General features: G+C 51.3%; 56 protein-coding genes, 1 tRNA gene and 2 pseudogenes (1 of these 59 only partly in view). 44 read left to right on the top strand and 15 right to left on the bottom strand.

Annotated elements, in window-relative coordinates; all coding sequences use genetic code 11:
• Nucleotides 1–201: 201 nt before the first annotated feature.
• On the bottom strand, nt 202–492 hold the full coding sequence (locus B5G27_RS14345; RefSeq protein ID WP_087179541.1) for a hypothetical protein: 291 nt from the start codon (nt 490–492) through the stop codon (nt 202–204).
• Nucleotides 395–976 carry a hypothetical protein gene (locus tag B5G27_RS14350; RefSeq protein ID WP_087179542.1) on the bottom strand — a complete coding sequence of 194 codons (582 nt, stop codon included), beginning with the start codon at nt 974–976 and terminating at the stop codon, nt 395–397. The genes B5G27_RS14345 and B5G27_RS14350 overlap by 98 nt, the downstream gene beginning before the upstream one ends.
• Before the next feature lie 184 nt (nt 977–1160).
• On the opposite strand from B5G27_RS14350, the gene B5G27_RS16175 reads away from it, so the two are divergent.
• Nucleotides 1161–1322, top strand: coding sequence for a hypothetical protein (locus B5G27_RS16175; protein WP_164488457.1), 162 nt, complete (start codon nt 1161–1163; stop codon nt 1320–1322).
• Nucleotides 1323–1463: 141 nt separating this feature from the next.
• On the opposite strand, the gene B5G27_RS14355 is transcribed toward B5G27_RS16175, so the two are convergent.
• Nucleotides 1464–1676 (bottom strand): chorion class high-cysteine HCB protein 13, encoded by a 213-nt coding sequence (locus B5G27_RS14355; RefSeq protein WP_087179543.1) that lies wholly within the window; start codon nt 1674–1676, stop codon nt 1464–1466.
• Nucleotides 1677–1824: 148 nt separating this feature from the next.
• On the opposite strand from B5G27_RS14355, the gene B5G27_RS14360 reads away from it, so the two are divergent.
• The gene (locus tag B5G27_RS14360; protein ID WP_087179624.1) at nt 1825–2742 is read left to right on the top strand and encodes a S8 family peptidase; all 918 of its coding nucleotides are present in this window, start codon (nt 1825–1827) and stop codon (nt 2740–2742) included.
• Between the two features lie 75 nt (nt 2743–2817).
• Here B5G27_RS14360 and B5G27_RS14365 read toward each other — a convergent pair whose 3' ends face one another.
• Nucleotides 2818–3504, bottom strand: coding sequence for a Crp/Fnr family transcriptional regulator (locus tag B5G27_RS14365; protein WP_087179544.1), 687 nt, complete (start codon nt 3502–3504; stop codon nt 2818–2820).
• Nucleotides 3505–3595: 91 nt separating this feature from the next.
• Here B5G27_RS14365 and B5G27_RS14370 point away from each other — a divergent pair, with 91 nt between their 5' ends.
• The 18 genes and pseudogenes from B5G27_RS14370 to B5G27_RS14455 form a co-directional block, all read left to right on the top strand.
• A complete protein-coding gene (locus tag B5G27_RS14370) occupies nt 3596–4237 on the top strand; it encodes an ATP-binding protein (protein WP_087179545.1) in 642 nt (213 codons plus the stop codon).
• A 71-nt stretch (nt 4238–4308) separates the two neighbouring features.
• The gene (gene hcp / locus B5G27_RS14375; RefSeq protein ID WP_087179546.1) at nt 4309–5949 is read left to right on the top strand and encodes a hydroxylamine reductase; all 1641 of its coding nucleotides are present in this window, start codon (nt 4309–4311) and stop codon (nt 5947–5949) included.
• 108 nt (nt 5950–6057) lie between these two features.
• Entirely contained in the window at nt 6058–6408 is a 351-nt protein-coding gene (gene ylxM, locus B5G27_RS14380) for a YlxM family DNA-binding protein (protein ID WP_087179547.1), read from the top strand.
• Nucleotides 6409–6443: 35 nt separating this feature from the next.
• Nucleotides 6444–7805: a signal recognition particle protein gene (ffh, locus tag B5G27_RS14385; protein ID WP_087179548.1), complete on the top strand. Its 1362-nt coding sequence runs from the start codon at nt 6444–6446 to the stop codon at nt 7803–7805.
• A gap of 101 nt (nt 7806–7906) precedes the next feature.
• The gene (gene rpsP, locus B5G27_RS14390; RefSeq protein ID WP_087151789.1) at nt 7907–8152 is read left to right on the top strand and encodes a 30S ribosomal protein S16; all 246 of its coding nucleotides are present in this window, start codon (nt 7907–7909) and stop codon (nt 8150–8152) included.
• A 23-nt stretch (nt 8153–8175) separates the two neighbouring features.
• Entirely contained in the window at nt 8176–8403 is a 228-nt protein-coding gene (locus B5G27_RS14395; RefSeq protein WP_087179549.1) for a KH domain-containing protein, read from the top strand.
• 94 nt (nt 8404–8497) lie between these two features.
• On the top strand, nt 8498–9001 hold the full coding sequence (gene rimM, locus B5G27_RS14400) for a ribosome maturation factor RimM (protein ID WP_087179550.1): 504 nt from the start codon (nt 8498–8500) through the stop codon (nt 8999–9001).
• 31 nt (nt 9002–9032) lie between these two features.
• Nucleotides 9033–9836, top strand: a complete 804-nt coding sequence (gene trmD, locus B5G27_RS14405) for a tRNA (guanosine(37)-N1)-methyltransferase TrmD (RefSeq protein WP_087179551.1) — start codon at nt 9033–9035, stop codon at nt 9834–9836.
• Between the two features lie 146 nt (nt 9837–9982).
• A complete protein-coding gene (locus B5G27_RS14410; protein ID WP_087179552.1) occupies nt 9983–11350 on the top strand; it encodes an FIVAR domain-containing protein in 1368 nt (455 codons plus the stop codon).
• Between the two features lie 303 nt (nt 11351–11653).
• The gene (gene rplS, locus B5G27_RS14415; protein WP_087179553.1) at nt 11654–12001 is read left to right on the top strand and encodes a 50S ribosomal protein L19; all 348 of its coding nucleotides are present in this window, start codon (nt 11654–11656) and stop codon (nt 11999–12001) included.
• Between the two features lie 74 nt (nt 12002–12075).
• On the top strand, nt 12076–12744 hold the full coding sequence (gene lepB, locus B5G27_RS14420; protein WP_087179554.1) for a signal peptidase I: 669 nt from the start codon (nt 12076–12078) through the stop codon (nt 12742–12744).
• Nucleotides 12745–12816: 72 nt separating this feature from the next.
• Nucleotides 12817–13662: a ribosome biogenesis GTPase YlqF gene (gene ylqF, locus B5G27_RS14425; protein WP_087179555.1), complete on the top strand. Its 846-nt coding sequence runs from the start codon at nt 12817–12819 to the stop codon at nt 13660–13662.
• A gap of 17 nt (nt 13663–13679) precedes the next feature.
• Nucleotides 13680–14216, top strand: a complete 537-nt coding sequence (gene lepB / locus B5G27_RS14430; protein ID WP_087179556.1) for a signal peptidase I — start codon at nt 13680–13682, stop codon at nt 14214–14216.
• Complete coding sequence (locus B5G27_RS14435) at nt 14209–14988, top strand: ribonuclease HII (RefSeq protein ID WP_087179557.1); 780 nt, start codon at nt 14209–14211, stop codon at nt 14986–14988. The genes lepB (B5G27_RS14430) and B5G27_RS14435 overlap by 8 nt, the downstream gene beginning before the upstream one ends.
• Nucleotides 14989–15054: 66 nt before the next feature.
• On the top strand, nt 15055–15441 hold the full coding sequence (locus B5G27_RS14440) for a YraN family protein (RefSeq protein WP_087179558.1): 387 nt from the start codon (nt 15055–15057) through the stop codon (nt 15439–15441).
• Between the two features lie 4 nt (nt 15442–15445).
• Nucleotides 15446–16318 carry a peptidoglycan editing factor PgeF gene (gene pgeF / locus B5G27_RS14445; RefSeq protein WP_206609008.1) on the top strand — a complete coding sequence of 291 codons (873 nt, stop codon included), beginning with the start codon at nt 15446–15448 and terminating at the stop codon, nt 16316–16318.
• Entirely contained in the window at nt 16318–17310 is a 993-nt protein-coding gene (locus B5G27_RS14450) for a mechanosensitive ion channel family protein (RefSeq protein ID WP_087179625.1), read from the top strand. The genes pgeF and B5G27_RS14450 overlap by 1 nt, the downstream gene beginning before the upstream one ends.
• A gap of 254 nt (nt 17311–17564) precedes the next feature.
• A pseudogene (locus tag B5G27_RS14455) lies at nt 17565–17858 on the top strand (IS1182 family transposase); the annotation flags it as partial.
• 53 nt (nt 17859–17911) lie between these two features.
• Here B5G27_RS14455 and B5G27_RS14460 read toward each other — a convergent pair.
• Nucleotides 17912–18790, bottom strand: coding sequence for an IS3 family transposase (locus B5G27_RS14460; protein ID WP_143405290.1), 879 nt, complete (start codon nt 18788–18790; stop codon nt 17912–17914).
• A 41-nt stretch (nt 18791–18831) separates the two neighbouring features.
• The gene (locus B5G27_RS14465) at nt 18832–19125 is read right to left on the bottom strand and encodes a transposase (RefSeq protein WP_087178690.1); all 294 of its coding nucleotides are present in this window, start codon (nt 19123–19125) and stop codon (nt 18832–18834) included.
• Nucleotides 19126–19202: 77 nt separating this feature from the next.
• Between B5G27_RS14465 and B5G27_RS14470 the strand changes: the two are divergent.
• Nucleotides 19203–20681, top strand: a pseudogene (locus tag B5G27_RS14470) (transposase); the annotation flags it as partial.
• Between the two features lie 189 nt (nt 20682–20870).
• On the opposite strand, the gene B5G27_RS14475 reads toward B5G27_RS14470, so the two are convergent.
• Nucleotides 20871–20943: transfer RNA gene (locus B5G27_RS14475), tRNA-Thr, on the bottom strand.
• Between the two features lie 161 nt (nt 20944–21104).
• On the opposite strand from B5G27_RS14475, the gene B5G27_RS14480 reads away from it, so the two are divergent.
• From B5G27_RS14480 to B5G27_RS14510, 7 genes are all read left to right on the top strand, one after another.
• On the top strand, nt 21105–21500 hold the full coding sequence (locus tag B5G27_RS14480) for a PaaI family thioesterase (protein ID WP_087179560.1): 396 nt from the start codon (nt 21105–21107) through the stop codon (nt 21498–21500).
• A gap of 20 nt (nt 21501–21520) precedes the next feature.
• Nucleotides 21521–22642, top strand: coding sequence for a DUF362 domain-containing protein (locus B5G27_RS14485; protein ID WP_087179561.1), 1122 nt, complete (start codon nt 21521–21523; stop codon nt 22640–22642).
• 89 nt (nt 22643–22731) lie between these two features.
• Nucleotides 22732–24102 (top strand): sodium-dependent transporter, encoded by a 1371-nt coding sequence (locus tag B5G27_RS14490; RefSeq protein ID WP_087179562.1) that lies wholly within the window; start codon nt 22732–22734, stop codon nt 24100–24102.
• A 168-nt stretch (nt 24103–24270) separates the two neighbouring features.
• The gene (locus tag B5G27_RS16675; protein WP_275533053.1) at nt 24271–24399 is read left to right on the top strand and encodes a hypothetical protein; all 129 of its coding nucleotides are present in this window, start codon (nt 24271–24273) and stop codon (nt 24397–24399) included.
• Nucleotides 24400–24647: 248 nt separating this feature from the next.
• Nucleotides 24648–26690 carry a MerR family transcriptional regulator gene (locus B5G27_RS14500; RefSeq protein WP_087179564.1) on the top strand — a complete coding sequence of 681 codons (2043 nt, stop codon included), beginning with the start codon at nt 24648–24650 and terminating at the stop codon, nt 26688–26690.
• A 9-nt stretch (nt 26691–26699) separates the two neighbouring features.
• Complete coding sequence (locus B5G27_RS14505) at nt 26700–27371, top strand: ABC transporter ATP-binding protein (protein ID WP_087179565.1); 672 nt, start codon at nt 26700–26702, stop codon at nt 27369–27371.
• A gap of 10 nt (nt 27372–27381) precedes the next feature.
• The gene (locus B5G27_RS14510; protein WP_087179566.1) at nt 27382–29211 is read left to right on the top strand and encodes an FtsX-like permease family protein; all 1830 of its coding nucleotides are present in this window, start codon (nt 27382–27384) and stop codon (nt 29209–29211) included.
• A 90-nt stretch (nt 29212–29301) separates the two neighbouring features.
• Here the strand turns inward: B5G27_RS14510 and B5G27_RS14515 are convergent, their stop codons facing one another.
• Both B5G27_RS14515 and B5G27_RS14520 read right to left on the bottom strand, forming a co-directional pair.
• Nucleotides 29302–30099 carry an ABC transporter permease gene (locus B5G27_RS14515; RefSeq protein WP_087179567.1) on the bottom strand — a complete coding sequence of 266 codons (798 nt, stop codon included), beginning with the start codon at nt 30097–30099 and terminating at the stop codon, nt 29302–29304.
• Nucleotides 30092–30859, bottom strand: a complete 768-nt coding sequence (locus tag B5G27_RS14520) for an ABC transporter ATP-binding protein (protein WP_087179568.1) — start codon at nt 30857–30859, stop codon at nt 30092–30094. Before B5G27_RS14520 ends, B5G27_RS14515 begins: the two co-directional genes overlap by 8 nt.
• Nucleotides 30860–31154: 295 nt before the next feature.
• Here B5G27_RS14520 and B5G27_RS14525 point away from each other — a divergent pair, with 295 nt between their 5' ends.
• The 10 genes from B5G27_RS14525 to pckA all read left to right on the top strand — a co-directional run bounded on the left by B5G27_RS14525 (nt 31155) and on the right by pckA (nt 42424).
• Nucleotides 31155–31772: a cytidylate kinase-like family protein gene (locus B5G27_RS14525; RefSeq protein ID WP_087179627.1), complete on the top strand. Its 618-nt coding sequence runs from the start codon at nt 31155–31157 to the stop codon at nt 31770–31772.
• Nucleotides 31773–31791: 19 nt separating this feature from the next.
• Nucleotides 31792–32427: an epoxyqueuosine reductase QueH gene (locus B5G27_RS14530; RefSeq protein ID WP_087179569.1), complete on the top strand. Its 636-nt coding sequence runs from the start codon at nt 31792–31794 to the stop codon at nt 32425–32427.
• 222 nt (nt 32428–32649) lie between these two features.
• On the top strand, nt 32650–34044 hold the full coding sequence (argH, locus tag B5G27_RS14535) for an argininosuccinate lyase (RefSeq protein WP_087179570.1): 1395 nt from the start codon (nt 32650–32652) through the stop codon (nt 34042–34044).
• Between the two features lie 134 nt (nt 34045–34178).
• The gene (gene asd / locus B5G27_RS14540; RefSeq protein WP_087179571.1) at nt 34179–35264 is read left to right on the top strand and encodes an aspartate-semialdehyde dehydrogenase; all 1086 of its coding nucleotides are present in this window, start codon (nt 34179–34181) and stop codon (nt 35262–35264) included.
• Nucleotides 35265–35362: 98 nt separating this feature from the next.
• Nucleotides 35363–36640, top strand: a complete 1278-nt coding sequence (gene leuC / locus B5G27_RS14545; protein ID WP_087179572.1) for a 3-isopropylmalate dehydratase large subunit — start codon at nt 35363–35365, stop codon at nt 36638–36640.
• Nucleotides 36637–37128 (top strand): 3-isopropylmalate dehydratase small subunit, encoded by a 492-nt coding sequence (gene leuD, locus B5G27_RS14550; protein WP_087179573.1) that lies wholly within the window; start codon nt 36637–36639, stop codon nt 37126–37128. Before leuC ends, leuD begins: the two co-directional genes overlap by 4 nt.
• Before the next feature lie 75 nt (nt 37129–37203).
• Complete coding sequence (locus B5G27_RS14555; protein WP_087179574.1) at nt 37204–38499, top strand: Na+/H+ antiporter NhaC family protein; 1296 nt, start codon at nt 37204–37206, stop codon at nt 38497–38499.
• A 108-nt stretch (nt 38500–38607) separates the two neighbouring features.
• Entirely contained in the window at nt 38608–40095 is a 1488-nt protein-coding gene (thrC, locus tag B5G27_RS14560) for a threonine synthase (RefSeq protein WP_087179575.1), read from the top strand.
• Between the two features lie 42 nt (nt 40096–40137).
• Nucleotides 40138–40491 (top strand): hypothetical protein, encoded by a 354-nt coding sequence (locus B5G27_RS14565; RefSeq protein ID WP_087179576.1) that lies wholly within the window; start codon nt 40138–40140, stop codon nt 40489–40491.
• Between the two features lie 328 nt (nt 40492–40819).
• Nucleotides 40820–42424, top strand: a complete 1605-nt coding sequence (gene pckA / locus B5G27_RS14570; RefSeq protein WP_087179577.1) for a phosphoenolpyruvate carboxykinase (ATP) — start codon at nt 40820–40822, stop codon at nt 42422–42424.
• Nucleotides 42425–42642: 218 nt separating this feature from the next.
• Here pckA and B5G27_RS14575 read toward each other — a convergent pair whose 3' ends face one another.
• Nucleotides 42643–43128 carry a GNAT family N-acetyltransferase gene (locus tag B5G27_RS14575; RefSeq protein ID WP_087179578.1) on the bottom strand — a complete coding sequence of 162 codons (486 nt, stop codon included), beginning with the start codon at nt 43126–43128 and terminating at the stop codon, nt 42643–42645.
• Between the two features lie 442 nt (nt 43129–43570).
• Between B5G27_RS14575 and pflB the strand changes: the two genes are divergently transcribed.
• Nucleotides 43571–45829 carry a formate C-acetyltransferase gene (pflB, locus tag B5G27_RS14580; protein WP_087179579.1) on the top strand — a complete coding sequence of 753 codons (2259 nt, stop codon included), beginning with the start codon at nt 43571–43573 and terminating at the stop codon, nt 45827–45829.
• Between the two features lie 248 nt (nt 45830–46077).
• Nucleotides 46078–46809 (top strand): pyruvate formate-lyase-activating protein, encoded by a 732-nt coding sequence (gene pflA / locus B5G27_RS14585; RefSeq protein ID WP_087179580.1) that lies wholly within the window; start codon nt 46078–46080, stop codon nt 46807–46809.
• Nucleotides 46810–46949: 140 nt separating this feature from the next.
• Here the strand turns inward: pflA and B5G27_RS14590 are convergent, their stop codons facing one another.
• From B5G27_RS14590 to B5G27_RS14605, 4 genes are all read right to left on the bottom strand, one after another.
• Nucleotides 46950–47954: a sensor histidine kinase gene (locus tag B5G27_RS14590; protein ID WP_087179581.1), complete on the bottom strand. Its 1005-nt coding sequence runs from the start codon at nt 47952–47954 to the stop codon at nt 46950–46952.
• Complete coding sequence (locus B5G27_RS14595; RefSeq protein ID WP_087179582.1) at nt 47951–48610, bottom strand: response regulator transcription factor; 660 nt, start codon at nt 48608–48610, stop codon at nt 47951–47953. The genes B5G27_RS14590 and B5G27_RS14595 overlap by 4 nt, the downstream gene beginning before the upstream one ends.
• Nucleotides 48611–48792: 182 nt before the next feature.
• Complete coding sequence (locus B5G27_RS14600) at nt 48793–50790, bottom strand: FtsX-like permease family protein (RefSeq protein ID WP_087179583.1); 1998 nt, start codon at nt 50788–50790, stop codon at nt 48793–48795.
• Complete coding sequence (locus B5G27_RS14605) at nt 50780–51601, bottom strand: ABC transporter ATP-binding protein (protein ID WP_087179584.1); 822 nt, start codon at nt 51599–51601, stop codon at nt 50780–50782. The genes B5G27_RS14600 and B5G27_RS14605 overlap by 11 nt, the downstream gene beginning before the upstream one ends.
• A gap of 329 nt (nt 51602–51930) precedes the next feature.
• On the opposite strand from B5G27_RS14605, the gene B5G27_RS14610 reads away from it, so the two are divergent.
• A complete protein-coding gene (locus B5G27_RS14610; RefSeq protein ID WP_087179585.1) occupies nt 51931–53124 on the top strand; it encodes a DUF4317 domain-containing protein in 1194 nt (397 codons plus the stop codon).
• On the opposite strand, the gene B5G27_RS14615 is transcribed toward B5G27_RS14610, so the two are convergent.
• A complete protein-coding gene (locus B5G27_RS14615; RefSeq protein WP_087179628.1) occupies nt 53107–53685 on the bottom strand; it encodes a TetR/AcrR family transcriptional regulator in 579 nt (192 codons plus the stop codon). The genes B5G27_RS14610 and B5G27_RS14615 overlap by 18 nt on opposite strands.
• Nucleotides 53686–53925: 240 nt before the next feature.
• Here B5G27_RS14615 and B5G27_RS14620 point away from each other — a divergent pair, with 240 nt between their 5' ends.
• The 3 genes from B5G27_RS14620 to B5G27_RS14630 form a co-directional block, all read left to right on the top strand.
• Nucleotides 53926–56046: a YhgE/Pip domain-containing protein gene (locus B5G27_RS14620; RefSeq protein WP_162611264.1), complete on the top strand. Its 2121-nt coding sequence runs from the start codon at nt 53926–53928 to the stop codon at nt 56044–56046.
• A 276-nt stretch (nt 56047–56322) separates the two neighbouring features.
• Complete coding sequence (locus tag B5G27_RS14625; protein ID WP_087179587.1) at nt 56323–56778, top strand: MarR family winged helix-turn-helix transcriptional regulator; 456 nt, start codon at nt 56323–56325, stop codon at nt 56776–56778.
• A protein-coding gene (locus B5G27_RS14630) for an ABC transporter ATP-binding protein (RefSeq protein WP_087179588.1) crosses the window boundary here: on the top strand, nt 56775–56994 show its 5' end (the start). 2087 nt of this gene lie beyond the right edge of the window; 220 of the gene's 2307 nt are visible here — the first part of the coding sequence; the start codon lies at nt 56775–56777; the stop codon falls past the right edge of the window. The genes B5G27_RS14625 and B5G27_RS14630 overlap by 4 nt, the downstream gene beginning before the upstream one ends.

A 56994-nucleotide genomic window follows, 5' to 3' on the forward strand; every position in this document is an offset into this window, starting at 1 on the left:
GTTAATTTCAAAGCGGATGCCTGAGCCGCAGGCGAATCTTCCGCTTTGAAATTAACGCCGCATCCCATTCTTTTTATGTCTTTCCCAGATTACGGAACCGGAACCCAAGCCATATCCCCGCCCGCCGCGAAAACGTCTTGAATCATACCGACGGTTTTCGGACGTTTAACCAATCGGTCGGCTCCTCCACAAATACAGATTTCACTGTCTATGGCGTTTGAATATCGAGCTGGTCATCTGCACTGTTCTGTCGATCTGTTCCTGCTCTTCTTTGCTTTTCCCCTGCTTTAAGATTTCCAGGATCAGGGTGACCTCATCAGGGGTAAACTGGATGCCCTGCTTGTTTGCGCTGGTGATAAGAGCCAGCATGACCGGAGCCAGTTCTTTCCCTGTTTTACCCGAGGTTTTCGATGCGGCCATCCGGATCAGCTCCAGTTTGGCGGGATCTATACTCTTCATTGCAGGATTGTTCATCCATTCTTCTGCTTCCATCTATATCATCTCCTTTCTGTGGACTGCTTTCAGTCTGCGAAAACATATCAGTATACATGCGGAACATCTCCTGCTGTTCAGGGGAAAGCATTCCCGACAGGAGATCCATCGGATCCAGAACCGGCGCTCCGGGCTCTGAGGAGGATGTACTCTGTATCATTTCCATGACAGCCATCATTTCCTTTAAGTTGATCACCATATCCAGGGCAGCGGCTTCGCGGGGCTTCAGGTAGGGCCGGAAACTGTTGAGCAGATCGATGGGAGAGGGATTTTCTTCTTCCGTGAGCATCTGCGCCCTGACAGCGCCTTTTTTACCGCTGAATATATGGAGCGTTTCCCTGAGTTCCATGATCTTAACGCAGGCTGCGAGCATTTTTCGTCCGGATGCAGGAGTATAGGGGATCAACAGCTTCATGATCTGAAGTTCCGGAGAAGTAACAAGGTCGTCAAAAGGGGTCATTGGTCCGGGAAGATTTTTGTCCATACAGGCTCCTGCACATAGCGTTGTAAATATATACGCTGCTGTGTATATAATTATGCATTGCGGTAAAAATGTAAGATAAAAGCCGTGCATGCAGTGAAAAACGGAGGCAGGTTTCAGTCAGGGCACGGTTCGGAAACAGGTTCATAAAATAATTAAGAAGCAAAGAGAAAGGGATGAAAAGACAGTGTCAAGAAAATTGATCATTGACGGGAACGCCGTGTATGAGATCGATGAAGAGTGCATGCTGAAAAAGCGCCTGAAAGGACCGGAAGATGGCGGAACAGGGAAAAAGGAACAAAGAAATATCGGAATGAAACATCAGTCTGAAAACAAAGATGTCGGATGACAGAAAAAGCGGGGTGTGCGGAAAGGTACATCCCGCTTTTGTACAAAGTGAAAGGGTGATATAAAATGTGCAAGGGGTCAGACCCCTCTGAAGAGGGGTCTGACCCCAATTGGTCAAGCTGTCAGAATCTTCTGAAATTGATCAGCATCCGCATCCATTGCTGCCGAATCCGCCGCAGCAGCAGAGCAGAAGGATGATCCACAGGCAGCTGTCGTTGCCGCATCCGTTGCCGCCAAATGTGTTGCCGCCGCATCCGCCGCAGCAGCAGAGCAGGAGAATGATCCACAGGCAGGAAGACATTCCGTTTCCATTGTCGCATCCGCATCCACAGTTTGTAGCAGTTAAATCACTCATGTTAAATCCTCCAATTAGGTTATTGTTTACAGTTTTATAGTATGCAGAGCGTAAAAAGTGGTTACCGCATTAGCAAAGATCAGGGAAAAGTGGCTGTGACGGACAATAATCGATGCAGGAGAATATTCTGATTAAAAAGGGATTTATTATGAGATGGGTAAAACAGACGGTAAGTTATTGGTGTGATGATATAAAATCAGGGAAATGTCTGGGAAAGGGGGTCACGGTCGCGGTACTTGACACAGGGTTATCTGCCCATCCGGATCTGGAAGGGCGTACAGCCGGTTTCAGGGATTTTGTCGGGAATTCGATGAAATGCAGTGATGACAGCGGACACGGGACCCATGTGGCGGGGATCCTTGCGGGAAGCGGCAGAGTGTCGGATGGCCTGTATGCGGGAATGGCTCCGGAAGCATCGCTTCTTGTGGGCAAGGTGCTGGACCGCGAGGGGAATGGCAATGTGGAAAATGTCATAGCAGGGATCCGGTGGATCCTGGAACAAAAAGATAGGTATGGAGTGCGGATCGTGAATATCTCAGTGGGCACGCAGCCGGATCTCGGGGAGTATCAGAAGCGCCGGTTTTTGGCGGCAGTGGAGGAGTTATGGGACAGTGGGCTTGTGGTGGCAGTGTCCGCGGGAAATTACGGACCGGGGGCGGGGAGTGTGGCTGTGCCCGGCACAAGCCGCAAGGTAATTACAGTGGGGGTCCCGGATACGGAGCTTCCGCCCGTGCAGAGACGCAGGAAAAATGTAAATTATTCCGGAAGGGGACCGACAGGGGAATGTGTGGTAAAGCCGGACGTGTTTGCCCCGGGGACCGGAGTCATAAGCTGCAACGGCAGATACGGCCGTCCCGGCGAACATCCGTACACGATGAAAACAGGCACATCAATGGCAACCCCGGTAGTTTCCGGAGCGGTGGCGTGCCTGCTGTCCAAATACCCGGATATGACAAATGTAGAAGTGAAGCTGCGGTTAAGGGAAGCATGCGTAAGGCTGCCGGGAACCGGCTGCGGATGGGGGATGCTGAACGTGGCGCGGCTTTTAAATGACAACCTTGGATAAAAATGACACAAAATCATCTGTGCGTGAGTGATCAGAAAATCCAAACCGCCTGTCCTTACTGCCGAAGTTATCAGACTATGGAACAGGCGGTTTTGTCAAAGGATCAAGTCCTTTCTGTTCTTTGAGCAAAATGCGGTTCCGCTCATATTCGATCACGCCGTCCTTCTGCATTTTGGAAAGCTCATTGCACATGGCGCTGCGGTCCACATTCAGATAGTCCGCCAGTTGCTGGCGGTTGTACGGGATCAGGAAGGAACTGCTCCCGGTCCGTTTGGCGCATTCCGAAAAATAGGACATCAGCCGCCCGCGGATGGATTTGGAACTGGTATGCAGGATCCTCTGGGAAAGCTGGAGGCTCTTGTGGGCACAGACAGTCAGCAGATTTCGGACAAGCCTTGTGTGAAATGGGCAGGCATTAGTACAGGTGGCCAGGATGCTGCCCGCATTCAGAAACAGTACGGAAGTATCCTCCGCAGCAGACACCGTAACGAGCAGCGGCTGCCCCGGAATGCAGGCATATACTTCGGCGAATACGGAACCGGGCGCAGCATTCCCTAAAATACTGGTATTGCCCCAGATATCGCTGCTGGAGATCACAGCCATACCGGACAGCACGATCCCCATATTTTCGGTAATACTCCCTTCGGAAAGGATGGTTTCTCCTTTTCGAAAATTGCGCTCCGCAGCATTCAGGCAGTCCAAAAGCGTTGTGATCTCCGACTTTTCCAGTCCCCGAAACAGTTGTGTGTTGGCCAGATCCATATTTTTTCTCCTTTGTTGTTATAACAACAGATATTCATTTAAAATTATATTATACTGTGCCCGAAAACACAAGAAAAAGGAGAGATTGAACATGATCCGTAAGATCATTCAGATTGACGAAGAAAAATGCAATGGATGCGGGGCCTGCGCCGAAGCCTGTCATGAAGGGGCTATCGGCATGGTAAACGGGAAGGCAAAGCTCCTGCGGGACGATTATTGCGATGGTCTGGGCGACTGCCTGCCAACCTGCCCAACCGGCGCGATTTCCTTTGTGGAACGGGAGGCAGCTGCTTATGATGAAAAGGCTGTCCAGGAAAATATGAGGAGAAAGAACGGACAGGATCTGTCCTATGCTCCGCTGGGAGCAGGGTCGCAGCTGGGGCAGTGGCCCTGCCAGATCAAGCTGATCCCGATCAACGCCCCCTGCTTTGACGGAGCCAGATTGCTGATCGCAGCGGATTGCTGCGCCTACGCCTACGCCAGAATGCACGGGGATTTTATGCGCGGGAAGATCACGCTGATCGGCTGTCCAAAGCTGGACGGGATTGATTACAGTGAAAAGCTGACCCAGATCATTCAAGATAACAATATCCAAAGCGTGACCATCGTGCGGATGGAAGTACCCTGCTGCGGCGGCTTGGAATCAGCCGCTAAGAGAGCGCTGCAGGCAAGCGGAAAATCCATCCCCTGTGAGGTGGCCACGATCTCGGTCGATGGGAAGATCCTGGGATAAAATGAAAGGAACAAGCCGTTATATTAACAAAAAATCTATATAGTTTCTATTATTTATCATGGAGGTCAGATATGAAAGAAAAAATGTTTTGCTATCAGTGTCAGGAAACGGCGGGGTGCAGGGGGTGCACCGTGTCCGGCGTATGCGGGAAGAAGCCCGATGTGGCGGCCATGCAGGATCTGCTCGTCTATGTCACAAAAGGAATTTCGGCTGTTACAACTGCGCTGCGTCAGGAAGGCAAACAGGTATCTGCGGAGATCAACCATCTGATTACCCTGAACCTGTTTACTACCATTACTAATGCGAATTTCGACAGGGAGAGTATTGAGGCGAGGATCCGCGACACACTCACAGAAAAGGAAGCTCTGCTGGCGCGGGTGGCAGATCCGTCCACCCTGCCCGAAGCCGCCAGATGGGACGGCTCCGGAAACTGGGAAGAAAAGGCAGGAACTGTCGGTGTTCTTTCTGAAGAAAACGAGGATATCCGCTCTCTGCGGGAACTGATCACCTACGGCCTGAAGGGTCTGTCCGCCTACGCGAAGCACGCGAATGTCCTGATGAAGGACGACGGTGAGACAGATGCCTTCCTTCAGCGGGCGCTGGCGGCTACGCTGGATGACAGTCTCAGCATGGAGGAACTGATTGCCCTGACGATGGAAACCGGAAAGTACGGCGTCTCCGGCATGGCTCTGCTGGACCGGGCCAACACGGAAGCCTACGGAAATCCTGAGATCACAAGGGTGAATATCGGCGTCGGGAAAAATCCCGGTATCCTGGTTTCCGGCCACGACCTGCGGGATCTGGAAATGCTGCTGGAACAGACGCAGGGAACCGGAGTGGATGTGTATACCCATTCCGAGATGCTCCCCGCCCACTATTACCCGGCGTTCAAAAAGTATCCTAACTTTATCGGAAACTATGGGAATGCGTGGTGGAAGCAGAAGGAGGAATTCGGATCCTTCAACGGTCCCATCCTGATGACCACAAACTGCATCGTGCCGCCTTCGGACAGCTACAGGGACAGGCTCTATACCACCGGCGCGGCCGGCTATCCGGGATGCACGCATATCCCAGGAGAGATTGGGGAGCAGAAAGATTTTTCCGCCGTCATTGAGCATGCAAAAAGATGTGCCGCCCCCACTGAGATCGAAACGGGAGAGCTGATCGGCGGATTTGCCCACGCGCAGGTCCTGTCTCTGGCGGATCAGGTCGTTGAAGCGGTAAAAAGCGGTGCCATCAAAAAGTTCGTTGTCATGGCGGGCTGTGACGGCCGGGCTAAGAGCCGGGAATACTATACCGGGTTTGCAAGGGTGCTGCCGAAGGACGCTGTGATCCTGACAGCCGGATGCGCGAAATACAAATACAACAAGCTGGATCTGGGCGATATCAACGGCATCCCGCGGGTCCTGGATGCCGGACAGTGCAATGACTCCTATTCCCTGGCTGTCATTGCTTTGAAGCTGAAGGAAGTTTTCGGTCTGGATGATATCAACGACCTGCCCATTGTCTACAATATCGCATGGTACGAGCAGAAAGCGGTCATCGTCCTGCTGGCGCTTTTGCATCTTGGCGTAAAAAATATCCATCTCGGTCCCACTCTTCCGGCATTTTTAAGCCCCAATGTGGCGGCGGTCCTGACGGAGAACTTCGGTATCGCGGGAATTGGCACTGTGGAGGAGGATATGAAACTGTTCTTTGGCGCGGAGCATTGAACACGGACGATTTTTCCGTTTCAGACTCCGTTTCAGACCTGTTAAAGTGTAAAGAAAAAATACTTGACAGCACTGTTCCGTTCATGTATGATAGCAAAGGTGACAGCAATGGATAAGATTTTAGAGCAGGCATTATTATATGATTTTTACGGAGAGCTCCTGACTGAGCACCAGAAGGAAGTATACGAACAGTTTGTACTGGACGACCTTTCTCTGAGCGAGATCGCGGAAAGCGAAGGGATCAGCAGGCAGGGCGTGCATGATCTTGTCAGGCGCTGCCAGAAGGCGCTGGAAGGCTATGAGGCGAAACTGCATCTGGTCGAAAGGTTCCTCACGGTGAAGGAGAAGGTGGCCCAGATCGACAGAGTGCTGGAAGAATGGGAGCGCGAAAAGGAAGATCCGGAAGAGGTCATAGGACGGATCCGCAGGATTTCTTCCGCGATCATTGAAGAATTATAGGCGGCAGGCATGCTGCGGCACAGAGAGGTTACAGAATGGCATTTGACAGCTTAACAGAAAAACTTCAGAATGTTTTCCGGTCCCTGCGGAGCAAGGGGCGCCTTACGGAAGATGACGTAAAAGCGGCCCTCAGAGAGGTGAAGATGGCGCTTCTTGAGGCGGATGTAAACTTTAAGGTCGTAAAAAGCTTTATAAAAGATGTCCAGGAGCGGGCTGTCGGGCAGGATGTGATGAGCGGGCTGAATCCCGGGCAGATGGTGATCAAGATCGTAAATGAGGAACTTGTCAAACTGATGGGTTCTGAGACGACCGAGATCAAACTCCAGCCGGGAAGCGCGATGACCGTCATCATGATGGCCGGCCTCCAGGGAGCTGGTAAGACGACCACCACGGCGAAGCTGGCGGGGAAATTCAAGCTGAAAGGGAAGAAGCCGCTGCTCGTGGCATGCGACGTGTACCGCCCGGCTGCGATCAGGCAGCTCCAGATCAACGGAGAGAAGCAGGGCGTGGAAGTATTCTCCATGGGAGATAAGAACCGCCCGGCGGACATCGCGAAGGCGGCGGTCCAGCATGCGGCTAAGAACGGCAACAATATCGTGATCCTGGATACCGCAGGCCGCCTGCATATCGATGAGGATATGATGGCGGAGCTGCAGGAGATCAAGGAGGCTGTGGAAGTCCACCAGACGATCCTTGTGGTCGATGCCATGACCGGTCAGGACGCAGTCAACGTGGCGGGAACTTTCAATGACAAGATCGGCATTGACGGCGTCATCGTCACGAAGCTGGACGGAGATACGAGAGGCGGTGCGGCACTGTCCATCAAGGCAGTGACAGGCAGGCCGATCCTCTACGTCGGTATGGGAGAGAAGCTCTCTGACCTGGAACAGTTCTATCCTGACAGGATGGCGTCCCGTATCCTCGGTATGGGAGATGTCCTGTCCCTGATCGAGAAGGCAGGAGCTGAGATCGACCAGGAGAAAGCCATGCAGATGGCTGACAAGATGAAGAAAGCCCAGTTTGATTTCGACGACTATCTGATGAGCATGGAACAGATGCGCAAGATGGGCGGGCTCTCCAGCATCATGAGCATGATGCCGGGAATGGGGGCGTTCGGCGGCAAAGGAAAGATGCCGGACCTCGACTCGGAAGAAAATGAGAAGAAAATGGCAAGGATGGAAGCGATGATCCTTTCCATGACGCCGGAGGAGAGACGTGATCCGGATATCCTGAACCCATCCAGGAAGCACCGCATTGCCAGAGGGGCGGGCGTGGATATCGCCGAGGTAAACCGGATGGTAAAACAGTTCAATGAATCCAGGAAGATGATGAAGAAGCTTCCGGGAATGCTGGGCGGCAGAGGTGGCAAGAAGGGCAGGTTCAGACTTCCCTTTTGACACATAGATCATGCCGGAGGCGTCCGGCTGCACATGCGGCGGGGCTGACGGCAGAGGCAACAATATAAAATAAAAAGAAAGAAAAACAAGAGGTGACAAAAATGGCAGTAAAGATCAGATTAAGAAGAATGGGACAGAAGAAAGCTCCTTTTTATAGAATCGTGGTAGCTGATTCAAGATCCCCGAGAGACGGAAGATTCATCGAAGAGATCGGAACATACGATCCGAACTGTGATCCGAGCGCGATCAAGGTTGATGAGGAAGCAGCTAAGAAATGGCTGAACAACGGTGCACAGCCGACTGAAGTTGTTGGCAAGATCTTCAAGGCAGCAGGTATCGAGAAATAAGATGTCTTTGCGGAGGTGCGCAAATGAAAGAATTAGTTGAAGTTATCGCAAAAGCTCTTGTAGACCATCCGGACGAGGTCTCTGTCAATGAGAAGCAGGAGGGAAAGACTACTGTACTGGAACTTCATGTGGCAGAAGGCGACATGGGAAAAGTGATCGGTAAACAGGGGCGCATTGCTAAGGCGATCCGTTCTGTTGTAAAGGCAGCGGCAGCAAAGGAAGATAAAAGGGTCGTTGTTGATATTGTATAGCATCAGATATGTGAAAAAGGGGGACAGTCTTCATAGGCATGAAGCGGCTGCCCCTTTCTTTTTCCTAAAATGGGAATAGAAAGGAACCCAAGAGATGGAACAGTTTCTTCAGGTGGGGGTGATCTCATCCACCCACGGAATACGGGGCGAGGTAAAAGTCTTTCCGACGACAGACGATCCCTTGCGTTTTAAAAAATTGAAAAAAGTGCTTTTGGACACCGGAAGAGAACAGCTTGAACTGGAAGTCCAGTCGGTAAAGTTCTTCAAGCAGTTTGTGATCGTAAAGTTTAAAGGCATTGACAATATAAATGATATCGAAAAATATAAGGGCAAAGGACTCTTTGTCCCAAGAGAGGATGCGGTGCCTCTGGATGAGGACGAATATTATATCGCAGATCTGATCGGCATGGAGGTCTTTACCGAAGATGGGCGCTTTGGAGTTGTCAAAGATGTGATGGAGACAGGGGCAAATGAGGTTTATATCGTGGAATCGGATGATCACGGTGAGGTCCTTATCCCTGCGATTCGTCAGTGCGTCCTTGATGTAAATGTAGAAGAAAAGAAAATGCTGGTCCGCCTGCTGGACGGGCTGATTTAAGGATCAGGCATTTGAAAAGGAGATCAGAAATATGAATTTTCATATACTTACACTGTTCCCTGATATGGTTATGGACGGGCTGAATACAAGCATCATCGGGAGAGCTGTAAACGCTGGTCTTCTCTCCATAGAGGCAGTCAATATCAGAGATTATGCTTTTAACAAGCACCAGAGTGTGGATGATTATCCATACGGCGGCGGCGCAGGGATGCTTATGCAGGCGGAGCCGGTTTATCTGGCGTACAAAGCGGTGGCAGATAAGATCGCATCCGGGCAGTACGGAGCCGGGGATCATGCAGCAGAGGGAGAACTGCCGGAGAAGAGCGCGCCGGGAAAACGTCCCCGCGTTGTCTATCTCTCTCCCCAGGGGGATGTGTTTGACCAGAAGATGGCGGAAGAGCTGGCTCAGGAGGAAGACCTGATCCTGCTCTGCGGGCACTATGAGGGGATCGATGAGCGTGTGCTGGAAGAGATCGTGACAGACTATGTGTCCATCGGGGACTATGTGCTCACAGGCGGCGAGCTCCCGGCGATGGTCATGGTGGACGCGATTTCCCGGCTTGTGCCCGGCGTGCTGCACAATGATGTGTCCGCGGAGTTTGAGTCTTTCCAGGATAATCTCCTGGAATACCCGCAGTATTCCAGGCCCGAGGAGTGGCACGGGAAGAAAGTCCCGCCGGTGCTTCTGTCGGGACATCATGCGAATATCGAAAAATGGCGCAGGGAGCAGTCCATTTTAAGAACCTACGAGAGAAGGCCGGACTTGTTTGAGAAATGTGAGCTGACGGAGAAGGAACGGAAGTGGCTGGAGGAAGAGCTGCGTGCCCTGAATTAAAAACAGTGCACAAATGAACAAATGTATACTTTTTAACTTGATTTCGGAAGCCTATTGAATGGGGCCTGCTATGGTGGTAAAATTTGTTTTTGTAAGTAATTACAATTTCCCATCAAGCATCTATCAATAGGAGGAAAAGATTAAAAATGAAGGTAAAAGGTATTTTTAAACGAGCGGGCCGTACCGTGATGGCTATGGCAATCGTGGCTGCCGTATGTCTGACGATGACAGTGCCTGCTTTTGCGAAAAACTATAAGTTGGAAGAGAAAGGTATAAATTATCGTGAATATCTGTCTTTTATCATAGCAGGCAATGAGTATAAAATGACAGATCTGACCGGGGGAGAGGTAGACCTTAGCGGCGTTGATAAAAGCACCCCGGTATATGCGAAAGTAGATATTGACGGTCTGAACGCAGCGATGAAAGAGGCTGGTTCAAAATTTACTTATGCATTAGACACTGAACAGACTTATATGTCACGCCATATTGAATCAAGTGTTACAGTCATGTACCGTTTCCAGCCGAATGAGGATGGGACATGTGCGATTATCAGCGAAGATGACGGAGCAAATCTGACAGTGGAAAATCTTGCATATATCGAGACGGTTGGTCTGTATATTTATAATACAACTTCAACAAGCAGCGCGTATTATGGAATGGATGCGCTTATAGCGAATCTGTTCAAGATCAATGTGATTGGTACATTCCCGGTTACAGCAGAGATTACCTATGTAGATGAAGAAGGAAACGAGCTCTATAGCTTCACCTATGTATCCGAGGAGCAGGGATACTGGGGACAGGCTGGTCCGATCATAGAGTATGCAACGCTTCCTGAGATGGGAAATTCGTTTGAGCATGTCGGTGATACAACGGGGCATGGAAGTGTTTTTGGATATGAAGGACAGGAATTTGAGGTTACAGTCAAAAAGCTTGACCCGAATTTTGACGGACTTCTTGCAGTGCTCGAAGAAGTTGAAAACATGGAAGAAAAGAATTATACTGAGGATTCCATGCAGGCTCTGCTTGATGCGGTAGCGCAGGCTCAGGCAGTGGCAGAGAAAGGGAACGCTGCATTCCAGTACGAAGTTGACGGGGCAAAAGCAGCGGTAGAAAATGCAATTGCCAACCTGAAGGAAATGCCGGCAGCAGATAAGGGGGCACTGAAAGATGCACTCGATCAGTATGAAGCGGCTGACAGCAAAGATTACACAGAAGCATCATGGGCTGCTTATAAGGAAGCTTACGAAGCGGCCATGAAAGTATATAGTGATGAAAATGCAACTCAGGAGCAGATCGACAATGCTCTGGCTGCTCTGGATAAAGCGGCTGATGGCCTGAAAAAAGCGGGTGCGGCAGATGAGAAACCTGCAGCTCCGTCTACATCCGGACAGACAACAGGTACTGCGGCAGGAGCTCCGGTCACAGGAGACGCTTCCAGTGTACAGGTATATGCGGCAGTCATGATCCTGGCAGCTGCAGCAGTTGTGTTTGCAAAGAGGAAAAACGTTCACTGATCAGTTGTATGATGATAGGTGTTTGATGAATGATCTGATCGCTGACGAAGAACGGCAGTATCGGAGAACAGGAGCGGGACTGTCCTGGAAAAGGCGGTCCCGCTCCTGCTGTATCTGTGAGAAACCGATGGGATACAGATGGGTGAAAGGCAGCCGGACAGCAGGAAAATATATTCAAATACAAATCAGCACTTGAAAATCCCGAAGAAGTATGGTAAACTACAACAGTTGTGAAAAGAAGAGCGATGGTCCTCTGGCACAAAAATGTGTTAAGAACGTCAAATATGAAGGAGGTCACACAAAATGAACGAGATCATCAAGAAGATCGAAGCTGAGCAGTTAAAGGAGAATGCGCCGGAATTCCACGTTGGCGATACTGTAAAGGTATACGCTAAGATCAAAGAGGGTAACCGCGAGAGGATCCAGGTTTTTGAAGGAACAGTCCTGAAAAGACAGGGAGGCGGCGCAAGAGAGACTTTCACAGTGAGAAAGACATCCAACGGGATCGGTGTTGAGAAGACATGGCCGCTCCACTCTCCGCACGTTGAGAAGATCGAGGTTGTCCGCAGAGGTAAAGTAAGAAGGGCAAAACTGAACTACTTAAGAAAACGCGTGGGAAAAGCTGCGAAGGTAAAAGAATTAGTAAAATAGTTGATCATGAGAGGGACAATTACAGAACTGTATATTGTCCCTTTTTGAATATAAAGGGCTGAGCTGGAGGGAGTATGCAGGGTTTGGATTTCCGGAAAAAACGAGGGAAGAAAGTAAAGAAGCCCGGAGCGGGGAGAAAGAGGAGCACGCGCGGCGGGCTCAGGTTTGAGACTGAAACAAAGAGAGGGCTGCATTTTGAGCAGGAGAAGGATCCGGCAGGCAGGATCGGGATAAAAGGGGTCATCCTTTGGATCGTGGAGATCCTGATCGTCTGTATGGCGGCAGTGCTGCTCGTGGCAGCCTTTGGACAGAGAGTGAGCATTGCGGGGGACTCTATGGCGCCTGCGCTGAAGAATGGGGATGTCATCCTTATCAACCGGGCGGTTTACCATTTTAAAGAACCGCAGCGGGGGGATATCGTCGCGTTTTCCCAGGCAGGGGACAGGCATGACTCTGTGAAAAGGATCGTCGGCCTGCCGGGGGAGACGGTGCAGATCACAGACGGGAAGATCCTGATCAACGGGGAAGAGATGTCTGAGGATATCCATGTGTCCGGAATCGAGTATGCCGGCCTGGCTGAGGAACCGGTAGAGCTTGGAGATGACGAATATTTTGTGATGGGGGACAATGGCACCGCAGGCGGCGACAGCAGAGACCCGGGTACGGGCAATGTAAAAAAAGAAGAGATCCGCGGTAAGGCGTGGTATATCGCCTCCCCGTCGGAGGACAGAGGAACGATCTGAGACTGATCTGACTCAGAGTCTGTTTCATGAAAAACTGAGCCGTCAGACAGGACGGCGGAATGGAGTAGATATATGCATTTTCAATGGTATCCCGGGCATATGACAAAGGCCCGCAGGATGATGCAGGAAAATATAAAGCTGATCGACCTGATCATTGAGCTGACTGATGCCAGGATCCCGCTGAGCAGCAGGAATCCGGATATCGATGAGCTGGGAAAGAATAAGGTGCGCCTGATCCTTCTGAATAAGGCGGATCTGGCGGAAGAGGCAGCCAGTGATGAATGGATCGAGTATTTCCGTGGGAAAGGCTATTCTGCGGTGAAAGTGAATTCGAAAAAGGGCGGCGGCATGAAGTCGATCCAGTCGGTCATCCAGGAGGCATGCCGGGAAAAGACAGAGAGAGACCGCAAGAGAGGGATTTTAAACAGACCAGTGCGCGCGATGGTAGTGGGGATCCCGAATGTGGGGAAATCCACTTTTATCAATTCTCTTGCAGGAAAAGCGTGCGCCAAGACTGGGAACAAGCCGGGGGTCACAAAGGGGAAACAGTGGATCCGGCTGAACAAAAACGTAGAGCTTCTGGATACACCGGGCATCCTCTGGCCGAAGTTCGAGGACCAGGAGGTAGGGCTGAAGCTGGCATTCATCGGTTCCATCAAAGATGAGATCCTCCAGACAGAGGAGCTGGCTGCTGAGCTGATAAAATTCTTAAGCGCCGGGTACCCGGGCGTCCTGGAGGAAAAATACAGCATTCCGGCAGTGGGGGATGCCTACGAGTGCCTGAAGGATATCGCTGAGAACAGGCACTGCCTTGTGCGCGGGAGCGAGCTGGATACGGAAAAAGCCGCATCGATCCTGCTGGATGATTTCCGGGGAGGAAAGCTGGGGCGCATTACTCTGGAAAGGCCGGAAGCTTAACAGGAAGGAAGACATAAATGAGAGGCATAATCAGAGAACTTTTTGGCTGGATCATATTTATCGTGCTTGTTGTTGCCGCATCGTATGTTGTGGTCACCTTTGTAGGGCAGAGGACTCAGGTGAGCGGGGAATCCATGGAGACAACGCTTGCTGACGGCGACCATCTCATCGTGGATAAAATATCATACCGGTTCCGTGATCCGAAGCGCTATGACATTGTAGTCTTCCCATACCGGTATGCGGAAAACACATATTATATCAAGCGGATCATCGGGCTTCCGGGGGAGACGGTGCAGATCACGGACGGATATGTATATATCAACGGCACCCTGCTCGATGAGCATTACGGAAATGCGGTGATGGATAATCCGGGCCTGGCGGCTGAGCCGGTCACACTGGGGCCGGATGAGTACTTTGTGCTCGGAGATAACCGGAACAACAGCCAGGACAGCCGTTCCGTAAATGTGGGAGTGATCCACAGAGATGAGCTGCTGGGACGTGCCTGGATCCGTATCTGGCCTCTTGATAGATTCGGAGTGATCAAACATGAGTAAGAAAAGTATTTCACAGATAAAAGAAGAGTTTGAACAGGCAGATGCCGCGCAGTTGGAGAGTCTGTACGAGATATACGGCTCTGATGAGCGCAGCGGGGTACAGAAGCTGATCGGCGCGTACAGGAAGAAAGCAGAAGCCATGCAAAAAGAGCGCATGCGCCTGGAAGCGATGCGCAGTTTTGAACATAAGTACAGTGATAAGCATGGCGGTACATACAGCCTGATCTGCGGGATCGATGAGGCGGGGCGGGGTCCTCTGGCGGGCCCTGTGGTCGCGGGGGCGGTCATCCTGCCGGATGACTGTGAGATCCTTTATCTGAACGACTCGAAAAAACTCTCCCCTGCAAAGAGGGAACTGCTCTATGATGAGATCATGGAAAAGGCAGAGGCAGTGGGCGTGGGCATGGCATCCCCCGCAAGGATCGATGAGATCAATATCCTTCAGGCAACTTATGAGGCGATGCGGGAGGCTGTCAGCAATCTCGGAGTCTCCCCTCAGCTCCTTCTGAATGATGCGGTAACCATACCGGACGTCAGTATCCCGCAGGTGCCGATCATCAAGGGGGATGCCAAAAGCGTGTCTATCGCCGCTGCCAGCATTATCGCCAAGGTGACGAGGGACAGGCTGATGGTGCAGTATGATGAGATCCTGCCGGGATACGGGTTCGCGCAGCACAAAGGATACGGGTCAAAGGAGCATATCGAGGCGATCCGGCGTTTGGGTCCGACACCGATCCACAGGCAGACTTTTATAAAAAATTTTCTGGTTTGATGATGCATCGTCAGACTGAGAAGCAGAGACAAGACAGAGGTATATAGACAGACTGAGATACAGGATATGGCTGAGAGAAGAGGAAGCAGATTTCAGGAGCAGCAGAGAAAGAGTACCAGGCAGACCGGGACGGATTATGAGCGTGCGGCCGGATATTATCTGGAACAGCTCGGGTATGAGATCCTGGAGTATAATTACAGGTGCAGGGCAGGGGAGATCGACCTGATCGCGAAGGATGGGGAATACCTGGTGTTCTGCGAAGTCAAGTACCGCTCCGACGGAAGGAAGGGCAGCCCTCTGGAGGCGGTGGGCGCGGGCAAGCAGCGGACGATCTTCCGGTGCGCCATGTTTTATCTGGCGGAGCATCACATAGACGATGTGCCGTGCCGGTTCGATGTAGTCGGAATAGAAGGGGCGGAAGTGGTACATATTAAAAATGCATTTGCGGGGTGAAGATATGGGACTGGGGCTGAAGTATAAAGATGAGAGGCATGTTTTTGACGAGGTGCGCGGTGAGACGCCATACCTGAAATATCCGATGTTTGAGAAGACGGGCATCGTAAGACATGGCTTTTCCACCCGGCTGGGCGGCGTCAGTGAGGGATGCTATGCGTCCCTGAACTTAAGCTTTGACCGCGGGGACAGGGAAGAGGCTGTCAGGGAGAATTTCCGGCGGATCGGGGAAGCCATGGGTGTACGCTGTGAGGACATGGTGCTTTCCCGGCAGACCCACACTACGAATGTGCGGGTGGTTACGGAGAATGACAGGGGAAAAGGCGTTGTCAGAGAAAGAGACTACACGGATGTGGACGGGCTGGTCACGGATGTTCCGGGAATCTGTCTTGTGACTTCTTATGCGGACTGTGTGCCTCTGTATTTTGTGGATCCTGTGAAAAAGGCGATCGGCCTGAGCCATTCCGGCTGGCGGGGAACGGTGGGAAAGATCGGGAAGAAGACTGTTGAGCTCATGAGAGAAACGTTCGGCTCTGATCCCGGAGATATCCTCGCGGCAGTGGGGCCTTCTGTGTGTATGGACTGCTATGAGGTGAGCGGGGATGTGATCGAGAGGGTGAAAGAAGCTTTTGCGGAACCGCTCTGGGACCAGCTTTTTTACAGGAAGCCGGATGGAAAATACCAGCTTGATCTCTGGAAGGCGAATGAATGGATCTTCAGGGAGTCAGGGATTTCCGAAGAACATATCGCGGTGACCAATGTATGTACCCACTGCAACAGTGATATCCTGTATTCCCACCGCGCGGCGGGGGATCAGCGCGGGAACCTGTGTGCATTCCTTGCTTTAAAACAAATAACGGGAGGAGGATCAGAATGATATCAGGGTACTTAATATCAGCAGTGAGGGAGCTGCTTTCTGCTCCCGGCGCGGGCAGGCTGTTTCGCGCGGCTGCGGCGGGGGCTGTGGATGTGACGGATAATTCTCTGCCGTCAGATGTCCAGGAATCTGTGCAGGAGGTGACAACTGAGGCAACCCGGGAGGTCAATCAGTTCGTGCAGTTTTTTGAAGACCATATCCCGGATCTTGTGGCGTTTGGCGTCCGGGTGCTGTTGGCGCTCGTCCTGTTCTTTGTAGGAAGCAAGATCATCAAATGGATCCGGAAGGTTGTGAGGAAATCCTTTGAGCGGACGAACGCAGACGCCGGGGTAAAGCAGTTTGTCGACTCCATGCTGAAATTCGGCCTGTATGCCCTTCTGTTGTTTATCATAGCGACAAAATTCGGGGTCGAGTCTTCGTCTGTGGCAGCTCTGATCGCATCCGCCGGCGTCGCGATCGGCCTGGCCGTGCAGGGGAGCCTGTCCAATTTCGCGGGCGGGGTGCTGATCCTCTTGCTGAAGCCTTTCGCAGTGGGAGATTATATCGTTGTTACCCAGGAAGGGATCGAAGGGACGGTAAAGGAAATCCAGATATTTTATACAAAGCTTGCAACAGTGGACAATCAGACTGTGGTCGTGCCGAACAGTATCCTGACCAATAACAGCCTGACAAATGTGACGGCCCGCCCGGAGCGGAAACTGGACCTGAAGGTGGGGATTTCTTATGACGCAGATCTTAAGAAGGCAAAATCCCTGATCGAGGATATGCTCCTGCATGACGAGAGTATCATACAGGATGAAGAGATCCGGGTATTCGTGGATTCGCTGGCAGACAGCGCGGTGATGATCGGCCTGAGGGCGTGGGTAAAGACAGAGGAATACTGGGCGACAAGATGGAGGCTGATGGAAGAGATCAAGCTGACTTTTGACGCGGAAGGCATCGATATCCCGTATAATCAGCTCACAGTGCATGTGCGGGAAGAAGGAAAGTGACAGGATCCGATATGACCGGTGTACAGAAAAGAACGTCAAATAAAAGTGCACAGAAAAGAACGTCAAAATAAAAAGAATGGCAAAATGAAAAGAATGTCAAAGGTAAAAAGGGGCTGTCGGGAAATAGATAGTCCAAAACAGGGGCAGTTGTGACTCGCATGAGTCACAACTGCCCCTGAAATTTATCCTGTAAAAAGAGAAAAAGATGGCTAACGACAACCATCTTTCTCTCCGTTCCATGTTATAATGGAACTATGCAAAAACAAGATTATTATAACGACTTTTTTGAAATTGGGCAACAGAAAATTAACTTCAGTTTCTTCGAATTGAGTCTACCCGATGACGATCCAGTCTATACCCTGAAAAAAGTGATGGAGGAATTAGATTTTTCAGGCCTGCTGGCCTGTTATCCAAACAAGGGAAGAACCGGGTTTAACCCAATCATGCTGTATGCTGTCGTTACCTACGCAAACATGCGCGGAGTCCGGGCCGTTGACCGGATTGTTGATCTGTGCCAGAGAGACCTTGCTTTTATCTGGCTGACGAAAGTGGTCCTATGTCAAGAAAAAGTACAAATTAAATATGCCCTTTTAATGTTGAGTTACCCTGCTAAAGCTTCAGCTCTTTCATCTAACGCTGCATAGTATTCTTTTTCATACTGATCTGGCGAAAGATATCCACAATGGCTGTGTGTCCTCACTGTGTTATAAAATGTTTCTATATATTCGAATACCAGCTTATATGCATGCCGGTAATTAAAAATTTTAAAACGGTTGATCCACTCCCTTTTCAGTAATGCATGGAACGATTCAATACACGCATTGTCCCATGGATATGCTTTTTTTGAATAGCTGTTTACCATCCCCTCTGTTGCTTTACGGAATGCATCCGATACATACTGGCAGCCACGGTCTGTATGTATGATAAGCGGATGTGCTATTCTGCGGATTTTCTTTGCTTTCTCGATACATTCCACCACATGGGATGCTTCCAGTGTTTCGCCCAAGACCCATGCGATGATTTTCCGGGAATACAGATCCATAATGCTGGTTAAGTATACAAAGCCGTCAAACGTCCAGATATAAGTGATATCCGACACCCATACAGCATCCGGCTGAGCGGGATTGAACTGTTCATTCAGAATGTTATGCAGTTTCGAACTGAAATCAGAATCTATGGTTGTTTGTACATATGGCTTTACCCATTGGGCTTTGATTCCCATCTGACGCATGTAATTCGCCACAGTTTTCACTGCGATTTTTTCACCGGTTTTCCACAATTCCCTTGTGATCTTAGGGGCTCCATAGTTCTGGTGGGAATCTTCATAGATTTTTCGGATTTTCTGTTTGATCTCCCCACGGTGTTTTTCCGTGGCAGAAGGGACTCTTTTTTTCCAAGCATTATAACCGGATCGTGAAACACCAAGATGTTTCAGTACCCCGCTGACAGAGACGTGGTGCTTCACCGGACGCTGCTCCATTTCCACAATATACTCCGCTGTGGCAGTATAGACAGCCTCTGTCATTTTCCCAGGATACTGATGGCTTTTTTTAGAATTTCAAGCGCATCCTTTGTATCCCTTAGTTCACGCTGGAGACGTGCGATCTCTTTCGCCTCATCACTGGAATAATTCCCGGATCCCCGTGTTGGTACGCTCCCTTCGTTCTCTCTGGCCGCTCGTAGCCACGTCTTGAGAGCGGAATCACTGATTCCCAGATTCTCAGCTGCCTTCTGAAGTGAGAGTTCTGGATGTTCCAAACGATACCTGACTGCATTCTCCTTAAACTGTTGATCGTATCTGCTACCCTTTGCCATGCCTGTACTGCCTCCTTTTTATCATCTCTCTTATCATACATGATTTAGGTCTGCATGGCATCTTTACTTTGTACTATTTTTATACTACCACTAAAGGGCAGAAGCCTCAAAGGGATGTTTTTTACGATTTTAAAGGCAAAAAGCTCACAGGGGAAGTCCTGGATGAATTGAATTACCAGTTCATGCGCCGCCTGGAAAAAGAAGGGTTTCTTACACTGAAAGAACTTTATATCGATGGAACGAAACTGGAGGCAAATGCCAACAGATATACCTTTGTCTGGCGGGGCAGCCTGAATTACCATCTTGCAGGCCTGCTGGATACGATTGATGCCCTTTATACAAAGTACAACGCTTTCCTGCTGGACAATGGGTATGGCCCGAAATATGACCTTGGGGATGCACATATGTTTGTGATTGAGGGGATGGACAAAGTCAGGAAGATCATCCAAAAGAACAGGGAGCGGAAACTGACAAAGCATAAGAAGATCCCTAATAATACCATAATCGAGATCGATCATTGTTCCCCGCTTGAAATCCGGAAACTGCAGAAGAACCTGATGCGGATTGCAGAGGGAGAAGGGATTGAGTTTGTTTTCGGGAAGGGAATGCGTAAGCCGGAGATCCAGAAACTTTATGAGGGACTGGAAGAATGCGGAAAGCGCCTGATGGAGTATAAAGAATGCTTTAAGATCATGGGGAAAGACCGCAACAGCTATTCTAAGACAGATCTGGAAGCGACATTCATGCGGATGAAAGAGGACCATATGATGAACGGGCAGTTAAAACCTGCCTATAACGTCCAGATCGCAGTAGAAAATTACTTTATTGTCCACGGATATGTAAGCAATGACCGGACAGACTACAACACGCTGATCCCAGTTCTGGAAAAACACAGGAAAGCGTTTGGGGATAAGCTGGAGGCAGTCACTGCCGACAGCGGCTACTGCAGTGAAAAGAACCTGCTGTATCTGAAAGAGAACAGGATCCGCAGCTTCATCAAGCTGCAGGACCATGAGAAGAGGAAGACACGGGCATACAAAGAAGACATCGGGAAGTATTACAACATGACATACGCCGTTTTTGAGAATGAGCACTATTATATCTGCCATGACGGAAGAGAACTGCACCATATCCGGACAGAAAGCAAAGAACAGGACGGCTACACACAGACAGTAGAGGTATACGGCTGTGCGGACTGCAGTGAATGTGAATATAAATCGAAATGTCTTTATAAATACAATCCCGAAAAGAATCCGGACCAGAACAAGGTCATGAAGATCAATGAACGCTGGGAAGAACTGAGGGAGGAGTCCAACACGAATATCCAGAGTGAAGAAGGGATCCTGAAACGTCAGACACGGTCGATCCAGACAGAGGGTCACTTTGGAGATATCAAAGAGAACGAAAACTTCCGTCGTTTTAACTACCGTTCGAAAGAGAAAGTATATAAAGAGTTCATGCTGTATGCCATAGGGCGGAACATCATGAAATATCATCGGTTTTTACATCAGGAAATCGAAAAATTTGAAGGGAAAAAGGAGCAGGAAGCGGCTTAACCAGAGGAGCGCTCTGAAAAATCCAGCCAAGGGGTTATTGCGCCCTAAAATAGCGTTTACAAACAGGACGGAGGCAGTCTCCGACAGAATAACGGCTCAAAAAAGTCCGTATTCTGCGGGATTGTCCCCGTCCTGTTTGTCAGGAGTCAAAAATCGGTATTAACCGACAGCCCCATTAAAAAATAAAAAAGCCGGAAATCAGACTTGAACTGACGACCCCTTCATTACGAGTGAAGTGCTCTACCGACTGAGCTATTCCGGCTTGTGGATGTCATTTCTGACGAACCTTGCTTATTATATCTCGTTTTCGGGAAAATTTCAACTGTTTTTTTATTTTCTTATCTGGTTCTGTTATGATATACTATTTAAGGTGCATCAGCGCCGGTGAGTCCGGTGCTGTATTAGTGTTAGGAGGCAGATAGGATGAAACCATCAGAACAAACAGTCCGGACATTTATGAAAGACCGTTTTGCCACAGAGAATGGCGCGGTGATCGAAGAAGTGGACGACCATTATGCAAAGTGCAGCCTGAAGATTGAAGACAGGCACAGAAATGCAATGGGCGCGGTCATGGGAGGCGTCTATTTTACGCTGGCGGATTTCGCCCTGGCTGTGGCGAGCAACTGGCAGGAAATGGGAAGCGTCTCTCTTAATTCGGAGATCGCGTATTTGACTGCGGCAAAAGGGGACAAGCTGACTGCGGAGGCGGTCTGTATCAAAAATGGCAGGACGACCGGGTATTATAAGATCGACGTCAGAGATGAGATGGGCAATCTTGCGGCGGCTGTGACAGCTACCACATTCCGGGTTTCTAAATAAGATTGGAGGCAGAAAGACTTATGGGATCGAAAGTTTATTTTACAGATATGAGGGCTCTTCCGGGCACGAACCTGCCGGATAAGCTGAAAAAACTCATCAAAAAAGCAGGCATCGGAGAGATTGATTTTAACAAAAAGATGACAGCCATCAAGATCCATTTCGGCGAGCCGGGCAACCTGTCCTTCCTGCGCCCGAACTATGCAAAGGCTGTGGCTGATGTGGTAAAAGAGCTGGGCGGACGCCCGTTCCTGACAGACTGCAATACGCTGTATGTGGGCAGGAGGAAGGATGCGCTGGAGCATCTGAGCACTGCCTATGAAAACGGGTTCAACATTCTTTCCACAGGATGCCATATCATCATCGGGGACGGCCTGAAGGGCACGGACGATGTAAGCGTGCCGGTAAAAGGCGGGGAGCTGGTAAAAGAGGCAAAGATCGGGCGCGCTGTCATGGATGCGGATGTGTTCATCAGCCTGAGCCATTTTAAGGGGCATGAGCTGACCGGGTTTGGCGGCTGCTTCAAAAATATCGGGATGGGCTGTGGGAGCCGCGCGGGAAAGATGGAACAGCACAACAGCGGGAAACCGTCAGTGGACCAGTCGGTGTGCGTGGGATGCCGCGTCTGTTCAAAAAACTGCGCCCACGGCGCGATCTCATTCCCCGAGAAAAAGGCTTATATCGACCATGCCAAATGTGTCGGCTGCGGACGCTGTCTCGGGGCATGTAACTTTGACGCGATTTACAATGAAAATTCTTCTGCGGTGAAAGACCTGAATATGAAGATGGCAGAGTACACGAAGGCAGTCGTGGACGGCCGCCCTGCTTTCCATATCAACCTGGTCATCGATGTGTCGCCTTACTGCGACTGCCATCCGGAGAATGATGTGCCCATCCTGCCGGATATCGGGATGTTCGCGAGCTTTGACCCAGTCGCACTGGACCAGGCGTGCGCGGACGCGTGCAATGCACAGCAGCCGGTGCGGGGAAGCATCCTGGACGAACATATGCATGAAGAAGGATTCTGTGACCACCACGACCATTTCACAAATACAACGCCGGAGAGCGAGTGGGAGACATGTCTCGCACATGCAGAAAAGATCGGGCTTGGGAGCAGAGAGTACGAATTAGTGGAAGTGAAATGAGATAATAAAAAATGCAAGGGGTCAGACCCCTTTTAAGAGGGGTCTGACCCCATTGGGGAGAATATTCAGAAAAAAGAGAGGAAAGTGAAATGAAGAGAGAAAAATTCGGCAGCCGACTGGGATTTATCCTGATCTCGGCAGGCTGTGCCATTGGTCTGGGGAATGTGTGGCGTTTCCCGTACATTACCGGGCAGTATGGCGGGGCGGCTTTTGTGCTGATCTATCTGGTCTGCCTGGTCATGCTGGGACTCCCGATCATGGTCATGGAGTTTTCTGTGGGACGCGGCGCGGGATGCAGTATTGCCCGAGCTTTTGACAAGCTGGAGCCATTGGGGACAAAGTGGCACTGGTACAAATGGTTTGGGATAGCTGGAAATTATCTTCTGATGATGTTTTATACAACGATCGGAGGATGGCTTTTGATCTATCTGGGCAAGATGGCAGCAGGCAGTTTTGAGGGAATGGATGCTGCCCAGATTGAGGGGGAATTTGGAAGCCTGATGGGACAGCCTGTCCTTATGACTGTATTTATGGTGATCGTTGTGGTCCTGTGTTTCGGAATCGTTAATCTCGGACTCCAGAAAGGGGTAGAGGGGATCACAAAAGTAATGATGGTGCTCCTGCTTGTACTGTTGATCGTACTTGCAGTGCGTTCGATCCTGCTTCCGGGAGCAGGCGCAGGTCTGGAGTTTTACCTCCTGCCGGATTTCGGGAAAATGAAAGAGGCAGGGATCCTGGAAGTTATATCCGCAGCCATGAACCAGTCTTTCTTCACTTTAAGTCTGGGGATCGGAGCTATGGCGATCTTCGGAAGCTATATCGATAAGAAGAGGAGACTGGCAGGGGAAGCTGTCGCAATTACTGTCCTTGATACAAGTGTTGCGTTGATCTCAGGCCTGATCATTTTTCCGGCAAGCTTTGCTTTTGGGGTAAACCCGGACAGCGGTCCGAATCTGATCTTTATCACTCTGCCGAATATTTTTAATTCCATGGCAGGCGGAAGACTCTGGGGCGCGATCTTTTTCCTTTGTATGTTCTTTGCCTCAGCGTCAACGATCATCGCTGTGTTTGAGAACATCATTGCATTTGCCATGGATCTGACAGGGTGCTCAAGGCGAAAGGCAGTGGCGATCAACCTTGTGGCGATCATCCTTCTGTCCATGCCGTGCGTGCTCGGTTACAATGTCCTGAGCGGGTTCGCGCCGTTCGGAGAAGGCACAGCAATCCTCGACCTGGAGGACTTCATCGTAAGCAACAACCTCCTGCCGCTCGGAAGCCTTGTATACGTGCTCTTCTGCACGACCCGCTACGGCTGGGGCTGGAAAAACTTCCTTACCGAAGCCAACTCCGGAGAAGGCCCGAAATTTCCAAAATGGGTAAGACTATACGTAACATTTATAGTCCCGCTTATTGTTATATTCCTTTTCATACAAGGATATTGGAGCAAATTTGCAGGCTAGGCTCAAGCCATGCGCAAGAAGAAAAGAAGGGGACCTCATCGTGCTAGCACGAATGAGGTCCCCTTCTTTTCTTCTTGCATAGGGCGCAGCCCGTGAGCGAGATGGAGCGAAGCGAAATCGAGCTGCATGGCATGAGCCAGACGGCGGAAAGAGCAGCCCGTGAGCGAGATGGAGCGAAGCGAAATCGAGCTGCATGGCATGAGCCAGACGGCGGAAAGAGCAGCCCGTGAGCGAGATGGAGCGGAGCGGAATCGAGCTGCGTGGCGAGAGGCGGACGGCGGGAAGAGCAGCCCGTGAGCGAGATGAAGCGGAGCGGAATCGAGCTGCATGGCGAGAGCCGGACGGCAGGAAGCGCAGCCTGATGGCTGAACTGTTGCGGTTTTTTCTGGAAAAACCGAAAAACACTTGACTGTATACCAGTTATATACCTTAAGATATCCCCATACTCAGACAGAGTGTTGCCCCGCCTGGAAGCAAGAAGAAATATCATAGTTTCTTTCTTTAATGCGCATGCCAGGTAATACAAATGCAAGGGAGGTGCAGGCTTGAATACAAAGCAAGTAGAAGAGCTGACAGGGATGTCCCGGCAGAACATCCGCTATTATGAACGGATGGGGCTTCTCGAGCCGGCGAGGGAAGACGGGAATGCCTACCGGGATTATTCGGAAGAAGATATCAGGAGACTGAAACTGATCAAGATGCTCAGGATGCTCGATATGTCTCTGAAAGATATAGATGATATAATAAATGGAAAAGTTTCTTTAAAGTCTTCTGTAAAACACCAGAGAGAAAATCTGCAGACCCATCAGAAACAGCTCCAGGCGGCAATCGATGTCTGCGCCAGCATAGGCAGAGAAAAAGGCGAGGACCTGGATGTAGACACCTATCTGAGGCGCATGGAGGATATGGAGCGCAGCGGCGGCGTTTTCGCCCGGTTTGTGGACGACTATAAGCAGATAGTCCAGGACGAAGAAGAACGCAAATTTTCTTTTTATGCAGACTTCCCGGTAAACACTCCGGCGATGCTAGAAAAGGCGCTCCGTGAATATGCCTCAGAGCGGGGGCTCCGGTTCCATATGGAAAAAAGAGGAAAATATCCGGAATTCAGGCTTGGGGACCACACATACACCGCTGTCAGGCTGCTGGAAAAGAAAAAAGGAAACAAAGAGGATCCGGCGGTACGCGTTATCTGTGAGCGGAAAGAGAAGGTCCCGGGCGGCAGGGACATGAAGATCCCGGCTAAGAGGCGAAGGATGCTCCGGGGGATCCATATTCTGGCGACCAATATACGCAGGCACAGAAACAGGACATTGCTGAACCTTGTACTCAGTGCGCTGGCGGTCACAGTGCTGTCATTTTATCTGGGAAATATCCGGAGCACAGAGCAGATACTGGAAAACGCGCCGGAATCTTACGAGATCACAGGGGAAATCTGGAACGTGTGCGGCGAGTCAGACCATGGATTATTTATCTCCCATCAGGTGCTGGAAGATCTGTACAGATCAGAACGGATCGGCGATATCGCGGAAAGTGCCGAGCTGATGGGGAATCTGTCTGATGGGATGGATCTGTCCGGCGGGATGGATCTGTCTGGTGGGATGGATTTGTCCGGCGGGATGGATCTGCCCGATGGCGAAACACCGGCTGGCAGCTCATCGGCTAAGGGCGGTGAAGCGCCGGATACGGTATCCCTGCTGGGGATCAACAGGACAGAGTGCGTCCAGGGATTGTCGGAGGAAGATATTACGTGGGAGAGCGGCCAGGATAAAACCGGAGAAGAGTGGGAAGGATTCCTGAAAAGCAGTTCTGACTGTATCCTGAGTGAGGCATTTGCAGAAAAAACAGGGCTGTCTGCGGGCGATACGGCAGAGTTCAGCCTGGCGCGTTACTCACAGGGGCTGGCAGGAGTGACCCTGGAGAGACAGGAGTTTGAGCCGGAAGAATTTCACATCGCGGGCATTTATAAGGAAGATCCCGACAGGGAAGAGGAAAATCCGGATATCCTGCTCCCTCTGGACGCGGTGAAGGCAATCTATGAGAAAAATGACATTGTCTATTTTGCGTCCGCGCTTTCTTTCCGAGTGACAAAGCCCATGGAGCTGAATGAAGTAAAAGAGGAGCTGAAGGATGCGGGACTGAAAGAGATCATATACGGGTCGCCCAGGTCTTACGCCGGGATCGGACTGAAGCTGACGGATACAGAATTTATCCATTCCACGGAGAGCGCGGACCGCAGCCTGGCGCTGCTGGAGAGTTTCCTGCCATTTATGTTCGTCATCATAGCAGCAGCGGGGTATATCATCCCAAGCCTTTTGTTCCAGAACAGGCGGGAGGAATATGCGGTCATGCGCGCTCTGGGCACGGGGAGATGCTTCTGCAGCCTGCTGTTCTATATCGAGCACATCATACCCGCGGCAGCGGGGGCACTGGCCGGAGCGGCGGCTGGGATAGCGCTGGGAGCTGTGGATCCTGTGAGCGGGGCAGTTGTCTGGGGACTCTACCTGGTATTTTATATGCTTGGTGCCGGGGCGGCGATGTGGCGGTTTGGAAGATTCAGTATTGCGGCTGTGTTGTCACACAGAGATTGAGAGGTAGATATGGAACGGATCAAAGTAGAATCAGTGAGTTATTCTTATCAGAATAAATATCAGACCGTGGAAGCAGTCAGGGATGTCACCTGTTCATTTGAGACAGGCAGGCTGTATGTGATCACAGGGGAGTCGGGAAGCGGCAAGAGTACATTCCTGTCCCTGCTGGCAGGGCTGGACTGCCCGGGCAGCGGGAGGATCCTTGTGGACGGTGATGATATAAGCCATACAGACAGGGATGCATACCGAAGGGAAAAAGTGGCTGTGATCTACCAGGCTTTTCATCTCTTCCCCCTGCTCACTGCCCTGGAAAATGTCATGTATCCTCTGGAGATACGGGGAATGCCTGGAAAAGAAGCGAGGCGGCAGGCAGAGGCCTGTCTGGAGGAGGCCGGGGTCAGCAGGAAGTTATTCGGACAGTATCCGAAGATGATGAGCGGAGGAGAGCAGCAGAGGACCGCAGTGGCGCGCGCGATCGCATCCGGCGGGAAGATCCTGCTGGCGGACGAGCCTACCGGCAGCCTGGATTCGGAAAATGAGGAAAAGATCGTGGATCTCCTCTTGTCTCTGGCGCATGAGAGGGATTATACAGTCATCATGGTCACGCACAACAGAGAAATCGCGGAGAGGGCGGATGTGCGTCTGGTCATGAAGGACGGAAGGATGACAATGGAACAGTGAGGTGTTGAGGATGACATTCTACTATAGTATAAAACAGATGCGCCGGAGTCCTCTGAAAAGCCTGCTGTTCGCTGTCCTCATCGCCGTGTGCGCCTTCTGCCTTTCGCTGGGAGGAGCTCTGTGGTACATGGGGAGCAGCGGCTTTCAGGATTTCGACGGGCTGTATACCACCATCGGGACAGTTGAGCAGAAATATGAAGGCACAGAGGTGCGCTCGAGCTGGGATCCGGAAACACAGGCATACGAGTATTACAGCGGGGGATATTACGGAGAATGGATCCCGGAAGATGTCCTGGATTTTAAAGGGGCGGACTATATTTTGAAGCCTAGGCAGCGCCCTTATTTCGGAGCATATATCGAAGACCTGTATCATGGGATCGGGAGCGCGGACATGGGAGTCGTGGAAGCCACGCCGCTCAAGACGGGAGCAATGTACCCTTCTCTGCCCATGCGCGTGACACGCGTGCTGGAGGGGACGATGCAGGAAGGGGAGATCTTCTATCTCTGCGACCATCAGAGCGAGGAACCGGCCATCCTGGAGTCGGGAAAAACGTATGTGATGCAGCTTTCCATGTTCGGGACAGCGCATGGGCCCAATGTCCAGGCGGGAGAACAGACCATGGAGTACCTTCTCTCTTCAGGGATCGCATCCACTCAGTACACGATCGACATGGAGCCTGTGTATGACCCCGTCACGGAAGAGGACCGCTGGTATGATGAGGTGACGGATGGATTTTATGAGACTGAGAGAGGGAAGCGCTGGCTTGCGCTCAGCAGTTACCAGGATTACAGCATGCGCACGATCCCGGTCCAGCCCACGGACGGGACGAAGCTGCTCATGTATTTCTATAACGGGGAAGCACAGATCACAGAGGGGCGCGATATCACAGAAGAGGAATATAAGGACGGCGCAAAGGTCTGCCTGATCCCTGAAATGCTGGCGATGAGGCTGGGAAAGAAGGTCGGAGATACACTGGCTCTGCCGCTTTATTATGCTGATTATTCCCGGGCGGTAGGGGACGCCTTCATGCTGGGCACCCGCAGTCATGTCTCTGTGAATCTCCTGAATGCGGAAGGAGAGATATATCAGATATTCAATGAGCAGGAGTACGAGATCGTCGGGCTCTATACGGCGGAAGATAAGGGATCGGGCAGTTATTCCGCAGGGGAGTATGAGGTGGTCATCCCGTGGAACGCGGTCCCGGAAAACTGCTGGGAAGATAATATCGCAGGGGCAGGACCCATGAAAGGAGCGGATACGTCATTTCAGATCCCCAACGGGACAGTGGAAGAGTTCCGGGAAGCGTGGGAGGCACTTGGCATTGATGGCCTGGAGATCCGCTTTTATGATATGGGATACACTCAGCTGAAGGACAGCCTGGAGAACCGTCAGCTCATGTCAGCGATCTTTCTTCTCAGCGGGGGAGTGATGGCAGTCCTGATCTTATGTTTTTTCTCAAGCCTGTTTATCACCGGGCAGAAAGAGCGCATCGCTGTGGAAAGACTGATGGGACGGACAAAACGCCAATGCGCGTTATCCATTCTGTCCGGGATGATTGTCTTAAGCGCGGCAGGATGTATTGCAGGGAGCGCAGCGGGCTGGCTTGCCTCGGGAAAAGCTGCGCAGGAAGCTGGGGATACCCTGGAGTTTGACCGGACTTACAGTGATAATACGATCGCAAATACAGAGCCGGAAGACACAGGAGAGCCTCCGGGAGCAGTGCTGCCCTGTGTTACGGGAGGCGTGCTGCTGGCGGCATCGGCGGTGGTCTCCGGGGGATATATGCGGGCAGTGCTCAGGAAAGAGCCTCTGCGGATGCTGGGAGAGATAGAGGAATAACGGGAAAGAAAGAGATCAATGAACGTGCAGCTAAAGCACCGGTTTTTCTGCGGAAGGCGGAGAGACCGGTGCTTTGGCGTTATTGCAGTATCAGTACCTTTTTTGATACAATTTCTCCACCACCCCGATCACCGCATACAGTCCCATCGCCATAATGCACAGCAGCACGATCGACATGATCAGCCAATCCATTTTAAACACCTGGCTCGAATAAATGATCAGATGCCCCAGCCCGTTCCTCGCTGCCAGGAATTCCCCAATCACCACCCCGACCAGGCAAAGCCCGATATTGACTTTCATATTGCTGATCACAGCAGGCACAGAGCTCGGCAGCACGACTTTAAAAAGTGCATGCCGTCTCGTCCCGTGCAGGGTATAGATCAGCTTGATCTTTTCCCGGTCGACAGTGGTGAAGCTGGTGTACAGGTTCATGATACTGCCGAATATCGCCACGGACATGCCGGCGACGATGATGGTCGTGGGGGTCGCGCCCAGCCATACGATAAGAAGAGGTGCGAGGGCGGATTTCGGCAGGCTGTTCAGGACGACCAGATAGGGTTCCAGTATCTCGGAGAGCTTCCGGCTGCACCAGAGAAGGACAGCGAGGAGGATGCTGAACAGTGTGACGAGCAGGAAGCTGACAATGGTTTCATACAGTGTGACGCCGATATGCAGGAAGATCGAGCGGTCTGTAACCATTTCCCGGAAGCAGAGAGCGATTTTGGAAGGACTGCTGAAGATAAAAGAATCAATGATCCCTGTATCTGCACAGACTTCCCACAGGATGAGGAAGAGCACCAGGATCAGAATCCGTGCAAGACGTACGATCAGGCGGTGGCGGCGCAGGCGGGAGAGAAACAGTTCCTGTCCGTGTGAGATTTTATTCATCGCGATTCAGCTCCTTCCATATTTCATTAAAATAAGTCTTAAATTCCGGCGCATTTCTCCGGTTCAGCGGTGTGTCGTTCTCCAGGGAGAATCTGACAGGGACAGTGCGCACGATCGATGCCGGCCGTTTGGACAGGATAATGACCCGGTCTGAGAGGCTGACGGCTTCGGAGAGATCGTGGGTGACAAGGAGCGCTGTCTTCCCGGAACGGCGGATGATCTGCCCGATGTCATCGCTTACCGTGAGCCGTGTCTGGTAGTCCAGAGCGGAAAACGGTTCGTCGAGGAGCAGGAGCTCCGGATCCAGCAGAAGAGTGCGGATCAGGGCGGCCCGCTGACGCATGCCGCCGGACAGTTCGGAAGGCCTGGAGCGTGCGAACCGTTCCAGCCCGTACTGTTCCAGGAGCTGCTCAGCGCGGGCGCGGATCTGTGGCGTCACCTTCCCGCGGATCTCAGCCCCGAGGATCACATTGCGGTATACAGTGCGCCATTCAAACAGATGGTCATGCTGCAGCATGTAGCCGATCTTGGAAGAATTCTCTGTCAGGGGTATCCCGCCAAGGGACATATTCCCGGATTCGGGCTGCATAAGGCCGGCGATGAGGGAGAGAAGGGTGGACTTGCCGCAGCCGGAGGGACCGACCACTGCTGTAAATTCTCCGGGCATGAGTGTAAATGACAGGTCCGCCAGGGCTTTTGTCTCCCCGCCCGGTGTATGATAGGAATAACTGACATTGCTCAGTTTCAGGATTGGTTCCATAGGATTCACTTCCATCCGTGCTGTATATTATCTAATGTATGTAAAAATACAGGCGGTGTGAAAACGTATGACACTGTCCGCGGCAGCAGTGCGGGAATATGGAAAACGCCTGGAAAACGGCTTTGCAAAAATGCGTTTTCCGGCGTTGTATGAGAAGGAAAAGAGCGGTATAATAAAACCAGAGATACATGTTGATACAGCGCGCGGAAGATATGAGCGGATAAACAGTGGCAGGTATGATGTTCCGCGGGATAGCCTGCGGACCCTGCACTGGCAGCAGAGAGGAGAGATGGATATGTCAGGACATAAGATCATTACGATTGGACGGCAGTTCGGGAGCGGAGGACGCGAGATCGGACAGAAGCTTGCCGAGAGACTGGAGCTTCCTCTTTACGACCGCAGGCTTGTGACCATGGCGGCGGAGGCACTCGGCGTAAGGGAGGAGGATGCAGAGCGGGTCGATGAATCCAGCCTGAATTCATTTGTTTCAAACTATACTGTATCGCCGGGGATGTACATGGAATTTATCAGCGCTACGCCCTACATCCAGTCATTTGACGATGAGGTATACCGGAAAGAGGCTGAGATCATCAGGAACCTTGCTGAGAAGGGCCCATGCATTATCGTGGGGCGCTGTGCGGATTATGTCCTTAAGGACAGGGCGGAGTGCATCAATGTCTTTATCTGTGCGGACAAGGCGGACAGGATAAAACGGATCGCCAGACTGTATGGTCTGACGGAACGCAAGGCGGCGGAGCGGATCCGGCGGACGGACTGGGAGCGCAGGTATTATTATGAGCTCCATACAGGGCAGGACTGGGGCGCCGTGAGTTCGCACCAGATGCTCTTTAATGTCAGTCTCCTTGGGATGGACAAAGTCATAGACTATCTGGAGGCGGTGTACAAATGCTGAGGCACAGGAGAGCAGGACAATGAACGTGCAGAAAGTAAATTATCAGAAAGAGCTTGAACGTATCTTAAAAGAGCTGGAGACTGAGGGCAGGGTCCCGACACTCCTTATCCATAGCTGCTGCGCTCCGTGCAGCAGCTATGTTCTGGAATATCTTTCCCAATATTTTAAGATCACGGTTTTTTATTACAATCCCAATATTTATCCTGAGAGCGAGTATACAAAACGGATCCTGGAACAGCAGAAGCTGATCCGGGATATGAACCTGAAATACCCGGTCTCTTTTCTTGCGGGCAGATATGAGAAGGAAAAGTTTTATGCTATGGCAGAGGGCATGGAGGATCTGAGAGAAGGCGGGGCCAGGTGCATGAAATGCTATGAGCTCCGGCTTTCGGAGGCTGCGCGGCAGGCTGCAGCAGGAGGGTTTGATTATTTTACGACCACTCTGAGCATCAGCCCTATGAAAAACGCACAGAAGCTAAATGAGATCGGCGCGCGGCTGGGCAGAGAATACGGCGTTGAGTATCTGGTGTCTGATTTTAAGAAAAAGAACGGGTATAAACGTTCGATCGAATTGTCGAAAGAGTATGGATTGTACCGGCAGGATTACTGCGGATGCGAGTTCTCCCTGAGAGAGCGGGAGGCGCAGAAAAAGTAAGCTGGAAAATGCTTTGGGAGTAGCCCAGGCAGGAGATGAGGCGGCTCCATTACGGCACCCTTACAGCGGATTCGTGATATTCACGTGATATTCACAGGATATTCGTGCATAAAACAGTAGACATTTCACACTTTAGTGTGATAAACTAAGTGGAAAATGCGGCGGCAGACCTGCCGGATCCGCATATGGATAAGAACTATTATAGAGAAAAGAGGATAAGGAATGGCACAGTTATGGGGCGGCCGTTTCACAAAAGAGACGGACAAGTTAGTTTACAACTTTAATGCTTCCATCTCCTTTGACAAACGGTTTTACAGACAGGACATCCGCGGCAGCATTGCCCATGTGACGATGCTTGCGAAGCAGGGCATCCTGACAGAGGAAGAGAAGGAGCAGATCATAGACGGGCTGAACGGCATCCTGCGGGATGTGGAGAACGGGAGCCTTCCGATCACGGACGAATACGAAGACATCCACAGTTTCGTGGAGGCGAACCTGACCGCCCGCATCGGCGATGCGGGGAAGAAGCTGCACACCGGGCGCAGCCGGAACGACCAGGTGGCGCTGGACATGAAGCTCTACACGCGGGATGAAGTCACAGAGCTGGACGGGCTTTTACGAGAGCTGCTGGAAGTGCTCCTGACATTGATGAAAGAAAATACAGAGACATTTATGCCGGGATTCACCCATCTCCAGAAGGCGCAGCCGATCACACTGGCGCACCACATGGGAGCCTATTTTGAGATGTTTAAGAGGGACCGGCAGCGGATGCGGGACATTTATAAAAGGATGAATCTCTGTCCGCTTGGATCGGGAGCCCTTGCGGGGACGACCTATCCCCTTGACAGGGAATATACGGCGGAGCTGCTCGGATTTGACGGGCCGACGCTGAACAGCATGGATTCCGTGTCCGACAGGGACTACCTGATCGAGCTGCTCTCGGCAATGTCCACAGTGATGATGCACCTGAGCCGTTTCTCGGAGGAGGTCATTATCTGGAACTCCAATGAGTATAAGTTCGTGGAGATCGACGACGCGTACAGTACGGGCAGCAGCATCATGCCGCAGAAGAAGAACCCGGATATCGCGGAGCTGGTGAGAGGCAAGACGGGAAGAGTCTACGGGGCGCTCATGTCCCTGCTGACCACGATGAAAGGCATTCCCCTTGCATATAATAAGGATATGCAGGAGGACAAGGAACTGGTATTTGATGCCATTGACACGACGAAGGGCTGCCTGGCATTATTTACAGGAATGCTCAGGACTATGAAGTTTAATGCAGAGCGCATGGAAGAGAGCGCAAAGCACGGCTTCACCAACGCCACGGACGCAGCGGACTATCTGGTGAACCATGGAGTCCCCTTCCGGGACGCCCACGGGATCGTGGGACAGCTCGTCCTCTACTGTATAGAGAAGAAGATCGCGCTGGATGACATGACGCTGGAAGAGTTCAAGTCGATCTCACCGGTGTTCGAGGAGGATATCTACGATGTGATCAGCATGAAGACCTGTGTGGAGATGAGAAATACCATCGGCGCGCCGGGGAAAGCGGCGATGGAGAAGGTGATCGCCGCGGAGGAAGCATACCTGGCGGAAAACCCGGAGCTCCAGCAGTAATGCAGAGGCAGCACTAAGAGATATCAGTAAAACAGATATCAGCGGAACAGATATCAGTGAAATAGATATCAGCGAAAGAGATATCGGAGAAATAAGAAAGATTTACAGATACAGACAGAAAAGGAGAAGGAAAAATGGATCAGAAATTGAAAGTAGGTATTCTTGGCGCAACAGGAATGGTGGGACAGAGATTCATCTCTCTGCTTGAGGACCATCCGTGGTTTGAGGTAGTGACAGTGGCGGCAAGCCCGCGTTCCGCAGGCAAGACATATGAAGAGGCAGTGGGAGACCGCTGGAAAATGGACACTCCGATGCCGGAGGCTGTGAAAAACCTTGTCGTGCTCAATGTAAACGACGTAGAGCACGTGGCATCTACGGTTGATTTTGTATTCAGCGCAGTGGATATGAGCAAGGACGAGATCAAAGCGATCGAGGAAGCATATGCGAAGACAGAGACTCCGGTCGTATCCAACAACAGCGCGCACCGCTGGACCCCGGACGTGCCGATGGTAGTGCCGGAGATCAACGCGGAGCATTTTGACGTGATCCCGGACCAGAAGAAACGTCTCGGCACAACACGCGGATTCATCGCGGTAAAACCGAACTGCTCCATCCAGAGCTACGCTCCGTGCCTTGCGGCATGGAAAGAATTCGGACCGAAGGAACTGGTCGTTACCACGTACCAGGCAATCTCAGGTGCGGGAAAGACCTTCAAAGACTGGCCGGAGATGGTCGGAAATATCATCCCCTTCATCGGCGGCGAGGAAGAGAAGAGCGAGCAGGAGCCGCTCCGCGTGCTTGGCAAAGTAGAGAATGGGCAGATCGTAAAGGCAGAGCTGCCGAAGATCACATGCCAGTGCGTGCGCGTTCCGGTGCTGAACGGCCATACAGCGGCAGTGTTCATCAACTTTGAGAAAAAGCCGACGAAAGAGCAGCTCATCGAAAAGCTCGTGAACTTCAAAGGCTTCCCGCAGGAAGCAGGGCTTCCGAGCGCTCCGAAGCAGTTCATCCAGTACCTGGAGGAGGACAACCGCCCGCAGGTAACTCTGGACGTGGACTACGAGAACGGAATGGGCGTGTCTATCGGACGCTTAAGAGAAGACAGCATGTATGACTTCAAATTCATCGGACTGTCACACAACACAGTCAGAGGCGCGGCAGGCGGCGCAGTGCTGTGCGCAGAGGCGTTGACAGCGAAAGGATACATCGCGAAAAAGTAAAAAAGGGACAGGGCAAATGTCAATTGGGGACGTAGTAAAATCGAAAATGACTACGTCCCCAAACACAGAATTTTCACAATTTCAGGAGGTGTTTTAACATGGGTATGACAATGACGCAGAAGATCCTGGCAGCCCACGCCGGGCTTGATTCTGTCGAGGCAGGCCAGCTGATCGAGGCGAAGCTTGACGTGGTCATGGCGAATGACATCACAGGACCGATGGCCCTGCCGATCATCAAACAGATGTCAGATCATGTATTTGACAAGGATAAAGTGGTATTTGTGCCGGATCATTTTACGCCGAACAAGGATATCAAATCCGCAGAGAACTCCAAGGCGATCCGCGAGTACGCAAAGGAGCAGGGGCTGACCTGGTACTTTGAGCAGGGCAAATCCGGCGTGGAGCATGCGATCCTTCCGGAGGCGGGAGTTGTCGTTGCAGGCGAGTGCATCATCGGTGCGGATTCCCACACATGTACATACGGAGCCCTCGGCGCATTCTCCACAGGAATGGGGACGACAGACGTGGCGACGGGCATGGCGACCGGCGAGATCTGGTTCAAGGTGCCCAGCGCGATCAAGTTCGTCCTGACAGGGAAGCCGGGGAAATATGTGAGCGGAAAAGACATCATCATCCATATCATCGGAAAGATCGGCGTGGACGGCGCTCTCTATAAATCCATGGAGTTCACCGGAGACGGGATCGCGAACCTTTCCATGGACGACCGCTTTACAATGGCGAATATGGCCATCGAGGCGGGCGCAAAGAACGGCATCTTCCCGGTGGATGAGAAGGCGGAAGCGTACATGAAAGAGCACTCCAAAAAACCGTATACCATTTACGAGGCGGATGAGGATGCGCAGTATGACGATGTGATCACCATCGATCTCTCCGAGGTGCGTCCGACGGTCGCATTCCCCCACCTTCCGGGAAATGCGAAGACCATCGATGAGGTGGAAGCGATGGAGCCCATCAAGATCGACCAGGTTGTCATCGGTTCCTGCACAAACGGACGCATGGAGGATATGAGGAAAGCGGCGGCGATCCTGAAGGGACATACCGTGCACCCGGATGTGCGTGTCATGGTCATCCCGGCGACACAGAAGATCTATAAGGAATGTATTAAAGAAGGACTGCTGGATATCTTTGTGGATGCAGGATGCGCGGTCAACACGCCGAGCTGCGGCCCGTGCATGGGCGGTCACATGGGCGTCATGGCGGCAGGAGAGAAGTGCGTATCCACGACGAACAGGAACTTCGTAGGACGTATGGGACATGTGGATTCCCTGATCTACCTTGCATCGCCGGAAGTGGCGGCTGCAAGCGCGATCGCAGGATATATCGCAAATCCGGAGAAAGTAGGTGAGGCAGAATGAGAGCAAAGGGACATGTTTTTAAATATGGGGACAATGTAGACACAGATGTGATCATCCCGGCAAGATATCTGAACTCATTTGACGCGCAGGAGCTTGCGAGCCATGCCATGGCGGACATTGATCCGGATTTTGTGAAAAAGGTAAAACCCGGCGACCTGATCGTGGCGAACAAGAATTTCGGCTGCGGGTCTTCCAGGGAGCATGCGCCTCTCTGCCTGAAGACAGCGGGTGTAAGCTGCATCATTGCCGAGACATTTGCCAGGATCTTCTACCGCAATGCCATCAATATCGGCCTTCCGATCATTGAGTGCCCGGAGGCGGCGAAGGGGATCGAAGCCGGCGACGAGGTAGAAGTGGACTTTGACAGCGGCAAGATCTATGACCGCACAAAGGGGACAGAATACCAGGGACAGCCGTTCCCGGAGTTCATGCAGAAGCTGATCGCGGCAGGCGGGCTTGTGAATTATACGAACAGCAAGAAAAAGTAACAGGAAACAGAAAACAGAAGGGATGCTGTACAGGTGTGTGCGGCACCCCTTTTCGGCTATGGAAAGGAAAAGTTTATGACCAGTGAGAAGCAGATAAAAGGGAAAGCCTCGGCGCTTCTGCCGATCGGCGTTTTCCTCGTGATCTTCCTCGGAGCAGGGATTGTTTTTAATGATTTTTACGCCATGCCCGCGATCGTGGCATTCCTGATCGCTCTGTTTGTGGCGTTCCTGCAGAACAGAGGCGTCGGCTTCCAGGATAAGATGCGGCTGATCGCCCAGGGAGTGGGCGAGGAAAATATTATCACAATGAGTCTGATCTTCCTCTGTGCGGGTGGATTTTCCGGGGCAGTGACAGCGGCAGGAGGCGTGGACAGCACCGTAAACCTGGGACTGTCCCTGATCCCGGCTCATTTTGTGGTGGCAGGGCTCTTTGTGATCGGATGCTTTATCTCGGTATCCATGGGGACGTCCATGGGGACCATCGCGGCCCTTGCTCCGATCGCGGCGGGGATCAGCGAAAAGACCGGGTTTTCGATGGCGGTCTGCACTGCTGCGGTAGTCTGCGGGGCAATGTTCGGAGACAATCTGTCCATGATCTCGGATACAACGATCGCGGCTGTCAAGACTCAGGGATGCGAGATGAAAGATAAATTTAAAGCGAACTTCCTGATCGTTCTCCCGGCGGCAGTGGCCACGATGATCTTTTTCTGGCTCGTTACAGGAGATATGAGCTTTCAGCTGAAAGATATCGGGGATTACAATCTCCTTTTGGTGGTGCCGTATCTTGTGGTCCTCGTGGGAGCGCTGATCGGGATCAATGTATTCGTAGTGCTCATCGGCGGGATCGTGATCTCTCTGATCGTGGGAGTGGGGACAGGGAATATCCTTCTCTCGGAAATGTTTACCGTAGTGGGAGACGGTGTGACTTCTATGTATGACATCACGGTGATCTCTATTATCGTGGCATGCATCGTCTCTCTGGTAAGGGCAAACGGCGGCATCCATTATATCCTGGACCTGATCAGGAGCAGGATCCGGGGGAAGAGGGGCGCCCAGGCGGGGATCGCCCTGCTGGCATTCTTCGTAGACTTGTGTACGGCGAACAATACGGTCGCCATCGTAATGTCCGGCCCCATCGCGAAGGAGATCAGCGAGGAATACGGAGTGGATCCGAAGCGCTCTGCGTCTCTGCTTGATATGTTTACTTCCGTGGGGCAGGGACTGATCCCATACGGAGCGCAGCTTTTGTCCGCGGCAACGCTGACCGGGCTGACTCCGTTTGATATGCTTCCCTATCTGGTCTATCCCATGCTCATGGCAGTGTGCGGCATTGGAGCCATCATTTTGAGCGGGAGACGGAAGAATTCTTAAATTGCGAACCACAGGGACCTGTGTTATAATACCATGCAGCAGAGAGTCCGCGCAGCCCGGCGCTGAAAAGGCTCGGGTCTGCGCAGAGAAAGAAAAAGAGGTAAAAGGATGAATCTATTATACAACAGTACAAGAAACGCAGAGAAGAAAGTGACAGCGTCCGAGGCGATCCTGAAAGGACTTGCCGATGACGGGGGCCTTTTCGTTCCGGAATATATCCCGAAGCTGGATGTGACGATGGAAGAGCTGAAATCCATGTCTTACCAGGAGACCGCCTATGCGGTAATGAAACAGTTCCTCACAGATTTCACTGAGGAAGAGCTGAAACACTGCATCAACAGTGCCTATGATTCCAAGTTTGACACCGAGGTGATCGCGCCCCTCGTGAAAGTGGAAGATACGTACCATCTGGAGCTGTTCCACGGTGCGACCATCGCTTTTAAGGATATGGCGCTTTCCATCCTGCCTCATCTCCTCACAACGGCGGCAAAGAAAAATGACGTCACAAAGGAGATCGTGATCCTGACAGCGACATCAGGGGATACGGGCAAAGCGGCACTCGCGGGATTTGCGGATGTTCCGGGGACAAAGATCATCGTGTTTTATCCAAAGGGCGGCGTGAGCAGGATCCAGGAGCTGCAGATGGTGACCCAGAAGGGAGAGAACACATCCGTAGTGGCGATCCATGGCAATTTTGACAACGCCCAGAGCGGGGTCAAAGAGATGTTCGAGGATAAAGAACTGGAAAAAGAGCTGGCGGCAGCAGGGTATCAGTTCTCGTCCGCGAACTCCATCAACATCGGGCGCCTCGTGCCCCAGGTCGTATATTATGTGTACGCCTATGCAAAACTGCTTGAAAATGAGGAGATCACAGAGGGCGAGGAGCTCAACGTGACTGTGCCCACAGGGAATTTCGGGAATATCCTTGCGGCTTACTATGCAAAACAGATGGGCGTGCCGATCGGGAAACTGATCTGTGCATCCAACGAAAACAAGGTGCTCTTTGATTTCTTCCAGACCGGTGTATACGACAGGAACAGGGAATTTATCCTGACATCGTCCCCGTCCATGGACATCCTGATCTCCAGCAACCTGGAGAGGTTGATCTACACGATCGCGGGGCAGGATGCGGAGAAGGACGCACAGCTCATGGCTCAGTTAAAAGACCGGGGCGTGTATGAGATCACCCCGGAAATGCGGGAGAAACTTGCGGATTTCGCAGGCGGGTATGCGACAGAGGAAGAATGCCGCGACGCTATCAGGACAACGTATGAAAAGACAGGATATGTGATGGATACCCATACCGCAGTGGCAGCGGCTGTATGCAAAAAGTACCGCAGTGACAGCGGAGATGCCCGGAAATGCCTTGTGGCATCTACAGCAAGCCCGTACAAGTTTATCCACAGCGTGATGAGCGCGATTGATGAAAAATATGCTGCGGCGGATGAGTTCAGCCTGATCGATGAGCTGAGCAGGATTTCCGGGACAGAGGTCCCCCGGGCGATCGAGGAGATCCGGAATGCGGAGATCAGACACTGCCTGGAGTGTGATGCAGACTGCATGAAAGAGACAGTGAAAGAAATCCTCAGGGTATAGGAACAATAGAGTCCGCGGCTGCGGGCGGGAGGAGCAGGTGCTATGGAGAATATAAACAGTGTTTGGGGATTTATCGGGATCATTGTATTTGCCTGCGGTGTTTACGCGATCTATTCCTATATAAAGATGAAAAAAGACGGGGAGATCAATGCATCGATCCTCCTCGGGAAAGATTTTATGTACAAGAAGTGTAAGGATAAAGAGGCCTATATTAAAAAGGTGGGGCCTGCGCTTCTGGGGTTCGGGCTTGTTGCCATTGTTTACGGGATCCTGGACATGATCCACTGTTATGTATATCCGATGGCGGCAGTGGATACGGTGGGAATGATCGTATTTTTTGTTGCTCTCGTATGGTTTGCTGTTTATACGGCAAGACTGAGAAATCAGTATTTTTGACAGTGGTCCGGGCGGCAGAAAAACAAAATAACGGGCAGCAGGAGGGGCAGGCTGGAGTTCAGCGCTGCCCTGAATTATTAAAAAGTAATAAAATGAAGGAAAAGGGATGAAATCCTGCATTTATCAAACGAAAAATACGGAAAATCCTTCGAAAAAATTTAAGCAGATGAATTTTGAAAAATGGAAACTTTCAATTAATAGTAAAGTTTGGAAAGATTATTGTTGATTTTTTGTCAATTCTTCTGTATAATCAAAGGTACGCCGATGTCAGACAGGATTTCGGAAGTGCTGGCAGGTAAATAATAGAAAGAAAGAGGTAGAGCGTAACATGTCAAAGATTGATTTAACTAAGTACGGTATCACAGGAACTACGGAAATCGTTCACAATCCTTCTTACGAGACACTGTTTGAGGAAGAGACAAATCCGAACCTGGAAGGGTTTGACAAAGGCCAGGTAAGCGAGCTTGGCGCTGTCAATGTTATGACAGGTATTTATACAGGGCGTTCCCCGAAAGACAAATACATTGTAATGGATGAGAACTCCAGGGACACAGTATGGTGGACAACAGATGAGTATAAGAACGACAATCACCCGGCGTCTGAAGAAGCATGGGCAGCTGTGAAAGAGATCGCAAAGAAGGAGCTCTCCAATAAGAGACTTTTCGTTGTAGATGCATTCTGCGGTGCGAATAAGGATACGCGCATGGCGATCCGCTTTATCATGGAAGTGGCATGGCAGGCTCACTTTGTTACAAATATGTTTATCCAGCCGACTGCTGAGGAGCTCGAGAACTTCGAGCCGGATTTCGTTGTTTACAACGCTTCCAAGGCAAAAGTTGAGAATTATGAAGAGCTGGGCCTGAATTCAGAGACAGCTGTTATGTTCAACATCACAAGCCGCGAGCAGGTGATCGTGAACACATGGTACGGTGGAGAGATGAAGAAAGGTATGTTCTCCATGATGAACTACTATCTGCCGCTGAAGGGCATCGCTTCCATGCACTGCTCCGCGAACACAGATATGAACGGCGAGAACACAGCGATCTTCTTCGGACTTTCCGGAACAGGAAAGACAACACTTTCCACAGACCCGAAGAGACTCCTCATCGGTGATGACGAGCACGGCTGGGACGACAACGGAGTATTCAACTTCGAGGGCGGATGCTATGCGAAGGTAATTGACCTTGACAAGGATTCCGAGCCGGATATCTACAATGCGATCAAGAGAAATGCGCTTCTTGAGAACGTAACGCTGGACGCAGAGGGACATATTGACTTCCATGACAAGAGCGTGACAGAGAATACACGTGTATCCTATCCGATCGACCACATTGAGAAGATCGTGCGTCCGGTATCCGCAGCTCCGGCAGCGAAGAATGTGATCTTCCTGTCCGCTGACGCGTTCGGCGTACTTCCGCCGGTATCCGCACTGACACCGGAGCAGACAGAGTATTACTTCCTGTCCGGTTTCACAGCAAAGCTTGCAGGAACAGAGCGCGGTATCACAGAGCCGACACCGACCTTCTCCGCATGCTTCGGACAGGCATTCCTTGAGCTGCATCCGACGAAATATGCAGAGGAGCTCGTTAAGAGAATGAAAGAGAGCGGAGCGAAAGCTTACCTCGTAAATACAGGATGGAATGGTACAGGCAAGCGTATCTCCATCAAAGATACACGCGGCATCATCGATGCGATCCTTGACGGTTCCATCGAGAAAGCTCCTACAAAGACGATCCCGTACTTCAACTTCGAAGTTCCGACAGAGCTTCCGGGAGTGGATCCGGCGATCCTTGACCCGAGAGACACATATGCTGACGCTTCCGAGTGGGAGACAAAGGCAAAAGACCTGGCTTCAAGATTCGTTAAGAACTTCAAGAAGTATGAGAGCAATGAACTCGGAAAAGCACTTGTCGCAGCAGGTCCGCAGGAGTAAGGATATTTGAGCGGGGCAGACCGCATATATTTAAAGGAAGAAAGCTTGGCTGAATACAATTGTCCGGCGGTGGATCAGAATCCGCCGGACAATGAATGCTATGTTTTCTTCCTTTAAATTTTTCATGGGATTATTTCGGATCACCATCGCCATATCTCCGCAAAAGATGCATCAAATAGCTCCGGGGGCGGAGATTTCATTTTATGGCGGACTATGATCTATCTTTCTTTTTGATAAGCCATCCTTTCGCTTCCATCATCCGTATTAATGATCCCACAGTATTTAAATCCATTCTTTTCCAGCAGGTGCTGCATGATCTTATTATCCCTGTGTGTGTCTATTTTTAAGTTGCCGCACTGAGAGAAAGCCCACTCCAGGCAGAATGAGGCCGTGCCTTTTACTGTTCCGTCTGAGGTAATGCGGTGGACGACGCCATAGGGCAGTTCGTTGAGCCAATGCCCGTTTTTAATGTGGAGATAAGTAGGGTCCGGGCCCTGCTTATAGAAAAAGACAGCAATGGGCCTGCCGTGTTGCTCGCAGATATAAGAGCATCCGGAGGCGATGTCAGAGGCGATCACGGACCTGTCAGGATAGCTATGCCCCCATTGGTCCGGATTTCCGGTTTCAGCCATAAAGATACGTGCGTTTTCATACATTTTCATAAGAAGCTCCAGTTCGTCTTCCCGTGTTTTCCTGATTTCCATAAATACCAGCCTTTCTATAATCAATTATCATTATACCACGAGCGCAGGAAAGGAAGCGCCGCGCGAGCGGCATTTACTTTCCAAGCTGTGGCTCCCGGTATAATCCCTGCGGAGCAGGGCGAAGCGGGAATCCGCTTCGGATCGCACAACGTGCAATCATTATACCAGAAAACAGAGCTCTTTGGAATTTCCAATGAAATTTTAGAAAATACAAAATCAAGTGCTTTGTATTTTTGGGAATACAAAATATGGTATAAATGACTGTAAATTGTACAAAATTGTATACATGCGCGTTTTTGAGAACGATTATCGATATAGATATTGTTTTTTTGAGGAGTTGATGATATACTAGCGCATGAAAGCCGGGATGGAGGACAAAAACCTTCACGTACGGCTAAGTTAGCAAATTAATTACAGAAGATTTCAGAGGAGGTTTTTTCGAATGGCAAAAGCAAATTTTGACCAGTGGGAAGGTTTCAGCGGGCATCTCTGGAAAGAGGAAGTCAATGTGCGTGATTTCATCCAGCACAACTATACACAGTATGACGGAGACGAATCTTTCCTCGCAGGTCCGACAGAGGCGACAAATAAACTTTGGGGCGAGCTCTCCAAGCTGCAGAAGGAGGAGCGTGCAAAGGGCGGCGTTCTGGACATGGAGACAGAGGTTGTTTCCGGCCTGACAGCATACGGCCCGGGATATATTAATGAAGAGATGAAGGATCTGGAGCAGGTGGTAGGACTCCAGACAGACAAGCCGCTCAAGAGAGCATTCATGCCGTATGGCGGGATCAAGATGGCTGAGCAGGCATGCACCACATACGGATACACACCGAGTGAAAAACTGCATGAAATCTTTACAAAATATCATAAGACACACAACCAGGCAGTATTTGATATCTATACACCTGAGATGAAGAAAGCGCGTCACAACAAGATCATCACAGGTCTTCCGGACACATACGGAAGAGGTCGTATCGTAGGCGACTATCGCCGTGTAGCTCTCTATGGTATCGACTACCTGATCGAGAAGAAGCAGTCTGATTTTGTTGAGTATGAGAGACACGGAATGAAGGGAACAGATTTCCGTCTCCGCGAGGAGATCGCTGACCAGATCCGCGCGCTGAAAGAGATGAAAGAGATGGCATCGGTTTACGGATATGATATTTCCAAGCCGGCTGCAAATGCAAAAGAGGCGGTCCAGTGGCTGTACTTCGGATACCTTGCAGCGATCAAGACACAGAACGGAGCTGCGATGAGTGTGGGACGTATCTCTACATTCCTTGACATCTATATCCAGAGAGACCTGGAGAAGGGCGCCCTGACAGAGGAGCAGGCACAGGAACTTATCGACCACATTGTCATGAAGTTCAGAATGGTGAAGTTCGCGAGGATCCCGTCCTACAACGAGCTGTTCTCCGGAGACCCGGTATGGGCGACACTGGAGATGGCAGGAATCGGAATGGACGGACGGCACATGGTTACAAAGAACGATTACCGTTTCCTCCACACACTGGAGAATATGGGACCGTCGCCGGAGCCGAACCTGACAGTACTGTACTCCTCACACCTGCCGGAGAACTTCAAGAAATATGCGGCTTATATTTCTGTTAAGACAAGTTCCATCCAGTACGAGAACGACGATGTAATGCGTCCAGTATGGGGCGACGACTACTCCATCTGCTGCTGCGTATCCGCAACAGAGACCGGCAAGGAGATCCAGTTCTTCGGGGCACGTGCGAACCTTGCAAAATGCCTTCTGTACGCGATCAACGGCGGTGTTGACGAGAAGACAAAGCAGCAGGTATCCCCGCTCTACAGGCCGATCACATCCGAGTACCTTGACTATGACGAGGTCATGGAGAAATACGACCAGATGATGGAGTGGCTGTCCAAGCTGTATGTGGATACACTGAACATGATCCACTACATGCATGACAAGTACTACTATGAGGCTGCTGAGATGGCGCTCATCGACACAAATGTAAGACGTACATTCGCGACAGGTATCGCAGGATTCTCACACGTAGTAGATTCCTTAAGCGCGATCAAGTACGCTAAGGTAAAAGTGATCCGCGATGAGGACGGACTTGCAGTTGACTATGAGGTAGAGGGAGACTTCCCGAAATATGGAAACGACGACGACCGCGCAGACGAGATCGCTGTATGGCTGCTCCGCACGTTCATGAGCAAGCTGAAGAAGTGCCACACATACAGAAATTCCGAGCCGACGACATCCATCCTTACCATCACATCCAACGTGGTTTACGGAAAGGCTACAGGATCTCTTCCGGACGGAAGAAAAGCAGGCGAGCCGCTGGCACCGGGAGCGAACCCGTCCTACGGCGCGGAGAAGAACGGACTTCTTGCTTCCCTCAATTCTGTTGCGAAGCTTCCGTATGAGCAGGCGCTTGACGGAATCTCCAACACGCAGACGATCAGTCCGGGAGCACTGGGACATGACGACGACGAGCGCAAGAACAATCTTGTACACGTTCTCGACGGATACTTCGACCAGGGAGCACATCACCTGAACGTGAACGTATTCGGAACAGAGAAACTGATCGATGCGATGGAGCATCCGGAGAAAGAAGAGTACGCAAACTTCACGATCCGCGTATCCGGATATGCAGTGAAGTTCATCGACCTGACAAGAGAGCAGCAGCTTGACGTAATCGCAAGAACCTGCCACGATAGAATGTAATTTTTTCGGGGACGTAGTGAAATTCAGTTTGACTACGTCCCCGTTTAACGACTGCTCTGTCCCTTTTGGCAGACGGCCCTGTCCCCGTTCGAAATCTGCACAAATAAGGTGTTGATTCCTGAGTGATTAATATGACAAATTTGGCTAATTTTAACATAGGGGACACGGTGAATTATGAAAAGGGACAGGGCATGATCAATTGGGGACGTAGTGAAATTCAATTTGACTACGTCCCGGAAGGAGAAAATATGAACGGATTTATCCATTCTACGGAGAGTTTCGGCTCGGTTGACGGCCCGGGTGTGCGTTTTGTTATTTTTGTCGCGGGATGTCCGATGCGCTGCCAGTTCTGCCACAATCCGGATACCTGGAACATGCAGGTGGGAGAGCAGAAGAGCGCGGACGAGCTTCTGGCGCAGGCACTGCGGTACAGATCATACTGGAAGGACGGCGGCGGGATCACTGTGAGCGGCGGCGAGCCTCTGCTCCAGATGGATTTCATGATCGAGCTGTTTCAGAAGGCGAAGGAAAAAGGGATCAACACGACGATCGACACGAGCGGCGCGCCTTTTACGAGGAAAGAGCCCTTCTTTGGAAAGTTCAATGAGCTCATGAAATATACAGATCTGCTGTTGGTGGACATCAAGCATATCGATGATGAGCAGCATAAGCTTCTGACAGGGCAAACGAACAAGAATATCCTTGACATGGCAAGGTATTTGTCGGAGATCGGCAAGCCGGTCTGGATCAGGCATGTGCTCGTGCCGGAGAGAAGTGATAAGGATGAATATCTCAAGGAACTTTATGAGTTTATAAAGACGTTAGGTAATGTCGAAAAAGTGGAAGTCCTGCCGTACCACACTTTTGGCGAATATAAGTGGAAAGAGCTGGGATATGACTATCCGCTGGCGGGGATTGAACCGCCGACGAAAGAGCGTATTAAAAATGCAAATGAGATCCTGCATACAGGGCAGGGGTAAGAGCAGGAGAAAACAATGCACATACGCGGGGATGGGACTGAAAGCAGGTCCTGTCCCCGCGTATTTTATCGTTTTATCAGCCAATAGCTGAAATTCCTCGGGAAATTAAAGATGCAGTATACAGAAATTACCCGGATGGATCAGGAACCCGTTTCATGCACCGTCCCCTTCGGAAATACCACCGTCACCCTCGTAAATTCCCCTTCCCGTGACTGGACCGTCAGCCCCAGTCCCAGCCTGTCACAGAGCGTTTTCGCCAGATACAGCCCCATCCCGGTGGAAGCGGTCTTTGAGCGGTCCGACCCGGTAAAGCCCTTTTCGAAAACACGTGGAAGGTCAGCGGCGCTGATGCCGCAGCCGTTGTCCTCGACCACAAGTACAGCAGAAGCAGGGGACTCTTCGCTGTATATCGAGAGGCGCTTCTTTGGCTTATCAAAGTATTTGACAGAATTCTGGATGATCTGGGAGAGGATAAAGCCGAGCCACTTTTCGTCTGTAAATACAACAGTATCTTTGATACGGATGTCCAGTTCTATGCCTGCGTCTAGAAAATAGCGCCGGTATTTCAGCAGGATATCATGTACCACATCCGGCAGGCTGAGCCTGCGGACAAAGTAGTCCTTCTCTGTATTCTCGCTTCTGGCATAATAGAGCATCTGCTCTACCAGATTATAGATGCGGTCAGTTTCCTTTTTGAGCTCATAATCCTTCATGTTGTCAAATGCCAGTGAGAGCGCGCTGATCGGCACTTTGATCTCATGCGCAAAGCTTTCGATATATTCCCTGTAGTCCTGCTGTTCTTCCACCGACTTTTCCAGACGTTCGTTCATGGCCTTGCACGCTCTTTTCAGGGCATAGTGATAGGCTCGGCTTTCAGGTTCCCTGGGGCTGGGGAGAACTTCCGCCGCGTACCAGGTTTCTTCCAGGCTGTCTGTCAGGTCCATGATCCGGGTCTGTCTTGCGGCCTGATGGCGGTAACGGAGCCAGTGAAAGATCAGACAGGCGCAGACAGAAAAGGCTGCAGCCAGGATAAGATAACCGTTCTGGAATCCCGCGGCGGCGAGAAGAAGGACTCCCACTCCCGTAAAAACGATATGAAAAAGGATGTCGCATATTTTAGTTTCTAAATAAAGGATAAAATTCACAGTTTCCAGCCCTTTCCCCTGATATTTTCCAGCAGGTGTGTGACGCCAATCTCTTTCAGCTTCCGCTTCAGCCGGGTCATGTTGACCATGAGTACATTTTCGTCCAGATAGAAGCGGTCATTCCATAGTTTTTCCAGAAGCTCATCCTTGCTGATAACTTTTTCACTGTTCATAAAGAAATAATACAGGATACGGAATTCATTCCGGGTCAGCTCCGTCTCTTTGCCTTCGTACCGGATGGCAGACAGGTGGAGATCCAGAGTGCATCCCTTTCTGGTGAGTTCGCGGAAACTGCCCGGATCATTCAGGCGGAGGGCCCGCCGGATCTTTTCGAGGAGGACCAGAGGATCGTAGGGCTTGGAGATGAAGTCAACGCCCCCTGCGCGGATGCTCATAAGTTCATCTGCCGAGGTATCCCTGCTGGTGACAAAGATGACGGGCGTCCGGGTCTGCGTGCGGATCCTGCGGCAGATGTCATATCCGTTTTCATAAGGAAGATTGACATCCAGGAGGATGAGGTCAGCGGAAAGCCTGGCAAGCTGCCCGGCGAGATCTCCAAAATCATCCGGCAGGATGGTCTCATATCCGTGCCTGGTGAGCAGCCGGGAGAGCTCCCGGCGGGTGGTAATATTGTCTTCTGCGATCACGATCCTCATGGAACAAAGCCCTTTTTTCTGTAAATCAGGATGGTTCCCGGCATCCCCGCCCGGGATCCTGTATCCCCGTACCCCGCATTCCCCGCCGGGAATTGTGTATCCCCGTGCCCTGCATTCCGCGGGAAATCCTGTATCCCCGTGCCCCGCACTCCCCGCCGGGAACCATCCTGTTTATTACTTTCTTAGTTATTATATCGCGCTTCCTGTATATTTCTCTTAAAACCGATGTACGTGGCGATAAAGTAGATCAGATACACCAGCAGGAAGATGCCGAGCCCTGCCAGGAAATACTCCAGGTATACCCACCTGCTGCTGAGGAATATGCTGTACAGCCGGTTTATGGAGAACATGCACAGAAATGTGATGAGCACTGGGTACACCACCGGCAGGCCGAACAGGATGAGGAGCTGCCTGCCGACCGTACGGCAGAGGCTGCTGCCGCTGACGCCAAGCCGGCTCAGGACAGTGTAGCGGTATTTGTGCCGGGAGGAGTCGCTTAAGGCCTGGACTGCCAGGATCGTGCCCGCGGTGGACAGGAAGATAAAGGCAAGGTACAGGCAGAGAGAAGAGACGATAGCAAGCATACTGTTCCCCTCCTCGACGATCTGCCCCCGCACAGTGACTTTGTAGTTTTGATCTACCGTGTCTCCGGACTCATCGGTGTATGTGAGATGCCAGGACATTTCGTCCGTGATCTTTTTCTTGAGGTCAGCAGTGGTCTCTTCCACGGTATCGATGACCAGGTGACTCTCTGCCGGCTCAAGATCCTGCACATACCGGTCAGGATAGACAGCGACGAAACTGGTGAGGCCTGTGAGAGTCAGCCAGTACCCGTTATCTGTGATCCCTTTCAGCCTTAAGGATGTGCCATCGGCCAGAGTAAGTGTGCTGAGATCCTCTTCCGCTTCTTCGAAAAGTGGGATCAGCTGGCGATCCGTGAGGATAAGGTATCCATTATCTTCCAGGGAGACCGGAGAAAGCCCCCGGAGCTTCAGCAGCTCATTGTATGTTCCCAGGCTAATGACGGTATCAAAATCTGTGTTGGAGCCCGGCACGCTGACAATAGGCTGAAGATGCATCCCCGGATCTTTGTATACATCGAAAAGATAAGATGAGCGGACCGTATAGTCTTCCTCCGTAAGAGCGATATAATCGCTGAGGATCTCCCTGTCCTCAGGATCGTCAAAAACCTGGATGTCATACGGTGATTCCAGCTCCAGGAGATATCCTGACATCCCCTGGTAGAGATAAGAGACGTTCAGGGAGAGGAGCGTGAGCACCACGAGCATGGAAAGCGTCCCCATGGTAATGCTCATGCTGCGCACTTTCGAGGAAAATGTCCTTGCGATGAAAAGGTGGTCTCCTGTATATTTAAGGGATCTCTTCCGCAGGACCAGCGTGAGCAGCATGTCTCCCGCAGAGACAGAGACTCCGTAAATGCTCAGGATGAACAGGAGGATGCCAAGCATGAGCCAGTACATGACGCTCTGATCGGAGCCTGCGTCCAGACTGAACTGAGAGTTCCACACAAGAAAGCCCAGGATACCCAGGAGCAGGCTGGCGCAGAAGAGGATATTTCGTTTCCGGGACGAGCGCAGTATTTTTTCCTCATTCTGTTTCTCCATATCGAGAAATCCGCGGATGGAGATGCGCCCCATTTTCCGTGTCATGTTCACAAGGACAAGAAGAAAGACAGCGGCAAAGCAGAGGAGGAGCGTTCCGGCGGGAGCAGTGCGGAACGTGATGAAGATCACTTCCGGGATCTCAAAGGCGCGGACTATGACCATGGAGATGACCTGGCTGACCAGGAATCCGATGGGGAAAGACAGCGCCAGGGCAAAGAGGCCGAGCAGTAAGATCTCTGTCAGGAACATAAGGATGACCCTGCCGCGGCGTATGCCGAGGAGAAGATACATGCCGAATTCCCGGCTCCGCTTTGTGAACATGAATTTTGTCGTATAATTGATGAGAAAGCAGATCACAAAGAGGATGATGATATTGATAAAATCCAGAACCATCTGGAAGGTGTTCATCCCTTCGGACAGGCCTGTGATCGCGTCCGATGATGCGACAAGCCCGAAGGAGAACATCAGGGAGAAGGAGAGGGTGACTGTAATGAGGTAAACCGCATAGTCGCTCAGGCTTCTCTTTGCATTCCGAAAGGCAAGTTTATATAACATTTCCCGTGTCACCTCCCAGCAGAGTCAGTATATCGAGGATTTCTGTGAAAAACTCTTTCCGGGTCTTCCCGTCCCTGCGTATCTCGGTAAAGATCTTCCCGTCCTTCAGGACAAGGATGCGTCCGCAGAAGGAGGCGCAGAAAGGATCATGGGTGACCATGAGGATGGTGGCTCCCAGTTTTTCATTGATGGATGCCATGGTCTCGAGCAGGAGACGGGAAGACCTGGAGTCCAGAGCGCCGGTGGGCTCATCGGCAAGGATCAGCTTTGGCTCGTTGATCAGCGCGCGGGCACAGGCGCAGCGCTGTTTCTGCCCGCCGGATACCTCGCACGGGAACTTCTCCAGGATGCCGCTGATCCCCAGTTTCCCGGCGATATCCCGCACCCTGCGGTCAATGACTTTCGGCGGGGTGCCGCTGATGATCTGCGCCATGGAAATATTCTCCCCGATGGTCAGCGTGTCCAGGAGATGAAAGTCCTGGAAGATAAATCCAAGGTTCTCCCTGCGGAAATCCGCCAGGTCCCGCTCCCTGACAGCGGTGATGTCCTTTCCGCTGACGAAGATGTGTCCGCTGGTGACACTGTCGATGGCAGCGATGCAGTTTAGAAGTGTCGTCTTCCCTGAGCCGCTTGCTCCCATGACTGCGGTGAATTCGCCCCTGTCGATGTGCAGGGTGATGCCGTCCACGGCCTTTGTGATATTCCCGTGGTTCCCATAATATTTTTTCACGCGCTCAAGCCTCAGGATCGGCTGCCCTTCCGCCTGCCGGCCGGGCGTTTTCTGAGCGGATGCTGTCTGTGTCTGTTCCATATGAAGTCCCTTCCTTTCCGGATGTTTTCAGGTTTTGCATAGTACTCCGGGCAGAGCCAGTCCGTCCCGGGAAACGGACAGAAACACTGCCGGGCGGAACGTATCGTTCCGGGATCAAGGTCATTATATCAATGGAAGAGAGAAAGTACACTTACAGTTTTGAAAGTCTCAGTGAAAGTCTCAGACTCCACGGAGAGACTCCACGGAGAAAATGTTCCTCTCGATTTTTCGGGGATAAAATGTTATAGTAGCTAATGTACGGACAGGCTCCCGGAAGGCTGCCGCGCACCGGGGGTTTTGACTTTTTATAGAAAAGAGGAATGTAAATAATGAATAAGAAAGAAATACTTGAGATCAGAAAGCAGTTCACACCGGCAAACTGCGCGATCACCAGGATCTGCGGCTGCTATGTGGACCATGAAAAGACGAAAAAGATGGAATCAAAGGACGCGTTCCTTTCGCTCCCGGAAGAAGAAGCGTTTAAATATTTTGATATTTTCAAAAAGACTCTGTCAGGGACCGTGGGGAAAAATATGCTGAACCTGGAATTTCCGCTGGACGCGGAGATGCCGGGCGGGACGCAGGAATTTCTCATGAAGCTCAGGGACAGTAAGCTGGAAGACGATATGCTTCTGGAGGAGTTCTACGACAAAGTCATCGCTACATACGATCATGCGGAAAATTATTATATCATCCTGATCCATGCCATGTACGATATCCCGGGGAAATCTTCGGACGGGCTGGAGATGTTCGATGCATCTGACGAGGTGTATGAGTACCTGCTCATGAGCATCTGTCCGGTGTCGCTTTCCAAGGCGGGACTGAGTTATAATGCGGAAGACAACCGGATCCAGGACCGGATCCGCGACTGGATCGTGGACATGCCGTCAAAGGGATTTCTTTTTCCGGCGTTTAATGACAGGAGCACGGATCTGCACAGTGTGCTTTACTATACAAAAAAATCCGAGGACCTGCAGCCGGAGATGATCGACCAGCTCCTGGGAGCAAAGATGCCGATGTCCGCGGATACGCAGAAGGAGACATTCCAGATGATCATCGAGGATACGCTTGGCGAGGACGGGGATTATGAGACTGTCCGAAATATCCACGAGACGCTCAATAATCTGATCGAAGAGCACAAAGAAGAACCGGAGCCGCTGGCACTTGACAAGACAGAGATCAAAAAGATCTTCGAGCAGAGCGGCGTGGACGCGGAAAAGATGGAAAGTTTTGACCGCAATTTTGAGGAGAATGCAGGAGAAAAGGCGTCCCTGCTGGCAACAAATATTGCGGAGACAAGGAAATTTAATATCGAGACCCCGGATGTGGTCATCAAGGTGAACCCGGACAGGGCGGATCTGGTGGAGACGAGGATCATTGACGGAAGGCAGTGCCTGGTCATCCCCGTAGACGACCACATCGAGGTAAACGGGATCAGTGTCAGGACTATAAAAATGGCGGGATCGGTCTTGTCAGGCAGTGCAGGAGATGCGGAGGATGACCTGTCATCTGACGTGCTCTGATCCGTGCAGGGCGTTCATGATAAGCCGGAATGTGATCTCAGCCATATGCCGCGGCGTCTCTTCATACTGGCCGTTCAGCCAGGTCTTGGTCAGGCCGATACAGCCTGACAGGCAGAAGGAATAAGAATACTTCAGGTCCTCAAGCTGATCGGGAAAGGTCACTTTCAGCACATTCAGGCAGTGGTCCGAGATGATGCCTTCGATCCTGTGCAGGAAGGAGATGTCCCCGTGCGGGCCAAGAAGGGCAGCGCATATGTCGCGGTTTTCTGCCAGGATCACAAAGATATCTTCTATAAATGGAAAGCTTTTTTCATTAAACGGGCTTACGGGATGAGCTTCGATCAGTTTTTCGATATCGTCCACAAGCCCGTTTTCAATCTTTTCCATCATATCGTAAACATCTGAATAATGCAGATAAAAAGTAGAGCGGTTGATATCCGCCCGTTCTACCAGCTCTTTTACAGTAATCTCACGGATGCTCTTTTCACAGAGCAGCTCTGCAAGAGATCGGCGCAGCAGCGCTCTTGTCTTACGTACTCTCCGGTCAGTTTCTTTTGCCATATCTGTGTCCTCCATGTGTTTTTTGCATCAGGTCCAAAGTGTGTCTCCGCAATCTTTACGGAAAATAGACAGAAATTTCTTTCCCTATCCATTAGGCAACATTTTTCGGAAAAGTTAATGGTTGCTGTCTGAAACTGGTTTTACTATAATACATCTTGTTACAAAAATCAACACAATATCTATTAATAGATTATATGTCTTTTACAACTGGAGAAAGACAGTGAAGGGAGAATGATATTTATGCTCAGGCAGGAGTGGAAAAAATTGTTTTCGAACAGGATACTGTTGGTCGTCACAGCTGCTGTAATCATAATACCGGCAATTTATACGACCCTTTTTCTCGGATCTATGTGGGATCCGTATGGGAATGTGGGGAAACTTCCGGTGGCGGTGGTGAACCATGACAGGCCGGCTGTGCTGGATGGCAGGACATTGCACATCGGAAAAGATCTGGCGGAGGAACTGAAAGGGAATGATTCCCTGGATTTTTGCTTCCCGTCAGAGGAAGATGCGGAAAAAGGGCTTGAGACTGGCAGATATTATATGGTCATCACCATACCGGAAGACTTTTCGGAAAACGCGGCTGCGCTGACAGCGCCGTCACCGGAAAAAATGGTCCTTCAGTTTAAGACAAACCCGGGGACGAATTATATTGCCTCTAAGATGGGGGAGACTGCGATGAAAGAGCTGAAAAATTCAATCCGTGAAGAGGTGACGAGGAGTTATGCGCAGGTCATGATCGATAAAGCAGCAGAGGCAGCAGATGGTGTGGCGCAGGCAGTGGACGGCATACAGAACCTCGATACAGGGGCTTCCAGCCTGGCAGGGGGGATCGCTGAGGCCGGAGAAGGCGGGGAAAAACTGGCATCCGGCACGGCAGCGGCTGATGAGAGTATGGTATCTCTGAGCAAAGGACTTTCCGTTCTTGAGGAGAAAACTTCCGGGCTTCCGGCTGCGGCATCTGCTCTTGATGAAGGGGCAGGCGCCCTCACAGATGGAGCGCAGAGTATTTCCCAGGGGCTGGACACTCTTTCCACCGGTGTCAGTGACCTTCAGGAAGGCGCAGACGCTCTGAGCGCAGGGCTCAATGCAGTGACAGGAGAAGGGGGCGCCCAGTCCGCACAGCTCCGCAGCGGGGCGGCAGCGCTCAGGGATGCGCTGGGCGCGATCATCAGCACGATGCCCACAGCGGACAGCGGCCCGGCGGACATCACGGGCGATCTGTCTGGCCTTGCCGCTGAGCTGTCGGCATTACAGCAGCAGGCAGCGGCTCTGTCCCAGGGGATCGATGCATATACAGCGGGAGCAGACACAGCGGCGGATGCGGGTTTACAGCTCGCGGCAGGGGTTACTCAGCTCCAGGCTGGAGTGGATTCTCTGAGATCCGGTATGTCTGACTTAAACAGCGGGATCATCAGCCTGAGATCCGGTACTTCCAGCCTTGCGGAAAGTGCGCCGGCCCTGACAGAAGGGATCACCCAGGCTGCCGGCGGGGCAGAACAGATACAGCAGCAGGGGACACTGGCGCTGCGCCGGGGCGCGGCGGATCTGGATAATGGGCTGGGACAGCTCGGAGAAGGAGCTGCTGACTTAAAAAACGGTACTTCCCTTCTGGCTTCGGAAGCTGCCCGGATCAGTTCAGAGACAGAGATTTTTTCAGATGGCAGCCGGGAGCAGAGAGAGGAGATCGTGGACATGTTTGCCGCGCCTCTTGAGATCGAGGAGGAACAGGTTACGTATGTGGCAGATAACGGACATGCCATGGCGCCGTATATGATGTCAGTGGGGCTGTGGGTAGGCTGTATCGCGTTCTGCCTGATGTATCCGCTTACAAGCTGCCCGGGAAAACCGGGATCCGGTGTGAAATGGTGGCTCAGCAAAGCTTCCGTGCTCGCTGTGACCGCTGTTCTCCAGGCAGCGGTCATGCTGGGCGCCCTCGCTTTCTTTGATGGATTTGAGCCGGAAAGAGCTGCGCTTACTGCCCTGACAGCATGTACCGCGTCTGTGGCGTTTATGTCTGTGATGTATTTCTTTACCAGTCTCCTGGGAAGGGTGGGAAGCTTCCTGATGCTGGTGTTCATGGTGGTGCAGCTTGCGGGTTCCGCGGGGACATATCCATTGGAGATATCGGGAAGTTTTGTGCCATATCTGCACAAATGGGTGCCGTTCACGTATACGGTGACAGCATTCCGCAGCACGATCAGCGGCGGAGAGGATATCAGCGGCTGCCTGTTCTTTCTCCTGGCTCTGACAGTGGTCTTTACAGTCCTGACAGTACTGGAGTTCCGGATCAGGGCAGCAAGGATCGGAAGAGGGGACAGGACGCTGATCGGATGGCTCGAAGCACACGGGCTCGCGTGATAGATGGCTTAGGAGATGGGACAGATACAGGAAAGACATAGGAAAGATACAGAACAGATATAGGACAGATATAGGACAGATATAGAAGAAAGGAAAGAGTATCCGGGAATCATGCCACACACATGGCAGGCATCCCTGGATACTCTTTCTTTTTCTAATTAAAAATCAGCAGAAATTATGAACAAACCGTGAAATCTAAATAAAATAATTGACTTTATTGTACAATACTACTAGTATATCATTTAGTTATCTAACTAATTGATGGAGGGAAAGGTAATGATCCAGTGCGATATGAAAGAAATCCCGATCCTGGGACTCATCGGTATCGTCTCACATGGCGCCGTGAACACGGCGCGGGGGATGTACCGGGAATTCGACCTGAACCGGAGCCAGGCGAGCGTGCTCTTTATGCTCCACCAGCAGGATTCCATGTCCCAGAAAGAACTGGCGGCAAAGCTGAATATCACAGCGCCGTCCATTACGTCCATGATACAGAAGATGGAGCGGGATCAGTACATCACCAGGGAACCTGACCGGCATGACCAGCGCGTCATGAGGCTGACCCTGACTGAGAAAGGAAAATCGTGCATCCAGGCTGTAAAGGACGTTGCGGACCGGATGGAGGACATCATGTTACAGGGGATGAGTCTGGAAGAGAAGCTGCTTTTCCGGCGGCTCCTGATCCAGACAGGAGAAAATCTTATGAATCATGAAAGGAAAGAAAAGGAATGAAAAATCTATTTATGTACGCGGCAGTACACTGGAAATCCCTGCTCGCGATCATAGCGGTCCTGTTTATCCAGGCGTACTGCGACCTGTCTCTTCCTGCCTACACATCGGATATCGTAAATGTAGGTATCCAGCAGGGAGGGATCGAAGATCAGGTCCCGGAGGCGCTGAGGGCAGATGAGATGGAGAAACTTCTCCTCTTTGTGCCGGAAGAAGACC

The sequence above is a fragment of the Lachnoclostridium sp. An76 genome, assembly GCF_002161355.1.
Classification (GTDB): Bacteria; Bacillota; Clostridia; order Lachnospirales; family Lachnospiraceae; genus Mediterraneibacter; species Mediterraneibacter caccavium.

What these genes read in the sequence shown, in the direction of transcription:
- B5G27_RS14345 (WP_087179541.1), bottom strand. Translation starts at nt 492, where the DNA reads ATGGAAGCAGAAGAATGGATGAACAATCCTGCAATGAAGAGTATAGAT.
- B5G27_RS14350 (WP_087179542.1), bottom strand. Translation starts at nt 976, where the DNA reads ATGGACAAAAATCTTCCCGGACCAATGACCCCTTTTGACGACCTTGTT.
- B5G27_RS14355 (WP_087179543.1), bottom strand. Translation starts at nt 1,676, where the DNA reads ATGAGTGATTTAACTGCTACAAACTGTGGATGCGGATGCGACAATGGA.
- B5G27_RS14360 (WP_087179624.1), top strand. Translation starts at nt 1,825, where the DNA reads ATGAGATGGGTAAAACAGACGGTAAGTTATTGGTGTGATGATATAAAA.
- B5G27_RS14365 (WP_087179544.1), bottom strand. Translation starts at nt 3,504, where the DNA reads ATGGATCTGGCCAACACACAACTGTTTCGGGGACTGGAAAAGTCGGAG.
- B5G27_RS14370 (WP_087179545.1), top strand. Translation starts at nt 3,596, where the DNA reads ATGATCCGTAAGATCATTCAGATTGACGAAGAAAAATGCAATGGATGC.
- hcp (WP_087179546.1), top strand. Translation starts at nt 4,309, where the DNA reads ATGAAAGAAAAAATGTTTTGCTATCAGTGTCAGGAAACGGCGGGGTGC.
- ylxM (WP_087179547.1), top strand. Translation starts at nt 6,058, where the DNA reads ATGGATAAGATTTTAGAGCAGGCATTATTATATGATTTTTACGGAGAG.
- ffh (WP_087179548.1), top strand. Translation starts at nt 6,444, where the DNA reads ATGGCATTTGACAGCTTAACAGAAAAACTTCAGAATGTTTTCCGGTCC.
- rpsP (WP_087151789.1), top strand. Translation starts at nt 7,907, where the DNA reads ATGGCAGTAAAGATCAGATTAAGAAGAATGGGACAGAAGAAAGCTCCT.
- B5G27_RS14395 (WP_087179549.1), top strand. Translation starts at nt 8,176, where the DNA reads ATGAAAGAATTAGTTGAAGTTATCGCAAAAGCTCTTGTAGACCATCCG.
- rimM (WP_087179550.1), top strand. Translation starts at nt 8,498, where the DNA reads ATGGAACAGTTTCTTCAGGTGGGGGTGATCTCATCCACCCACGGAATA.
- trmD (WP_087179551.1), top strand. Translation starts at nt 9,033, where the DNA reads ATGAATTTTCATATACTTACACTGTTCCCTGATATGGTTATGGACGGG.
- B5G27_RS14410 (WP_087179552.1), top strand. Translation starts at nt 9,983, where the DNA reads ATGAAGGTAAAAGGTATTTTTAAACGAGCGGGCCGTACCGTGATGGCT.
- rplS (WP_087179553.1), top strand. Translation starts at nt 11,654, where the DNA reads ATGAACGAGATCATCAAGAAGATCGAAGCTGAGCAGTTAAAGGAGAAT.
- lepB (WP_087179554.1), top strand. Translation starts at nt 12,076, where the DNA reads ATGCAGGGTTTGGATTTCCGGAAAAAACGAGGGAAGAAAGTAAAGAAG.
- ylqF (WP_087179555.1), top strand. Translation starts at nt 12,817, where the DNA reads ATGCATTTTCAATGGTATCCCGGGCATATGACAAAGGCCCGCAGGATG.
- lepB (WP_087179556.1), top strand. Translation starts at nt 13,680, where the DNA reads ATGAGAGGCATAATCAGAGAACTTTTTGGCTGGATCATATTTATCGTG.
- B5G27_RS14435 (WP_087179557.1), top strand. Translation starts at nt 14,209, where the DNA reads ATGAGTAAGAAAAGTATTTCACAGATAAAAGAAGAGTTTGAACAGGCA.
- B5G27_RS14440 (WP_087179558.1), top strand. Translation starts at nt 15,055, where the DNA reads ATGGCTGAGAGAAGAGGAAGCAGATTTCAGGAGCAGCAGAGAAAGAGT.
- pgeF (WP_206609008.1), top strand. Translation starts at nt 15,446, where the DNA reads ATGGGACTGGGGCTGAAGTATAAAGATGAGAGGCATGTTTTTGACGAG.
- B5G27_RS14460 (WP_143405290.1), bottom strand. Translation starts at nt 18,790, where the DNA reads ATGGAGCAGCGTCCGGTGAAGCACCACGTCTCTGTCAGCGGGGTACTG.
- B5G27_RS14465 (WP_087178690.1), bottom strand. Translation starts at nt 19,125, where the DNA reads ATGGCAAAGGGTAGCAGATACGATCAACAGTTTAAGGAGAATGCAGTC.
- B5G27_RS14480 (WP_087179560.1), top strand. Translation starts at nt 21,105, where the DNA reads ATGAAACCATCAGAACAAACAGTCCGGACATTTATGAAAGACCGTTTT.
- B5G27_RS14485 (WP_087179561.1), top strand. Translation starts at nt 21,521, where the DNA reads ATGGGATCGAAAGTTTATTTTACAGATATGAGGGCTCTTCCGGGCACG.
- B5G27_RS14490 (WP_087179562.1), top strand. Translation starts at nt 22,732, where the DNA reads ATGAAGAGAGAAAAATTCGGCAGCCGACTGGGATTTATCCTGATCTCG.
- B5G27_RS16675 (WP_275533053.1), top strand. Translation starts at nt 24,271, where the DNA reads ATGGAGCGAAGCGAAATCGAGCTGCATGGCATGAGCCAGACGGCGGAA.
- B5G27_RS14505 (WP_087179565.1), top strand. Translation starts at nt 26,700, where the DNA reads ATGGAACGGATCAAAGTAGAATCAGTGAGTTATTCTTATCAGAATAAA.
- B5G27_RS14510 (WP_087179566.1), top strand. Translation starts at nt 27,382, where the DNA reads ATGACATTCTACTATAGTATAAAACAGATGCGCCGGAGTCCTCTGAAA.
- B5G27_RS14515 (WP_087179567.1), bottom strand. Translation starts at nt 30,099, where the DNA reads ATGAATAAAATCTCACACGGACAGGAACTGTTTCTCTCCCGCCTGCGC.
- B5G27_RS14520 (WP_087179568.1), bottom strand. Translation starts at nt 30,859, where the DNA reads ATGGAACCAATCCTGAAACTGAGCAATGTCAGTTATTCCTATCATACA.
- B5G27_RS14525 (WP_087179627.1), top strand. Translation starts at nt 31,155, where the DNA reads ATGTCAGGACATAAGATCATTACGATTGGACGGCAGTTCGGGAGCGGA.
- B5G27_RS14530 (WP_087179569.1), top strand. Translation starts at nt 31,792, where the DNA reads ATGAACGTGCAGAAAGTAAATTATCAGAAAGAGCTTGAACGTATCTTA.
- argH (WP_087179570.1), top strand. Translation starts at nt 32,650, where the DNA reads ATGGCACAGTTATGGGGCGGCCGTTTCACAAAAGAGACGGACAAGTTA.
- asd (WP_087179571.1), top strand. Translation starts at nt 34,179, where the DNA reads ATGGATCAGAAATTGAAAGTAGGTATTCTTGGCGCAACAGGAATGGTG.
- leuC (WP_087179572.1), top strand. Translation starts at nt 35,363, where the DNA reads ATGGGTATGACAATGACGCAGAAGATCCTGGCAGCCCACGCCGGGCTT.
- leuD (WP_087179573.1), top strand. Translation starts at nt 36,637, where the DNA reads ATGAGAGCAAAGGGACATGTTTTTAAATATGGGGACAATGTAGACACA.
- B5G27_RS14555 (WP_087179574.1), top strand. Translation starts at nt 37,204, where the DNA reads ATGACCAGTGAGAAGCAGATAAAAGGGAAAGCCTCGGCGCTTCTGCCG.
- thrC (WP_087179575.1), top strand. Translation starts at nt 38,608, where the DNA reads ATGAATCTATTATACAACAGTACAAGAAACGCAGAGAAGAAAGTGACA.
- B5G27_RS14565 (WP_087179576.1), top strand. Translation starts at nt 40,138, where the DNA reads ATGGAGAATATAAACAGTGTTTGGGGATTTATCGGGATCATTGTATTT.
- pckA (WP_087179577.1), top strand. Translation starts at nt 40,820, where the DNA reads ATGTCAAAGATTGATTTAACTAAGTACGGTATCACAGGAACTACGGAA.
- B5G27_RS14575 (WP_087179578.1), bottom strand. Translation starts at nt 43,128, where the DNA reads ATGGAAATCAGGAAAACACGGGAAGACGAACTGGAGCTTCTTATGAAA.
- pflB (WP_087179579.1), top strand. Translation starts at nt 43,571, where the DNA reads ATGGCAAAAGCAAATTTTGACCAGTGGGAAGGTTTCAGCGGGCATCTC.
- pflA (WP_087179580.1), top strand. Translation starts at nt 46,078, where the DNA reads ATGAACGGATTTATCCATTCTACGGAGAGTTTCGGCTCGGTTGACGGC.
- B5G27_RS14595 (WP_087179582.1), bottom strand. Translation starts at nt 48,610, where the DNA reads ATGAGGATCGTGATCGCAGAAGACAATATTACCACCCGCCGGGAGCTC.
- B5G27_RS14600 (WP_087179583.1), bottom strand. Translation starts at nt 50,790, where the DNA reads ATGTTATATAAACTTGCCTTTCGGAATGCAAAGAGAAGCCTGAGCGAC.
- B5G27_RS14605 (WP_087179584.1), bottom strand. Translation starts at nt 51,601, where the DNA reads ATGGAACAGACACAGACAGCATCCGCTCAGAAAACGCCCGGCCGGCAG.
- B5G27_RS14610 (WP_087179585.1), top strand. Translation starts at nt 51,931, where the DNA reads ATGAATAAGAAAGAAATACTTGAGATCAGAAAGCAGTTCACACCGGCA.
- B5G27_RS14615 (WP_087179628.1), bottom strand. Translation starts at nt 53,685, where the DNA reads ATGGCAAAAGAAACTGACCGGAGAGTACGTAAGACAAGAGCGCTGCTG.
- B5G27_RS14620 (WP_162611264.1), top strand. Translation starts at nt 53,926, where the DNA reads ATGCTCAGGCAGGAGTGGAAAAAATTGTTTTCGAACAGGATACTGTTG.
- B5G27_RS14625 (WP_087179587.1), top strand. Translation starts at nt 56,323, where the DNA reads ATGATCCAGTGCGATATGAAAGAAATCCCGATCCTGGGACTCATCGGT.